The sequence below is a fragment of the Mycolicibacterium pyrenivorans genome (assembly GCF_025821625.1).
Taxonomy (GTDB): Bacteria; Actinomycetota; Actinomycetes; order Mycobacteriales; family Mycobacteriaceae; genus Mycobacterium; species Mycobacterium pyrenivorans.
Genome location: NZ_JACKSH010000145.1, coordinates 1 through 42409, shown reverse-complemented (window position 1 = coordinate 42409; position 42409 = coordinate 1). Strand labels below are relative to the sequence as shown.

Below are 42409 nucleotides of genomic sequence, written 5' to 3'. Positions count from 1 at the left end.
TACGGCCATCACACCGCCAAATCACTGACCTCGATGATCTACCTCATGCTCGGCGGAATCAGCCCGAAACTCCCCACAACAAGGTGAGGAGTCGCACATACTTTCGATAGTAGACGAGGCCGCCGACAAGTCGGGTTGACGCCGACGCGCGGCTACGCGTCGGTGAGCTCGACCAGCACCGGCGCGTGATCGCTGGGCTGCTTGCCCTTGCGCTCCTCACGCACGATCTCGGCGTGGGTGACCCGCTCGGCCAACGCCGGCGAGCCCAGGATGAAATCGATGCGCATGCCCCGGTTCTTCGGGAACCGCAGCTGCGTGTAGTCCCAGTAGGTGAAGACTGCCGGTCCGGGGGTGAAAGGGCGGACCACATCGGTGAATCCGGCATCGACGATCGATCCGAACGCCGCGCGCTCTGCCTCGGTGACGTGGGTGCTGCCCTGGTAGAACTCGACGTCCCAGACGTCGTCGTCGGTCGGCGCGATGTTCCAGTCGCCCACCAGGGCGATCGGTGTCGACGGGTCCTGGGTCAACCACGACGCCGCGGTCTCTTCAAGGGCGGCAAGCCATTGCAGCTTGTATACGTAGTGTGCCGAGTCGACGGTGCGGCCGTTGGGAATGTAAAGACTCCACACCCGCACGCCGCCGCAGGTCGCGCCGAGCGCCCTCGCCTCGGCGGCGGCCTCGACATCGGGCTTGTCGCTCCAGGTCGGCTGGCCGTCGAACCCCACCTGGACGGCGTCGATACCGACCCGCGACGCGATGGCAACACCGTTCCACTGGTTGAAGCCGCAGTGCACCACCTCGTATCCCAACGCCGCGAACGGCATCGTGGGGAACTGCTCGTCGGAGCATTTGGTCTCCTGCATCGCCAGCACGTCCACGTCGGCACGCTCGAGCCAGTTGGTGACGCGGTCGACCCTGGTGCGGATCGAGTTGACGTTCCAGGTGGCCAGGCGCATGGTCTCACCCTAGCTTCCGGCGTGCCTGCCCGAAGTCGTCGTCACGCAGTCGCTGGACCGCACGTCCGTCCATGAGTTCGTCACGATGATCCGGGTGCTTCCAATAGAACTGGACCATGCGGCGCACCGCGCTGCCATCCGGGGAATAGGCACCGACGGCGATGGTCGGCGTCGCCCCGTCGCGCATCACCATGACGATCGAAGGGCCCTTGGGCGCAGGACGATTCGGTGCGCGATCGGTAATGCCTTGCACACTGTCCCATCGGCCACGTTCCGGGTGGCGCCCCTCGGCGAACTCGAGCCCTTCCGTGTCAGTCGCAGGTAGCTCATCGATCCACGAGCGAACGCACGGATCACCACCGGAGCCCCAGACAGTGCGCCGACAGCGGACATGAACGGCAGGTAGTAACGCGCGGAGTGGGGTACAGGAATGTCGAGCAGTCCGATCGGCTGGAGGACGGCGAACACCGCCATGGCCGAGACTCCACTGAACATCGCAGTCCGTATCAGCAAGTCGCCGAGACGGTCGGGCCGCACCGTTGTGCCCTCCGGTGTGGAGGTCACTTGAACCGTGAGTTCACCCAGCTTCATCCGCAGGATCCACAAGGTGAAGGCTGCAAGCGAAACCGCGCCTGCGGCAGTGACCGGTGCAGTCAGGTAGCCTCCGCGTGACAACGTCGTTATCGTCCAGGCAGCGCAGAGCACACCGATGACTAGGCAGAACAGCACCGCGAAAATTGTTGTTCCGGCCGATTTCATCTACAGACCACGTTGCCGACTAGTGCACCGACGTAGCCGAAAGTCCAAGTGCCTCCGATTGTTCCACCGGCATAGATCCAGGGGACCGCAGCTGGGCTCACGTAAGGTGCGCTGACGGTGCCCAGTGCAGCCCCAGTCACATCACCACCCACGATCCCTGCCGTAGCTGAGAATGTGGCAACACACGCTTTTCGAAGGGTGTCAGCCGTGACCATATCCCACAGTGCTGTGGCGACTCCGACGGCTGGACCCGCGTAGCGTCCGAAACTGCCCACGCGGTCCAACTGGTCGGCTCGGAGGACGGGTATTCCGCGACCCGTTTCGCCGGCCTTGTCCAGCAATGTCATCGCCCCTTGGACCGACGTGAGTGCCGGGTGGGTGAAGAACTCCGACGGTAGGGGAGCGTTCCGGCCATCGGCGGTGGTGACCCCGCCGGAAACCGAGCCGTCGGAGTTCTTGTTCATCGTCACGATCGTCCCATCGCCGAACTGGATCTCGGTGACGTCGGCGTCGGTCAGCGGATTATGGAATGACATCGTGCTCGAGATCCAGTTCCCGTCCTCGTCGTAGTACGAATCCGAGATGTGCGGGATGTCGTCACCCCACTCGTGGATCACGTGCTTGCTGCCGTCCATCATGTCCAGCGTCGTCACCACCTGATCGTCGCTGGTGTACTCGACAGTTTCGTCGCGAACCGACTGTGCGAGATCGTTCTTTCTGATCATGTCCTGTTGTGTGAGTCCGTCCGGCCGTGGCGGATTCGGGACTTCGTCGTCAGGCAGAGGGAGCTCACCTGTCGCGAAAACGCTGGGCTTGGGAGCGTCGTAATGAAACGGTCTCGCTGCTGCTTGCACGGACGACGCCGTGTGCTCATCAGCGTTGCCCACATCGAGCAGAAGCGCGTTCACCGTGATCTGCTCGACCTCGGCCTGCTTCTCGAGTGCAGCGGCTTGGTCGGCGGACATCATCGCCTGGTCGACAAGAACGACCCAGGCGTCATCGACGTGGAACGGACCTCCATCGAGTTCGTCGGCCTTGTCGAGAAGCGCTCGCCTCCCAAGGCCGATCTCTTCGACCCCTGCGTGGATCGCTTGCGAGACGGCGGCCGCGTAAGCACTCAAGCGGGTGGTCTGACGGTGACCTCGGTCGAACATCGCCGTTGCCGCTTCGTGGGACCTGCCAGACCAGGTCTGTGCTTCTGGCATGGCTCGAATCCCGCCGTCGATACCGCTGACGGCATCGTCGACCTCCCGTGCGGCGTGGGTGATCGACGTAGCTGACACGATCAGGGAGTCGGGATTCCGGTCGCGAAGCCGCGTCCGGTTGGGCATCATCAGCCGAACAACCCGTCGAAGCTTCCCGCCAGTTCTGTGTCGGTCACTTCGTAACTGTCCCCGGCGCCGCGCACTGCGAGGCCCATCTTGTGAACATCGTCGGCGAGGTCGTTCGCGATCTTCGAGATGTGTTCGCCTACCGAATGCGCTGCCCACTGCGTCGTCGAGCCAGGCAATCCGTCGGCGGCATCGACGACCTTGCCGCCTACATCGGCGCCTCGAATCGCCGATGACGCCGTATCGACGTGTGTGGCGAATACACGCAGGATATCGGGGTCCACCAGCATCGTTACCTCCGAACGGCTCCAAATGGAACCGACGTTAACACCGCTGACGGAGCCCTCAGATCACCAATTCCGCGCCAGGAGATCGTCGACCCGCACGTACCGCGAGTGGTGGTGCACCACGAAACCCATCGACTCGTACAGCGCCCGTGCCGCGGTGTTGTCGGCGACCACCTGGACGTACCCGCGGGTCGCGCCGCGCTCGCGTCCCCAGTCCAGCAGGCCCGCGCACAGTGACCGCGCGAGCCCCTGACGCCGTGCGTCGTCGGACACGTGCACCGATGACAGCCCCACCCAGCGGGTGCCGTCGGGGGCCTCCGTGACCGCCGCCCTGCCCACCGCCGCGCCGGCCAGTTCCCCGAAGACCACCACGCCGTCGATCACCGCGGTCAGCACCTCGTCGGGCACGTCCCGCCGATTGACCATCCGCCACGCGGCGCTGGGCAGGTCGGTCAGCACCAGGCCCGGCGCCGCGGACGCGCTACCGAGATCGCTTGCCATGACCAGGTTCTCGGCGTCGACGGGCACTCCCTTGGGCACCCGGAACAAGCGGTCCGGTGCGGAGATCAGTGCGGGGGCGCTCCTGGCCGCGTACCAGTCCGCGACCGCGAGCAGCTCGGCGTGCGACGTGAATCGCAGCGGCACTGCGGAATTGGCGCGCCGGGTGGCGCCACGTGCGTATCGCGACAACCACCCGTCCAGCCATTGGTGTTCGGTGCCGGGCCATCCGAGCGCGGCCGCGTGCTCGAGATTGCGGATGTCGCCGGTGCGCACCGGAAGCTCGGGCACCACACGGACCGCCACCACGTCGGCGGGTGCGATGTCGACGATCTCACCGCGCCTGGTGCGCACCCGCACGGTCGAGCCCACCTCCACCAGATGGCCCACCACGTCGGTGTGCGGCGGCGTCGACCCAGCCGGCAGCCAATACCGCAGGCTGACGCGGGTACCGGGCGTCGGCAGTTCGATCACCGGTCAGTGGCCGAACGGATCGGGATCCTCGCCCGGCATCCATGACAGGCCGGGCACGCCCCAGCCGTGGGACTTGACCGCCCTCTTGGCGCTGCGGGCATTCCGGCCGACGAGCCGGTCGAGATAGAGGAAGCCGTCGAGGTGGCCGGTCTCGTGCTGCAGCATCCGCGCGAACAGATCCGTCCCCTCGAGTGTGATCGGCGTCCCGTCGGCGTCGAGTCCCGTCACCCGCGCCCACGTTGCCCGTCCGGTCGGGAACGATTCGCCGGGCACCGACAGGCAGCCCTCGTCGTCGTCTTCCGGGTCCGGCATGGTCTCGGGAACCTCGGAAGTCTCGAGCACCGGGTTGACGACCACCCCGCGGCGGCGAAGGGTCTTGCCGCGCGCGTCGGCGCAGTCGTAGACGAAGACCCGCTTGGCGACGCCGATCTGGTTGGCTGCCAGCCCGACTCCGTTCGCGGCGTCCATGGTGTCGTACAGGTCCTTGATGAGGTCCGCCAGACCGGCGGGCAGAGAACCATCGTCGGCGACGGGCACGGGTTCGGTCGCGGTGTGTAGGACGGGATCTCCCACGATGCGGATGGGTACTACGGCCATGCAGGAGAGCTTAAGCGGCGAGCTTCGTGGCCCGACTCGCGGCGATTGGTAACGCCCGCGGTGACCAACCCGTGATTGAATACGGTCCGAACCACAGGGATGTCATTTTCGAGTGTCGGAAGGGTCCAACAGCGATATGGATGGCGCGATCGCGCGGACTGAGAAGTCGGGGGACTCCGCAGACGGCACCGCCCCCGCCGACGGACTGACCCGCCGTGAGCACGACATCCTGGCCTTCGAGCGGCAGTGGTGGAAGTACGCGGGGTCCAAAGAAGACGCCATCAAGGAACTGTTCTCCATGTCGGCGACCCGGTACTACCAGGTGCTCAATACCCTTGTCGACCGGCCCGAGGCGCTCGCAGCGGACCCGATGCTGGTCAAGAGGCTGCGGCGGCTCCGGGCGAGCCGCCAGAAGGCCCGGGCGGCGCGCCGCCTGGGGTTCGACGTGACCTGAGACTCCGGCGAGCCGGAAGGTGTCCATTTTTCGCTCGGTGAGACCGTGTCGATACAGTAGGCGCCAATGAACCAGCGAGAATCCTCGGGCCTGCCCCTGCGCGCCATGGTGATGGTGCTGCTGTTCCTCGGCGTGGTGTTCCTGCTCGTCGGGTTCCAGGCCATGGGGGGCGACTCCGACGACGCCGATTCCTCCATCGCCACGACGACGGTCACCAGTGCGCCCGCCACGACCTCCGCGACCGAGGAACCCGCCAGGGCCGACGTGCGGGTGTTCAACATCTCCGAAACCGCGGGCGCCGCGGAAGCCACGGCCAATCGGCTCCGAGAAGCCGGCTGGAACGTCACCGAGACCGGCAACCTGACGTTGCCGGAGACCACCGTCACCACGGTGTATTTCGGCGACGCCCCCGGCGAGCAGGAGGCCGCCGAAGAAGTCGGTCGAGTGCTCGAAGCGCCGGTGGCTCCTCGCGTCCCCGAACTCACTGAGCAACCGCCAGGAGTGGTCGTGGCGGTCACCGGCTAGGCTCTTGCACATGCTCAGGACCGTCGCTGCCGCCACCTTGTTCGCGGTGCCCGCACTCGCGCTGACCGCATGCAGTCCCAACGAACCGATCTCCGATACTCCGGGCACCACGCCGGCGATCTGGACCGGTTCGCCGTCGCCGTCGGCTGCGCCCGGCGAGGACGGCTCGGGTGCCTCGGAGGAGGCCAGCGGTGAGACGCTCACCGCCGATCTGAAACTTCCCGACGGCACCACCATCGCGACCGCCGACATCGAGTTCACCGGTGATTACGCCACAGTCACGGTGCGGACCACCTCCGCCGGTGAACTCGCCCCCGGTTTCCACGGGCTGCACATCCACTCGGTCGGCAAGTGCGAAGCCGACTCCGTCGCACCGACCGGTGGGGCACCGGCCGACTTCAACTCGGCCGGCGGCCACCTCCAGGTGCCGGGTCACAGCGGGCATCCCGCCAGCGGCGACCTTTCCTCGCTGCAGGTGCGCGAGGACGGCTCGGCGATGCTGGTGACCACCACCGACGCGTTCACTGCAGAGGAACTGCTCGGCGAGGCGGGCACCGCGATCATCGTGCACGAGAAGGCCGACAACTTCGCCAACATCCCACCGGAGCGCTACCAGCAGGTCAACGGTGATCCGCCACCGGATCAGACCACCCTGGCGACCGGCGATGCCGGAGCGCGGGTGGCCTGTGGTGTCATCACCCGCGGCTAGTAGCCGAATCGATTTCGTCGGGTCGCCCCGGCCCACCCTCGGCGTCGAGTGGGAGTTCGCGCTCGTCGACGCCCAGACCCGCGATCTCAGCAACGAGGCCGCATCGGTGATCGCCGAACTCGGCGAGAACCCGCACGTGCACAAGGAGTTGCTACGCAACACCGTCGAGATCGTCACCGGCATCTGCGAGAACACCGGACAGGCGATGGACGACCTGGCGTCGACCCTGCGACCGGTACGAGAGATCGTGCGCGAGCGCGGCATGGAACTGTTCTGCGCGGGCACACATCCGTTCGCGAAATGGTCGGCGCAGAAACTCACCGATGCCCCGCGCTACGCCGAGCTGATCAAGCGCACCCAGTGGTGGGGGCGGCAGATGCTGATCTGGGGTGTGCACGTGCATGTCGGGGTGTCCTCGGCGCACAAGGTGATGCCGATCATCACGTCGCTGCTCAACCATTATCCGCACCTGCTTGCGCTCTCGGCGTCGTCTCCGTTCTGGGATGGTGAGGACACCGGTTACGCCAGCAACCGTTCGATGATGTTCCAGCAGTTGCCGACCGCCGGCCTGCCGTTCCACTTCCAGGAATGGCGCGAATTCGAAGGCTTCGTCGCCGACCAGAAGAAGACCGGGATCATCGACCACATGAACGAAATCCGGTGGGATATCCGTCCTTCCCCGCATCTGGGCACGGTGGAGGTCAGGATCTTCGACGGGGTGTCCAATCTTCGTGAGCTTTCGGCATTGGTCGCGCTGACCCACTGCCTGATCGTCGACCTGGACCGTCGGCTCGACGCCGGAGAGACCCTGCCGGTGATGCCGCCGTGGCATGTGCAGGAGAACAAGTGGCGGGCGGCCCGCTACGGCCTGGACGCCATCATCATCCTGGATGCGGACAGCAACGAGCGACTTGTCACCGAGGACCTCGACGATCTGCTGGAACGTCTTGTGCCGGTCGCGAAGTCGCTGTCATGTGTCGACGAGCTGGCCCGCGTTGCCGACATCTACCGAAACGGTGCGTCCTATCAGCGCCAGCGCAGGGTCGCCGAGGAGCATGACGGTGATCTGCGTACCGTCGTCGACGCGCTGGTCAGTGAGCTGGTGGTGTAATTGCCGACGCTGCCGATGTTCCCGCTTGAGGTGGCGATGCTGCCCGGCGAGGAGCTGCCGCTGCGGATCTTCGAGCCGAGATACTCGGCGCTGGTGCAGGCCTGCATGGCCGCAGACGATCCGGTGTTCGGGGTGGTGCTGATCGAGGCGGGGCGAGAGGTCGGCGGCGGCGACGCCCGCAGCGACGTCGGTGCGTTGGCCCACATCACCGAGTGCGCCGACATGGGTTCGGGCCGCTATCGACTGAAATGTGTGATGGAGGAGCGCTTCCGGGTGATGGAGTGGCAGCCGGACAACCCGTACCCCCAGGCGGCGGTTCAGTTGTGGCCGGATGAACCGGGCGCCGCCGTGGACGTCGCCGCCATCCGCGACATCGAGGACCGGATGGTCGCACTGTTCGAGCGCATCGCCGCGGCGCGGGGCGTCGAGGTGAACGCTCGCGACATCGTGCGCGACGCCGACGAATCCGGTGACGCCGCGATGTGGTTGTACGCCTTGGCTACTCGGCTGCCGTTGGGTCAGGCCGACAGGTACGCGGTGCTGGCAGCGCCCACGGCCGCCGAACGGGTGGCGGCGCTGTCCGAGGCCGTCGACACGGTCATCGCGATGGTGGAGTTCCAGCTGTCGGAGTGATCAACCGAGGCGACCCTCGAGGTAACCGCCGTCCGTGGACGGCCCGTCTTCGGTGTGTGGCGGTTCGCGGTGATAGCGCTCCATGAGTGTGCGCGCATCGAACGAACTGATGTCCCACCCGCGGCAGCACAGGCCGGTGCTCACGTCCTCCACTGTCGGCCCGCCGACGTCCACGGCGATCCTGCTGCCCCGCGCGCTATGCAGCGTGATCTGGTCGAACAACACGTCCCACGCGTCGGCGGACAACGTGGGCAGAACGCCCTCCACCGCCCACGCCGTCGGCTCATCGGGCTCGAACCCGGCCAGCCGCAGCGACTCCGACCAGTCGACGTCCGCGTCGACCGGAACCGGAACGTAATCGACCCGCGTCTGCGCCCCGGCCGCGCGCATCGTCTCGCTCTTGTACGCCAACACATGTGGCCGGTCGATCTCGAAGATGACCGTGTCCGGTAGCCAGGGCAGCCGCCACGGACGGGACTCCAGCCCCGCCGCCAGGATCACCACCTGGGTGATGCCGGTGGCGCCCGCGGCGATGAAGAACTCGTCGAACCACTTGGTGCGTATGGCGAGCAGCGCAGCAAGGCCCGGTTCGGGAGCGTCGTCGCGAGCGGTCACGCCCAGTCCGTCGAGGAGTGCCTGCGCATACGGATCGGTGAACAGCGGGTGCTCCGATGCGGACTCCCGCGCCCGCACCATGACGGCGTCTACTGCGCTGGGGCAGGCGCCGACGAGAACGGGCGCGTCACCGTCTGGGGGATTCATTGCCGCCGGGTTCCCTGTCGGCGTCCAAATCATGCATTTCGTCCCTGGTCAACAAATCGTCGCGGACGTTCTGCTCCCGGTAGGCCAGTTGACCGACGCGGTTGGCGATCACCGGCGCCGTGATCACCGTGAACATGCCGGTGAGGATCAACATGCCGACGTCTGAATTGCCCCGCAGCCGGATCGCCGCTCCCGCCAGCACCAGCAACAGACCGAGCACCTGGGGTTTGGTGGCCGCGTGCATCCGCGTCAGCGTGTCCGGGAACCGCACGACTCCGACTGCCGCGGTCAGCGCCAGGGCGGCGCCGCTGAGGATCAGCACAGCGGTGACGATGTCGAACACGTTCATCGTGACGGCCCCTTGTCGGCCGGCTTCGCCACGTCGGGCACGCGGAACCGCGCGACGCTGACCGATCCGACGAACGTGATCAACGCCAGCGCGGTGAGGCTGTAGGTGACGGTGGTGTCCAGGCTGAACGCTGCCCAGGTGCCGATCGCGCACATCGTCACCGCGACCAGGGTGTCCAGAGCGACCAGTCGATCGAGCGTTGTCGGGCCCAACAACATCCGGACCATCGTGGCGACGGCCGCCGCCGCCAGCATCGCCGCTGCGATCACGAATACGGTACTCATGCGGGGTCGGTCTCCTCCTTCTCTGCCGACGGACGCCAGTCGGGGTCGCGCTCGAACGACGCCACCAACAGCTTCTCGAGCTTGTCGACTTGACGGTGGAATTGATCGACGGCGCGGTCAGAACCCACGTCGAGTACGTGCACGTAGATCATCCGGCGAGTCTGGTCGATCTCGAGCACGATGTTGCCCGGTGTGAGGTTCAAGATGTTGACGGCCAGTGCCAGCACCAGATCGGACTTGACGTGCAGGTGCGCACGCAGCACCGCGGACAACGGTGGCGCCGGCCTCAGCGCCAACGCGGCGACCTGGACCGAGGACACCAGCAGCCAGAAGGCCACGGTCACGATGAGACGCGACAGCGACAGCAGGTGAACCCGGCCCTCCACCGGAACCGGCGGCAACGGCAGCCACAGCGTGATGACCAGTGCGATCGCCAGACCGGACAGGATGTTCGCCGCAGAGATGTTGCCCCACAACAGAATCCACACCAGGATGAGCCAGCACAGCATCCACACCCGCAACGTGAGGGTTCTCATACCTGCCCCTCTGCTCTTCGCGCGGGCGCTCACTGGTCCCCCAGGACGGCGGTGATGTACTGGCCGCGGTCGAGGACCTCGTTGGCGGCGCGCTCGCTGTAGGCGAAGATCGGACCGGCCAGCACGGTGAGTGCCAGACCCACCGTGATGAGCGCGGCCGTGGGCATCAGCATGCCGACGGGCATCCGGCCCACGTCGTCGCGGTCGGCCAACTGGATGTCCATGGACTCCTCGGTGTTGTCCACCAGAGCGGACGGCGCGGACGCCGACAAATGCCCCTCGGGCGCATCCTCACGCGAGCGCCAGAACGCCTTCGTCCACACCCGGGTGATGACATACAGCGTCAGGAGACTGGTGATGACGCTGCCGGCGACCAGAGCCCAGGCCAACACCGACCCGTCCTGTGATCCTGCCTCCAGTAGCGCCACTTTCCCGATGAAGCCCGAGAACGGCGGGATACCACCGAGATTGAGTGCGGGCACCACGAAGACGAACGCGAGCAGTGGGCTGGCCGCGGCGAGTCCACCAAGACGCTCCAGCGTCGACGCCCCTGCCTGGCGCTCGATCAGACCGACGACCAGGAAGAGCGTGGTCTGCACCAGGATGTGATGCGCCACATAGTAGATGGCTCCGGACATCCCGAGGTGGTTGGACAGTGCGATGCCGAAGACCATGTAACCGATGTGACTGACCAGCGTGAAGGACAGCAGTCGCTTGATGTCGCTCTGCGCGATCGCGCCGAAGATGCCGATCAGCATCGTCAACAGGCCCGCGACCAGAAGCGCCCCGTCCATCTTGCCGCCTGGGAACAGCAGCGAGTGCGCGCGGATGATCGCGTAGATACCGACCTTGGTGAGCAGGCCGGCGAAGACGGCGGTGACGGGTGCCGGGGCGGTCGGGTAGGAGTCCGGCAGCCACGCCGACAGCGGGAACACCGCGGCCTTGATGCCGAATGCGACCAGCAGCACCGCGAACAGCGCCGTACGGGTGCCGTCCGGCACGCTCTCGAGACGTACGGCCAACTCGGCCAGGTTGAGCGTTCCGGTGGCTGCATATACGAGCGCGATGCCGAACAGGAAGACCATCGAGGAGACCATCGACACCATCACGTAGGTGATGCCGGCGCGCACCCGCTCCTTGCTGGCACCGATTGTCAGCAGCACGAAGCTCGCCGACAGCAGCACCTCGAAACCGACGAACAGGTTGAACAGGTCGCCGGCCAGAAACGCCATGAACACACCCGCCGACAGCACCAGATACGTGGGCAGGAAGATCGAAACCGGCTGCCTGTCGTCGCCGTCGCGGATGCCCTGCCCGATGGCGTAGATGACGACGGCGAGCAACACGATCGACGACACGACGAGCATCAGCGCCGACAACCGGTCGACCACCAGCGTGATACCGAGCGGTCCCATGCCGGGCTCGGTCGGGCCCCACCCGCCGACCTGCAGTGCGATCGTGCCGTCGCGGTCGGCGAGGCGCAGCAGGCCAGCCGAGACGACGAGCACGACTGTCAGCGCGAGCACGGTGATGGCGCGCTGCAGGCGGGGTTTGCGGCCGGCGAACAAGTTCATCGCCGCGGCGAGCATCGGCACCAGCACAGGGAGTGGCGTCAGCACCGGCGCCAGGCTGCTCTCCAGAACGACCGGGATCATCGTGATCCCTCGAACCCGGGGAGCGCGTCGAGTTCGTCGGGCAGATCGGTGTCGCGGGTGCGGTCCGGATCGAGCCGTTCCGCGATCTCCTCGCCGGACTCCTTGCCCGACAGTTGCGACACCCGGGTGTCCTCGGGGTCGTTGCTGACTTCATCGATGGTGTTGAGACGGTAGGAGCGATACGTCAGCGCCAGCACGAATGCGGCGACGCCCATGGTGATCACGATCGCCGTCAGGATCAGTCCCTGCGCCAGCGGGTCCGCCGTCGTCGTCTGACCCGCGCTGGTGCGGCCACGTACCGGCGGGTTGCCCGTCGGACCGCCCGCCGCGAGTATCAGCAGGTTGACCGCGTTGCTGATCAACAACAGCCCCAACAGCATTCGGATGAGGCTGCGTTCGAGCAGCAGATAGACGCCGGCGCTGACCAGGCCGCCGATGACGATCAGGGATACCAGGTAGGCGGTCATGGCCGCGACCTCATTGCGATCCCCATCTGGTTGCGTTGCTGCTCACTCATCTCCTCGTCGATGCGGGCGCCGAGGCTGCGCAGTACGTCGAGCACCAGGCCCACCACGATCAGATACACCCCGAGGTCGAAGAACAGGGCGGTGACGAACTTGACCGTGCCCAGGACCGGGACGTCGACCTCGATCAGCGCCGACGACAGCGCGGGCGCCCCCGCCAGCAGGGAGGCCGCGGCAGTCCCGGCGGCCAGCGTCAGGCCGGCCCCGAGGATCTTGCCGGCGTCCAGCGGCAGCGTTTCGCCGAGTTCGTAGCGGCCGCCCGCGAGGTACCGCAACACCAACGCCAGGCCGGCCATCAGGCCACCGGCGAAGCCGCCGCCGGGGGTGTTGTGTCCGGCGAAGAAGAAGTACGCCGAGAGCACCATCATGACCGGGAAGATCAGCCGCGTCGCGACCTCGAGGACCAGCGAACGGTGCCGCGGGTCGCGCAACCCACTACCGCGCAACCAGGTGATCTCCCCGGCGGCAGGGCTGTTCTTCGTCCAATCCGGCAGCCGTCCGATGTCGGGCTGGCCGGCGTCGGCGACGCGGGGCGCGGCGCCGAACCGTCGGCTGCGGAACACCAGCGACGCCACCCCGGTCGCGGCGACGAGCAGGACCGCCACCTCGCCCATGGTGTCCCAGGCGCGGATGTCGACGAGGAGCACGTTGACGGTGTTGGAGCCGTGGCCGCGCAGATAGGCGGCCTCGGGCAGCAGCTCGGCGATGGGCCTGCCGGTACGGGCGGCCATCGCGAATGCCGCGAGGCCGGCCACCGTGGCTCCGACGGCGATTGCGAGTGCCGCCCGGGGGAGGCGGAACCGTTTGATGTCGGCAGCGCCGGTCTCGGCGGGCAGGATGCGCAGCACGAGCACGAACATGACCAGCGTCAGCGTCTCGACCAGGAACTGCGTCAGCGCCAGGTCGGGGGCGCCGTGGAAGGCGAAGATCGCCCCGCAGCCGTACCCGGTCACACCCACCAGCAGCACGGTCGCCAGGCGATTACGCATCACGGCCGCAGCCAGTGCCGCCGCGAGCATCAACAGCCCGACCACCACCTGCGGCGGCGAATCCCACAGCTCGAGCTCCGGCCGCGCACGGGCGCCGAGGCTCAGCACGGTGACGGGCACCAGCACCAGGGTCGCCAGGATGACCGACTGCGTCGCCGGGATGGAGCCCCGCTGCGTGACCGCGGTCAGCCGAACCGACATCACGTCGGCGCCGCGCAAGACCTTGTCGTAGATGCGGTCGGCGTTGGCCAGCGGGAGGAAGCCCAGCCGGGCCCGGCGTAGCCGGCCGCGGCCGACGTACACCGCGATGCCGGCCGCCAGCACCAGCGCCGACAGCGCCAGCGGGAGGTTGAGGCCGTGCCACAGCGCCAGGTGGTAGTCGGCTACATAGCCCTCGGGGTCGGGGACCGTGCCCGCGTAGTCGCCGAGGACGTTGTCCAGGGTCGACGGGAAGAGCCCGAACAGCAGACCGGCGGCAGCCAGAACCGCCGGCGGGATCACGAATGCCGGCTCCGGCCGGTGCATCTCGGCGACGCGGGTGCTGGGCTTCGGCAAACCCTTTCGGCCGAACGCGCCGAACAGGAACCGAAGGCTGTACACCGTGGTGAAGACCGAGCCGATCACGATGCCGGCGAGAACGAACGGGGCCGCGTTGCCGAGCGTCGGGCTGTGCAGCACCGTCTCCAGGTCCGCTTCCTTGGCGATGAACCCGAAGAACGGCGGCACCGCGGCCATGCTGGCCGTCGCGCCTGCCGCGATGATCAGCAGCGTCTTGCTGCGGTCGCCCAGCCACGCGAGCCTGCGGATGTCGCGGGTGCCGGTCGTGTGATCGATGATCCCCACGACCATGAACAGCGCGGCCTTGAACATGGCATGCGCGCAGAGCATCGCCAGGCCGGCCAGCATCATCTCGCTGCCGCCCGCGCCGACCATGACGGTGATCAACCCCAGCTGGCTGACCGTGCCGAACGCCAGGATCAACTTCAGGTCGTACTCGCGGACGGCGCGCCAGCCCGCGAGTATCAACGTCAACAGGCCGAGCGTCACCACCGTCGGGCGCCACACGGGGGAGTCGGCGAATCCCGGCGTCATCCTCGCGATCAGGTAGACGCCGGCCTTGACCATCGCGGCCGCGTGCAGGTAGGCGCTCACCGGTGTCGGCGCGGCCATCGCGCCGGGCAGCCAGAAGTGCATCGGCACGATCGCCGACTTCGACAGCGCGCCGACGAGGATCAACACGACCGCCACTGAGGCGGCCACGCCGGTCGGCGGGTCCGCGATCAGCTCGGACAGCAGGTAGGTCCCGGTGATGTTCCCCAGCACGATGATGCCGACGAGCATCGCCAGACCGCCGAACGTCGTCACCAGAAGTGCCTGCATCGCGGCGCGACGGCTCGTCGCCCGTTCCGCGTAGTGCCCGACCAGAAGGAAGGACAACACCGTCGTGATCTCCCAGAACACGTACAGCACAAGCATGTTGTCGCTGGTGACCAGGCCGAACATGGCGCCGGAGAACGCGACGAGCTCGGCGGCGAAACTGGGCAGCCGTTTCTCGTTGCGACCGTCGCGGTGGTGGAAGTAGTCGGCGCAGTAGAACAGCACCAGCGCGCCGATGCCGAGCACCAGCACGCTCATGATCGCCGCGAGTGCGTCGAAGCGCAGCGAGATGTCCATCGACAGCTCGGGCACCCAGGACACGTTCGCGGTCTGCCTCTGACCCGCACCGGGCCAGTTCATGGCCACCCAGACAAGCGAGCCGAGCGGCACGAGCGCCAGCGGGTAGAAGGCCATCCGCCCCCAGCGGTACACAAGCAGCGGTGCCAACAAGGTGGCGACTGCATGGGCAGCGAGGATGGCGAGCATGGCTCCGTCTCGTCGGGTTCGGCAACGCTGTCGGGCGGTCGTGCCGTCGGGCAGGTGGGCAGAACAGAGTGGCGACGGACTCCGCCGGCCGGACTGACTCTGGAGTGGCCCCAGTCTACGTGGCGCTGCCCTGCACCATCGCCCTGATCCGGTCCTCGACCGCGGATCCCGAGACGAAAAGCAGTTCATCACCGGACCACAGGACGTCATCGGGCCCGGGGATGATGAGCTGTTTCCCCCGCAGCACGGTGACCAGCGCGCTGTTGTTGGGCATCGCGAGCTCGGACACCCGTTTGCCCTCCAGCGGGCTGTCCGCGGGCAGGGTGAGCTTGGCGACGTTCACCGGCCCCTGCCCCAGTCCGGCGCGGGTTCCCCTTCCCAGATCCATCAGGCGGATCAAATGACCCACGTCGATGGCACCCTCGACCGCGGCGACCAGCGCCATGGGGGTGGACACCGCGACGTCGATACCCCAGGCCTCGGTGAAGAGCCAGTCGTTACGGGAGTCGTTGATGCGCGCGACCACCCTGCTGATCCCGAACTCGGTCTTGGCCAGGAACGCCATGGCGAGGTTGGACTTGTCGTCGCCGGTGGCGGCGATGGCGACATCGCAGATGTGCATCTCGGCTTCCTCCAGCGAGGACACCTCGCACGCGTCGGCGAGGAACCACTCGGCACCCGGCACCGTCGCGGGCACGTAGCGGGCGAACTCCTTCTCGATGACCAACACCTTGTGGCCGTTCTCCACCAGTTCGTGCGCGACGGACCGACCGACGGCGCCGGCTCCCGCGATCGCGATCCGCATCGGTGTCTCCTTCGTCGTCGCGAACTCCCGGCCTCCGCCCTGCTTTACTTGCACCGGTGAGCCTGCACCAGCTCTACGTGGCGCTACTGATCGGTGGCCTCGTGCTGCTGGCGAGCATCGCCGCGACAAGGCTGGCCACCGGAGCCGGCCTGCCCAGCCTATTGCTGTTCCTCGGTGTCGGTGTGCTGCTCGGCGAGGACGGGCTGGGGCTGGACTTCGACAGCGCGCAGCTGGCCCAGGGCCTGGGGACCGCCGCGCTGGGCGTCATCCTCGTCGAGGGTGGTCTGACCACCCGGTTCAGCGACATCCGCAAGGTGCTCGCCCCCGCTGGCGTCCTCGCCACGGTGGGTGTCGGGGTCAGCACACTGATCACCGCGGGGGCGGTGCACTGGCTGCTCGGTATGGATTGGCAGCTGGCTCTGCTGTTGGGGGCGATCGTCTCGAGCACCGATGCCGCAGCGGTGTTCTCGGTGCTTCGCGTGGTGCCGCTGCCGAGACGTCTCGGCGGACTGCTCGAGGCCGAGTCGGGTTTCAACGATGCCCCGGCCGTCATCCTGGTCCTGCTGTTCAGCGTCACGCCACTGACGCTGGAGCCTGGGGCGATCGTGGCAACGCTGGTGTACGAGTTGGCGATCGGCACGATGATCGGCCTCGGATGCGGGTTCCTCGGCGCGATGGCACTGCGACGGATCGCGCTGCCCGCCGCGGGTCTCTATCCGCTCGCGACCTTCGGCCTCGGCATGCTCGCGTTCGCGGCGGCGGGCTCGGCGCACGCGAGTGGGTTCCTCGCCGCCTACCTGGCCGGGGTGGTGCTCGCCAACTCCGGTCTGCCGCACCGCTCGGCGACCCGGTCCTTCGCCGAGGGATCGGGCTGGCTGGCCCAGATCGGCGTGTTCGTCATCCTGGGGTTGCTGGTGTCCCCGGACGAACTCCTCGACGAGATCCTCCCGGCCATCGTGGCGGGTCTGGTGCTGCTGCTGCTGGCCCGGCCGCTGTCGGTCGTGGTGTCGCTGTTGGGCTTTCGCGTGCCCTGGCGGGAGCAGGTCTTCCTGTCCTGGGCCGGACTCCGCGGGGCGGTACCCATCGTGTTGGCGACCTACCCGATCGTCGCCGGGGTGCCCGACAGTGGACGACTGCTCAACATCGTGTTCATCCTGGTGGTGGTGTTCACCCTCATCCAGGGTCCGAGCCTACGGCTGGTTGCGGAACGACTCCATCTGATCCCGAGGGACACCACCCGCGAAATCCAGGTCGACGCAGCGCCCTTGGATGTGCTGGGCGCCGAACTGATGACGATGACGGTGCTGCCGGGTTCCCGGCTGCACAACGTGACGGTGTTGGAGTTGCGGTTGCCGGACCCGAGCGTCATCACGCTGATCATCCGGGACGGTCAGTCGTTCGTGCCGCAGCCCATCACCCGCCTCGAGGTCGGCGACGAACTGTTGATCGTGACGACCAGCGCGACGAGGGAGTTGGCGGAACGCCGGCTGCGGGCGGTCAGCAGGCGAGGCAAGCTGGCGTACTGGTTCGACGAGTACGGCGAACCGGGCTGACACACCCCGCCGAAGCCGTCGCTAGGCCCTGCACCCCGGGAACGCGAAGCTGCTCGGCAGCGCATGCCCCAGGACTCCGATGCCTGCGCCGAGGATGGGCCAGATCGGCCAGAAGTACCAGGCGCCGGCCGACAGGCCGACGGCGAGCCAGACGGTCAGCACGATGACGACCATGGCCAGGTAGGCCCCGAGGTGGATCTGGACGGCGCGGCGCGCGGCGGCCCGGCGGGCGGCGTGACGCCGCGGATCGTTGCGGCGCAGCTGCGCGACCGGCAGGTCGGACGTGAGTTGGCGCAGCTCAGGGGTGGTCTGGGCGCGGAACGTGTTCTGCAGGCGGTTCTCGTATTCGGGTATGTCCAGGTACCCCTGGGCCAGGGCCTGCCCGAGCGTTTCCGCGGTGGCCTCCCGGTCGCGATCGCCTGCGCGCAGGGTGGGCGTGCTCGATACATGAATCTCCGTCGCCATGCTTCCTCCCAATCTTGACGGTGACTAGTTCGACTATGCCGCCAGAACTAGTCACTGTCAAGATACATTCCCCGGCGACCGTCGAGTCTGCAGGGACCTCAGCGCAGGGCTCAGCGTGCGGAGAAGTCCCGCAGCGCTTCGACCTGCACGGGATCAAGCGACGGCCGCACCGACTCGCGCGCCGCGGCGACATCGGCGGCGGTGACGTCGGCGGCGTCGATCGACCGGCGCATCGCCGTCAGCGCGGCCTCGCGTAGCAGGGCGACGCAGTCGGCGGCGCTGTAACCGTCGAGGTCGAGGGCCAACGTCGCCAGGTCCACGGCTTCGGGTCCTTCTGAGGCCAGCGGCACCGACTTGCCCGCGGTGCGCAGGATCTGGGTGCGGGCCTCGGCGTCGGGCGGTTCGACGAACACCAGCTTCTCCAGCCGGCCCGGCCGCAGCAGGGCGGGGTCGATCAGGTCGGGGCGGTTCGTCGCGCCCAGCACGACCACGTCGTTGAGCGGCTCGATCCCGTCGAGCTCGGTCAGCATCGCGGCCACCACGCGGTCGGTCACGCCCGAGTCGAAGCTCTGCCCACGCCTCGGTGCCAACGCGTCGATCTCGTCGAGGAACACCAGCGACGGCGCGGAATCGCGGGCGCGCCGGAACAATTCGCGCACCGCCTTCTCCGACGAGCCCACCCACTTGTCCATCAGTTCGGCGCCCTTGACGGCGTGTACGCTCAGCCGGCCCGAGCTGGCCAGCGCCCGGACCACGAACGTCTTGCCGCAGCCGGGAGGCCCGTACAGCAACACGCCACGCGGCGGCAGCACCCCGAGACGCTCGAACGTCTCGGGGTGCTGAAGCGGCCACAGCACGGCCTCGGTGAGCGCCTGCTTGGTGTCGACCATGTCCCCGACGTCGTCGAGCGTCACCGAACCGACGGACACCTCTTCGGTGGCCGACCGGGACAGCGGTCGGATGACGCCGAGCGCACCGGTGAGATCCTCCTGCCGCAACGCCGGGGTCTCGCCGTTCTCGCTGGCCCGCGCCGCCGCCCGCAGTGCCGCCTCGCGTACCAGTGCGGCGAGGTCGGCGACTACGAATCCCGGTGTGCGTTCCGCGATTTCACCGAGCTCGAGCCCCTCGGCGGGGACGTCGCGCAGCAGCACCTCGAGCAGTTGCCTGCGTACCGCGCCGTCGGGCAGGCTCAGGCCCAGCTCCCGGTCGCACACGTCGGGGGCCCGCAGTCGGGGATCGACGGTGTCGGGTACCGCCGAGGTCGCGACGAACGCCACCCCCTTGGTGGAGATCGCCGAGCGCAACTCGGTGAGCACCAGGGTGGCCACCGGGTCGGCGGGCGTCGGGAGCAGGGCGTCGACATCGGTGATCAGCAGGACGCCGCCGCCGTCGCGCACCGTGGCCACCGCCGACGACACGTTCTCCAGCCGGTCCTCGGCGCGAAGCGATCCGACCTCCGGCCCGTCGAGTTCGACCAACCGCCGGTCGGCGCAGACCGTCCGCACCATGGTGGCCTTGCCCACCCCGGCGGGTCCGGACACGAGAACACCGAGATGGGCGGTGGCGCCGAGCTTTTCGAGCAACTCGGGCTGGTCGAGCGCGAGTTTGAGCCACTCGGTGAGACGGCTCGCCTGGGCGTGGGCACCCTTGAGGTCGTCGAAGCCGATGGCCGGCGCCTGCTCGGTGACGACGTGCCGACCGGTCCGGTCGGGCGGCGACGGGGTGACCGGTCCCGGCGCAGCGAGGGAACCCCAGCTGACCAGCGAATTGGGTTGCACGCTCACGGGTCCGGACGGATCCACCCCCGTCACCGTCAGCAACTCGGAGGTCCAGGTGATGCCCACAGAGGATGCCAGTGCGGCGCTGGCCTGCGAGGTCGAGGTACCCGGCCCGAGGTCTCGGGGCAGCAGCGACACGGTGTCCCCGACCGTCATCACCTTGCCCAGCAGCGCCTGACGCAGCGTGGCCGGGGCGATCGACTGGCTGGCGAGTCGGGACCCGCTGAGCGTCACCGAACGGGCGCCGTACACGGTGACCGGAGCGACGAGCACCGAGGTGTCCTCCCGCAGGCCGGCGTTCGACAGCGTCACGTCGTCGAGCAGTGCGGTGCCGGTGGGGGTGCCCGCAGGTGCGATACCGACCACCGCGGCCGTGGTGCGCGCGCCGGTCAACGACACCGCATCCCACTCCCGGATTCCCAGCGCCGCAATGGCTTCCGGATGGAGCCGGACCACACCGCGGCGTGAGTCCAGCGCCGAGGTATTGAGCCGGGCGGTGAGCGTGAGATGCGCGTCCGGGCGCGTGTTCCCGGAGTCCTCCAACTGGGACACGTCAGCTCCTCGGCGGCCTGCGCAGCCCGAGTCGCATCATCGACCGGCGGTGCGGCTGGGCCCGCCGGATCGCCCGGCGCGCCGCGCGCTGCTGTCGTGGTTTGTCATCCCACACCTCCGGGTGTGCTGCGAGGAACCGCCGGGTGCGGATGGCGAACGGGATGTGGATGACGTAGGCGACGATGATCGCGATGATCACGATGTAGCCGTACAGGATCGCCGCGGCGACACCGATGGCCAGCAGCGCCAGCAGCGGTGCAACCGCACTCGGTGGCACCGAGAACGTGTGGATCTTGCGCATCGGCAGGGTGCTGACCACCAGCAGCGACACACCGATCATCCAGATGACGACGGCGGGCTCCGACGTCCACCAGCCGTCGCCGAACTGCATCTTGGCGGCCAGGGGCCCGATCGCGCCGATCGCTCCCGCCGGGGCGGGCATGCCGACGAAGTACTTCTTCTCGTAGTCGGGTTGTTCGATGTCGAGCATCGCGTTGAACCGCGCCAGCCGCAGCACGATGCACACCGCGTAGAGCAGCACCACGATCCAGCCGATCCGGGACGTGGACAACAACGTGCCGTAGACGATGAAGGCCGGTGCGACACCGAAATTCACGGCGTCGGCCAGGGAGTCGAGTTCCTCGCCCATCCGTGACGTCGCGTTGAGCGCGCGGGCGAGCCGCCCGTCGAGCGCGTCGAGGATGGCGGCGATCGCCAGGAAGGCCATCGCCTCGGTCGGCCGGCCGTCGAGGGCGAACTTGACGGCCGACAGGCCGAGGCAGATCGCGGCCACCGTCATCGCGCTCGGCAGGATGCGAACGCTCATGACGGGAGCCTTGATCCGGCGCTTGCGGGGCTTGATCATGGCAACTCGGCCAGCACGGTCTCGCCGGCCAGTGCCCGCTGCCCCACGTCGACGAGGATGTTGGAGCCCGCGGGCAGGTAGGTGTCCAGGCGTGAGCCGTACCGGATCAGGCCATAGGTGTCGCCGATGCCGATCTTGTCGCCGGGCGTGACGTCGCAGACGATCCGGCGGGCGAGCAGGCCCGCGATCTGCACGGCGATCACCTCGGCGCCCTCGGCGCTGCGGATGACGACGCTGTTGCGTTCGTTGTCCTCGCTGGCGGCGGCAAGGTCGGCGGAGACGAACAGCCCGGGGCGGTGCGCGACGGCGACGACCTCCCCGCCGATCGGGGCCCGCTGCACGTGGGCGTCCAGCAGGGACAGGAAGATGCTGATACGCGGCAACGGCGTTGCGGGAAGGCCGAGTTCGCCCGGCGGTATCTCCTCCTCGATCAGGCAGATGAGTCCGTCGGCGGGTGCGACGACGAGACCGGGCCTGGTCGGTGGCTGCCGCGGCGGATGCCGGAAGAAGGCGGCGTTGGCCGCCGCGGAGGCGAGCCCGGCGCGGCGCAGCCAGCGGTTCCGGCGCGCCACCGCAGCGACCGCGAGGCTCGCACCGACGAACGGCAGACCCGCGGGGTGCATGGGAGGAACGGAGGAGCGCACCAGGGCCACGAGTCGCTCTGGGCCTGTCTTGAGGTCGGGGCGTCTGGCCATCGTGCAGCGATTCTACCGACGAGCGCTTGCGCGAGGAGCAGGCCGCCAGGTGAGGTCCCGCTAGCGCAGGTCCCACACCTGCACGCGCTCGCCCGCGGCCGCCTCCACGGTGTCCTCGTCGAGCTCCAGCAGGCAGTTCGCCGACGCCAGCCAGCGCAGATGATGGGACGCGGGCGGGCCGTAGCTGGTCACCGTGTCCCCGTCGAGCACGCCGCGGCGGAACTGGCGTTTCCCGCGCGGCGAGGTGAGGTCCTCGGTCAGCACCGCGGTGCGCCGCGGCCGTCCGGGGTTCGGCAGCCCCATCGCGGCCCGTAGCGCCGGACGGATGAACACCTCGAAGGACACCAGCGCGCTGACCGGGTTTCCCGGCAGCGTGATGATCGGCGTGCCGTCCTCGAGGATGCCCGCACCCTGCGGCATGCCCGGCTGCATCGCGACCTTGACGAACTCGACGGTCCCCGTCAGCGCGTCCTTCACGACTTCGTAGGCCCCGGCGCTGACACCGCCGGTGGTGACGACGAGGTCGGCGTCACCGGTGTGGCCGGCCAGTGTCTCGCGGAACACCTCGGCGTCGTCGCCGGTCATCGGCGAGGCGACCACGTGGCCGCCGGCGTCACGGACCGCCGCGGCCAGCATCACCGCGTTGGACTCGTAGATCTGGCCCGGTTGCAGCGGCGTGCCCGGCGCCACCAGTTCCGTGCCGGTGGACATCACCAGCACCCGCTGGCGCGGGACCACCTTCAGCTCGCTCAACCCGAGCGCGGCCGCCAACCCCAGCGCCGCGGGGGTGACCACCTGGCCGGCGCGCAGCACCGTGGTGCCCGCGCTGACGTCCTCACCCGCGCGCCGGACGTGCTGGCCCGGCCGCACGCTCGCCCTGATCGTGACGGTGTCGATCGCGCCGTCGGTGGATTCCACGGGGACCACCGCCGTCGCGCCCGAGGGCAGCGGAGCGCCGGTCATGATCCGGTGCGCGGTGCCCGCCGTGATCGTCGGGATGTCGGTGCGGCCCGCCGGGATGTCCTCGGTGACGGGCAGCCGCACCGGGGTGTCGTCCGTCGCTGCCGCGATGTCGTCGCCGATGACGGCGTACCCGTCCATCGCAGAGTTGTCGAAGCCCGGAAGCGACAACGTGGCAACCACGTCCTCGGCGAGAACCAGGCCGAGGGCTTCGGCGACCGGAAGGGTCACCGGCTGTCGTGCGGTGATCAGGGCGGCGACCACCCGCCGGTGCTCTTCGACGGAGCGCATCACACCCCGAACTTCACGCCGGTGAGTTCCTCGGACACCGTCCACAGCCGCTGCTGCACGGCGACGTCGTGGGACTTGGCGTTGGACTGCACCAGTTTCGGATGGCCCACCAACTCGCGGAAGCCGGAGGGTCCGTAGTACTGCCCGCCCGTCACCCCGGGATCCGTGGCTGCCCGCAGCGTGGCGAGAGCGCCGACGGGTGGGCTGTTGGTGACCAGGCCGGCGAGCTTGATGAAACCGGGAAGCCCCGTGCCGGGGATGTGGCGCATCAGCTCGGTGTTGGAGATGCCGGGGTGGGCGGCGACGGCGATCGTGTGCGCTTCCCTGGAAGGGGACTCGGACGACGCGGCGGCCAGCCTGCGCTGCAGCTCGTAGGTGAACATCAGGTTCGCCAGCTTGGACTGCCCGTAGGCGGCGACGCGGTTGTAGCTGCGTTCCCACTGCAGGTCGTCGAAGTGGATGCCGCCCTGGATGTTGTGGGCGATGCTGGCGACGGTCACCACCCGCGAGCCCTCGACCGGCAGCAGGGTGTCAAGCAGCAGGCCGGTAAGTGCGAAGTGGCCGAGGTGGTTGGTGCCGAACTGCAGCTCGAAGCCGTCGTCGGTGGTCTGCTTGGGCGGGTACATCACCCCGGCGTTGTTGATCAGCAGGTCGATCCGCGGATACGCCGCGCGCAGTTCGTCCGCGGCGGTGCGCACGCTGGCCAGCGACGCCAGGTTCAGCTCCTGCAGCGCGACGTCGGCGTGCGGATGGGCCGCCTCGATGCGCCGCGCCGCCTCCCGCGCCTTCTCGAGGTTGCGCGACGCGATGACGACGCCGGCACCCTTGCGCGCGAGCACGGCGGCGGCTTCGTAGCCGATCCCGGTGTTGGCGCCGGTGACCACGGCGACCCTGCCGGATTGGTCGGGCACGTCGGCGGCAGTCCATTTGGCACTCATGGGTTCAACATACTGAGCCGTCGATGGGCCATGCTCGATACATGCACCTCGTTGAACCGGCGCACCGTCCGAGCCGCAAGGCGCCGCTGGTGTGGGCGATCGGGGCGGCGATTCCGTGGCTGTTCGCGGTGGTGGCGCAGATCGTGTGGGTTGCCGTGGACGGCCGGTTCGCGTGGCTGCACGTGCTCGCCGCGGTCGGCACCGTCGCGGGCATCGCGGTGTTCGTGCTCGTGGTCCCGCTGTGGCGCTACCGCGTGCACCGGTGGGACGTGGACCCCACCGCGGTGTACACCCGCTCGGGCTGGCTGGTGCAGGAGCGCAGGATCGCCCCGATCTCGCGGGTGCAGACCGTCGACACCTACCGCGGTCCGCTGGACCGGCTGTTCGGTCTGGCCAACGTGACGGTGACGACGGCGTCGTCGGCCGGCGCCGTGCGGATCGTGGCGCTGGACTCCGACGTCGCCGACAGGGTGGTCGCGCAGTTGACCGACATCGCCGCGCTCGGCGCCGAGGACGCCACATGACCCAGGCTGCCGCGCAGGACTGGCACCGCCTGAGCCCGCGCATGCTGCTGGTGCACCCGGTGCACGAGGTGCTGCGCCAGATCCCGGTGCTGATCGGGTCGCTGGTGCTCGGGTCGGCGACCGGCAACCCGGTCTGGACGCTGATCGGCATCGGCCTGATCGTCGGATACGGTCTGGCGCGGTGGTTCACCACGACCTACCGCATCGGCTCCGACGATGTGCAGCTGCGCACCGGGGTGTTGCAGCGCAACGTGCTTTCGGTGCCGCGCAACAGAATTCGCTCGGTGTCCACGGATGCGCGGGTGTTGCACCGGCTGCTCGGCCTCACGGTGGTGCAGGTCAGCACCGGGCGGGAGGCCGCCGGGGACACCTTGTTCGCGCTCGACGCGGTACCCGCGCGGGAGGTGCCCGGATTGCGGGCCGTGCTGCTGGCCGATTCGCTGGCACCGGCCGGCGGCGACGCCGAGCGCGCCGCCGCACCGGGCCGGGTGCTGGCCCGGTGGCAGCCGTCGTGGCTGCGCTACAGCCCGCTGACCTTCACCGGACTGCTGATGATCGCCGCGGCGGTCGGCGTGGTCTACCAGACGGGAGTGGTTGCAGCCCTGCAGGATTCGGGACTGGCGCGGGTGGGTGCGGGGGCGCTGGAGGGGGTCGGCCTGCTCGGGGGCGTCGTGATCGGCGCCCTGGTGGTGCTCGCCGCCTCCGTGACCCTGTCGGTGTTGCAGTCACTGCTGGCCTACGCCAACCTGGAGCTCCGCCGCGACGCCGAGCTCCTGCACCTCTCTCACGGTCTGCTGCGGGTTCGTGAGCACACCTTCGACATGCGCAGGCTGCGCGGCGGCACGCTGCGGGAACCACTGCTGGTCCGGCTGTTCGGCGGCGCCCGTCTGGATGCCGTGATGACCGGCGTCGCCGGGGCCGGGGAGGCGTCGCAGCTGCTGCCGCCGTGCCCGCGGCGCACCGCCGAGGCGGTGCTGGCCGACCTGATCGGCCGGCAGGACGCCGTCACCGGCGTGCTGACCACCCACGGGCCCGCGGCGGTCCGGCGGCGCTGGACCAGGGCGATGGCGCTGCCCGCTGCGGTGGCCGCCGCAACGGCGATCACCGCCGCCACGGCCGGTGTCGCGGTCTGGGTGTGGCCTGCGCTGGTGCTGCTCACGGTGGGCAGCGTGTTCCTCGCCGTCGACCGGTGCCGGTCGCTGGGGCACCGGGTGGGTGACGGTTGGCTGGTGGCGCGGGCGGGCAGCCTGGCGCGGCGCCGCGACTGCGTGGCCGCGGCCGGCATCGTCGGCTGGACCGTGCGCCAGACACTGCTGCAACGCCGGGCGGGGGTGGCCACGTTGATCGCGGCGACCGCCGCCGGGGTGAAGCGCTACGAGGTCGTCGACGTGCCCGCCGACATCGCCTGGTCGCTGGCGGCGACGACCTCGCCCTGGGTGGCGCAGAGTTCCTGGAGCCGCGGCTAGCAGGGCCTCCAGTTGCGCTCTCCCTGCAGCGGTTTACTGTCGCACCATGGCTATCGGTGGAGTGCTCTTCGACATCGATGGCGTGCTGGTGACCTCATGGAAGCCCATCCCCGGTGCGGCCGAGACGCTGCGGACGCTGGCCGACCACCAGGTCGCGTGCGCCTACCTCACCAACACCACCACCCGCACCCGCGCGCAGATCGCCGAGTTGCTGACCGACGCGGGCATGAACGTCACCGCCGACGAGGTGATCACGGCGGCGGTGCTGACCGCCGACTACGTGCGCAGCCGTCACCCGGACGCCCGGTGCTTCCTGGTCAACAGTGGGCAGATCGCCGAGGACATGCCCGGCATCGACATCGTGTACTCCAGTGAGTTCAGCGGACCGCGCGCGCCGGAGACTCCCGACGTGGTGCTACTGGGCGGGGCCGGACCCGAGTACAGCCACCTGACGTTGTCGTGGGTGTACGACTGGATGGCGCAGGGGGTTCCCGTCGTGGCGATGCACCGCAGCACCGCGTGGACCACCGCCGACGGGCTGCGTGTCGACACCGGCATGTATCTGATCGGGATGGAGGAGACCTCGGGGCGCAAGGCCACCGCGGTCGGCAAGCCGGCGCCCGAGGGATTCCTGTCCGCGGCCGCACGGCTGGGGGTGGACCCCGAGGAGATGCACATGGTCGGCGACGACCTCAACAACGACGTCCTCGCCGCCCAGGTCGTCGGTATGACCGGCGTGCTGGTGCGGACAGGCAAGTTCCGTCAGGACACGTTGGACCGTTGGGCTGCAGACGAATTCGCGATGCAACCCAATCACGTCATCGATTCCGTCGCTGACCTGCCGGAGCTGCTGGGCCTGTAGGAGACTGCTGAATTAATCCGCGTGGCGGCGGGTGTTGGACTCCACGATTCTCGATGACGCGGTGGCCACCCAGGACACCGTGACGCAGTTGATCGGGGCGATCCGTCGAGTGCGCCGGGAGATCCCCGGCGCCGCGGAGGTGATCACCTCTCAGTGCCGTGCCCATGACTACGACGACCCCGGTAAAGGGAAACATTGGTCGACGCTTTGGTCGGTGATGCTCACCGGCTGCTGGGTCATCTGCCCGACCAGGAGCTCGGTGCCCGCGGTGCTGAGGCCGTGGCGTTGTTGGCGTTGATCGCCGGTCAAGACGTCGAACCCGTCGAGGATTCCGATGGCACTGACGGGCGGTGGCGGATCGCTCACCGCGTCGCGCCGGATCGGGTGATCTCGACCGTCGATCCCGAGGCCCGTCATGCCCACAAGAGCGTGCACCGCCGCCAGGACAGATTCAAAGGCCATCTCGCGGTCGAACCCGAGGCAGGCGGCGTCGACACCCATGACGCGGCAGTGGTGCCGCAGCTTCTGGCCCGGTGAGACCGCACCGGTGACCGTGCTGGCGGATTCGGCCTACGGCACTGGGGACTTCCGCGCTCACCTGACGAGATCGCGTCATCGTGATCGGGTCAAACCTGCGCCCCGGCGCGCGGCTGTGCCCGGCGGGTTCACTATCGATAACTTCACCGTTGATCGCAGCGCTGGCACTGTGACCTGCGCGGCCGGGGTTTTTCGGCCCCTCAGCGCATGCGGCAACGCCCACGTTCGGGACTGCGTGTCGGGGCTGCGCGCTGCGCGCACAGTGCACCACCAGCATCGACGGCAGAAACCTCAAAATCGGACCCCACCACGCACTCCAACTCAACGCCCGTAAACAGGCTCGAAAACTATGCTGGCTCAACGAATATCGTCGCTACCGCCCGATGGTCGAGGTCGAACTGCATGAGCAGCAGTGCTTTACCCACGCGCTCTTCCCTTCCGGCTGCGGTGCTCAGGCTCGTCGATGGTGCAGTTGACGAGCCCCGTCATGGCCATGTGCTCCCGGCGTGCCATTCGTCCATGCGGGGCGTGGCCTGAGACCGCCGCGGACGTGGATTCAGGGCCGTCCGGCCCGAAAGGAAAGCCGTTACTCTCAACACTGAGACGTGACAGCATCACACTGCGCAACCGTGGATGCGAGGCTAGGTGACGAGGGTGTGATCAGCGCGTCAGTAGCATGCATCCGGCAATCGGACCCCCGCCCGCGGCGGCGACGGCCACCTCGGGTTGTCGGACGAGCTGACGATCACCTGCTTCACCGCGCAGTTGCAGACACGCTTCATGCAGCAGCCAGTATCCGTGAAGGCGCCCCGCCGACAGTTGGCCACCGTAGGTGTTGAGCGGAAGTTCGCCCTCGAGCGCAATCCGCTTCGCGCCCTCGACGAATGGCCCGGCTTCGCCGTCCTCGCAAAAGCCCAACGCCTCCAGCCACGCGAACGTCAAGAACGTGAAGCCGTCGTAGAGTTCGGCGACGTCAACGTCTGAGGGACGCAGGTCGGTACGCGCCCACATTTCGGCCGCGGCCTCGACTGACGCCATCTTCGGGAAGTCGTCGCGATGAAACCAGCCGCCCGAACCGTAGGTACCGCCGACCGCTTCAACCTTGACTGCACGATGGCGACAGTCTCGCGCGAAATCGGCGTGCGAGACCACCAATGCGATGGAACCGTCGATCGGCACGTCGCAGTCGAACAATCCGAAGGGTGAGGACACGGGCCGGCTAGCCAGGTAGTCGTCCATAGTCATCGGTTCCCGGAAGGCGGCAAGCGGATTCAACCCGGCATTGCGCCTGCTGTTGATCGCCAGCCAGCCTAACTGCTCTTTGGTCGTGCCATAAAGATCCATATGTCGCTGACAATGCATCGCCAACCAATTCGCAGCCGAGTAGGCATGGGCGCACACTAATTCGTCCATGTCCTCGAACGGCTTCAGCTTGCGGCGCATTCCGGGCGTGCGCGGTTCTGCTGGTGGGTCGGCCAATGGGTTGAGCAAAGCCGACACCGGCTGCTCTGTCATCGCCCCGCCCAGCATCGCGACGGTGCGGTAGACCAACACGTGTCGGGCGCGGTTTTCGGCCACGGCGAGAATTGCCGACATGACGGGGGTGATGACACCGCCAGTGGCGAAGCCGAATCCGACGTCTGCCGCCTTGGCTCCGAGACCAGCGATGACGTCTGACGGCGGCGTGTCGCCGAAGGTGATGATCCCGTCGATGTCGTCTGCTACTAGCCCCGCATCGTTGATCGCTGCGTTTGCCGCCTCGAGCGACAGCTCCAGACCAGGGATGCCAGTGCGCCTGCCGGTCCGCGAGATACCCAGGCCGCTGATGATCGCGTTCTTCTCGAAGTTGTTCATTAGTCCGTTACCGCCTTAAGAGAGTCGCGCATGGCCTGGAGGCGTGTGCGCGGAGTTGTGAAGACCACCAATGAGAATGTACGTTTTCGGCAATGTCCGATCACGCGTCACCCGCCATTCCCGCGCGAGTCCTGCCTGAGTTGCGGGATCGCAATCGGAAGTTCTGGACGGCTGGCGCTGATGGACGGCTGTACATCACTCAGTGCACGCAGTGCAGCCTGTGGGTGAGTCCACCCGCAGATGACTGCCCCGAATGTGGAGCAAGGCTTGAAGCGCGGCCAGTGTCAGGTCACGGCAATGTGCTCACCTACACGGTCAACTGGCAGCCGTTCAATCCGGCTGTGCCGGTACCGTACGTGATCGCGATCATCGAGCTCGAGGAGCAGCGCGACCTCAGGCTCGCAGCCAACATCGTTGACTGCGAGCCTGATTCGGTCTATAGCGGCATGCCGGTCGAGGTGCGTCTCGAGCGACAGCACGCTGGCGATGAGGTGGCTTATGTACCTGTCTTCGTCCCGATTTCGGCGTGACGGCCTTGCGGCATGCCGATGTGATGGGTCGACTGCGCGTCTCGGCACTCGCACGGAATATTGCCTATTGAACGTTCAACATACACGCCGTAGGTTGAAATGGAGTTCGGTGCCGGCGCACGGCCGTGCCGTGAGTGACGGAGGTCTAATGGCCGCAAGGCTCAAAGGCAAGGTTGCCTACATCACTGGCGCTGCCCGCGGGCAGGAACGTATCCGCCGCCCGTGAAGACGCCGAACCGGCTTTCACCTTCGCTAATGGGATGCCAATCCCGTACGTCATACCCGAAGACATCGCCAACCTCGCGGTCTTCCTCGCAAGCGACGAGAGCGGCTGCGTCACCGGCCAGCACATTCGGGTGGACGCAGGGGTGTACCCGAAGTTTCCCAACGGTCCCCAGTAACCGCCCCGTGGCCAAGACTCGTAGCGTCGTCATCATCGGCGCCTCAAGGGGACTGGGGCTGGCCTCAACGGCCCGGCTGAACAAGCAAAGGGGATGCGTCGTCGGAGCGATGCGGTCACCGGACACTGGTCTCAACCGGATCCGCGAGATGGCGGGGGCAGCGCCCGACGATCCCCGGCTCATCGGCGTCCGGCAGCAACTTGCCGCTCACCCTCATCATCCGCCGAATGGGTTTTTCCACCAGGTGACTGAACCGGTTCTCGGTCGACCGGGCCACAGGACCCTGCGGTCGTCGCGCTAGATCATGGAGTCATGGGAACTGACGCTGCACGAGTCGGTGAGGCAGACGCTCGCCGATTACACCGCGGCCACGGATGCCTTCGATCTAGCCCTGCTGGCATCTTGTTTCATCGCCGATGGAACCCTCGAATACACCAGTGGGGCCAAACCCCTGGTCGGCCGCGTTCAGATTGAGGCGGGGTTGAGAGCGCAACTTTCCGGTTTAGGCTCCGGCCCCACTCCGACGTATGTCCGCCACCACGTATCCAGCGTTCGGATTTCCCAGGTCGAGCTGGACCGTGTCGAGTCGAGCAGCTATTTCATCGTCTTTACCGATGTGGGTTGTGATCATTGGGGACGTTATCGCGACGTCTTGGTGCCGGTCGATGGAAAGTGTCTGTTCGCGTCGCGCAAGATCAAAGTCGATGGGTTCTCGGACAAGAGCCTCATGAACCCCGAATCCTCCAACGCACGCTGAGCAAACTGAGCCGCACCAGTCCCGGGTTCTTATCGCGCGCCGAGTCGTGGATGCTTTACTTCGTCGCAAATTACGAAAAGCACCATTCTCTTGCTGGAGAGGTGGCATTCACGTACTTTGGGCCGGTGCCTGTGGTTAGCGAACGAAGGCGGGCAGTCGCCCCGTGTTGCACGAGAGGTTCCGGCCGGCCGATTGACAGCTTTGTCGTTGGCCGCCGATGACTCAGCCGACGGGAATGCAGCGGATGACGCTCTCATCGGTGAAGTCCCCGCTGATTGGATTCTTGGCAGTTCTCGGTCTGATCATGGTCGTCGTGTTGGCTGTATTCTCCTTTCGCGGTGCGTTTCATTCGACGGTGCCGGTCATGGTGGTATCGCAGCGGGCCGGTCTGCTGATGAACCCCGACGCCAAGGTCAAGATGCGCGGTGTGCAGGTGGGTAAGGTGGCCTCCATCGAAGACCGTCCGGACGGAATGGCGATCATCCACCTCGCGTTGGACTCAGCTCAGGTGGGCATGATTCCGTCCAACGTGCGCGTGGATGTTGCTTCGTCAACAGTCTTCGGCGCCAAATTCGTCGAGCTGATTCCGCCGCGAACGCTGTCGATGGACACGATCTCGGCTGACGCCGTAATCCAAGCCGACCACGTCACGGTCGAGATCAACACTGTGTTCCAACAGTTGAGTTCGGTGATCGCGACGATCGAGCCAGTAAAGCTTAACCAAGTGCTCGGCACATTGTCCTCGGCGCTCAACGGGCGCGGTGAACAGTTGGGGCAGACCCTGAGCGATTTCAACGACACCCTGGCTCGTCTCGATCCGAGTCTGGACAACCTCGCACAAGACATCCGGACCGCGCCGGCCGCATTGAATTCGTTCGCCGACGCGGCGCCAGACCTTGTGACGGTCCTGAAGAACGTCACAGACCTGAGCGGTACGGTCGTCGGACAAGAGCAGAACCTCGACGCGTTCCTGTTCAGCGCCATCGGCCTCGGCAATGTCGGCACCGACGTGCTGGGTAGTAACCGTGAACGGTTGACGACAGTGCTCGATCTACTTGCGCCAGTGACGGATCTGACTAACGAATACAACCAGGCAATTTATTGCGGGCTCGGCGGGACGGTGTACATGTCCAAGGGTTCGCCGTCGCGCGTTCCCGGCATCGAGCTGTTGATTGGACTCACGCCGGGCGCAGAACGGTACCGCTATCCATCGAATGTCCCGAAGGTCAGTGCTCAGGGCGGCCCGCAGTGCACCGGGATGCCGGTGGTCGGCTTCGAGAAACGGCCGCCGTTCGTCGTCGCCGACACCGGTGCCACGCCGTGGCCCTACGGCAATCAGAACGTCCTCCTGAATTCCGACGGGCTGAAGCAACATCTGTTCGGACCGATCGACGGCCCGCCCAGAAACACCGCGCAGATCGGTCAGCCCGGATGATGCGGCAGATTGCGGTCCCGGTCAAAGTCCTGGTGTTCACGCTCACCATGTCACTGCTCACGGCATTCCTCATCGTCGTCTTCAGTCAATACCGAACGGGGGCAAGCGATAACTACAGCGCTGTGTTCGGTGACGTTTCCGGGCTTCGACCGGGCGACTCGGTCCGAGTCGCCGGCATTCGGATCGGCACGGTTACGGGCGTCACGCTGCGCGACGACAAACGCGTCGTGGTCGACTTCGACGCCGATGACGACATCGTGCTGACCACTGGCACCAAGGCCGCCGTGCGATACCTCAACCTCGTCGGGGATCGCTACCTCGAACTGCTCGACGCACCCGGATCGACCCGCGTCGTGCCTGCCGGTTCGCAGATCCCCGACGACCGGACCTCGGCCGCCCTCGACCTCGACCTACTGCTTGGGGGGCTGAAACCGGTTGTACAGGGCCTCGATCCGCAGGACATCAACGCGCTGACGTCCTCTTTGATCCAGATCATGCAAGGCCAGGGCGGCACTATCGAATCACTGATGGCGCATACGTCGACGTTCACCAACGCCCTAGCGGACAACAGTCAGGTCGTCGAGCAGTTGATCGACAATCTCAATGGCGTCATGGCGACACTGGCCAAGGACGGTGAGCAATTCTCCGGCACGATCCAGCGGCTCCGCCAACTCGTTGGTGAGTTGTCCGCAGAGCGGGAGCCAATCGGGTCGGCGATCGAGTCGTTGAGCGCAGGCACCGCCTCACTTGCTGACCTGCTGACCCAGGCGCGGCCGCCCCTTGCAACGACTGTCGACGAACTGCACCGACTCGCACCTTCCCTGGTTGGACAGCAGGATCGGATCGAGGCGGCGCTGGAGAGGGCGCCCGAGAATCTCCACAAGCTGACCCGACTCGGTGCCTACGGCAGCTTCTTCAACTACTACCTGTGCGGCCTCACGGCTCGAGTGTCGGATCTGGAAAACCGGACCGCTGTTTTCCCGGTGTACAAGCAAGAAGGCGGAAGGTGCGCTGAGCCCTCATGATCAAGTATCGCGGGACGCATCTCATCAGGTCAGGATTCATCGGCGTCGTGCTGATCCTGCTTATCATCGCGGTCGGCCTGCAACCGGAACGCATCATCGGATGGATGTCGGCGATTAAATACGCCGCGGTGTTCACCGAAGCGGGCGGGTTGGCCGTTGGCAATGACGTCAAGGTCTCCGGTGTTTCAGTCGGATCCGTGACCGATGTGTCCCTTAGCGGTCCACACGCTCTGGTCACCTTCACGGTGACGAGCGGGGTGTCGTTGGGATCCCAAACTACGGCACACATTCGAACCGGTACTCTGTTGGGAGCACGCGTGCTCACGCTGGAGTCTGCGGGGAGCGGCACGCTGGAGCCCCTCGCGGTCATACCGACGTCACGTACCGGGTCCCCCTATTCACTGACTGAGGCTGTCAGCGAACTCACTACCAATTCCGCCGCGACCGACACAGCGGCGCTGAACACTTCGCTGGATACTCTCGCCACGACCTTGGACCAGATCGCACCGCAACTGGGGCCGACCTTCGACGGATTGAGCCGGCTCTCCACTTCGCTCAACAGCCGCAACGAAACCATCGGTGAACTCCTGCGCCACGCAGGTGACGTGACCGACGTCCTGGCAACGCAGAGTCAGCAAGTCAACGAACTCATCCTCAACTCCAACGACCTGTTGGCGGTGCTCGTCGAGCGTCGCCAGATGATCGTGCGACTGCTCAACGGCACATCGGCACTTTCCCGCCAGCTCAGTGGGCTCATTGCGGACAACGAGCAAGAGCTTGCACCGACACTGGAGCAGCTGAACTCGGTGACTGAGATGCTCGAGCGCAGCCGGGACAACATCGCCAAGGCGGTGCCGCTGTACGCCAAGTATCAGAGCACCCTCAGCGAGTCGGTCGCCACCGGCCCCTACTACGTGGCGCACGTACCAAACCTGTCCATGCCGATGTTCATGCAGCCCTTCTTCGACTACGCATTTGGGTTCCGCCGCGGAGTCGATGCCGGACAACCGCCGGATAGTACCGGCCCACGAGCCGAGATCCCCTTCCCCCGCAACGGAATTCCCATCATCCAGCAGGGGGGGTAACTGATGCCCACCAGACGATTGGCCCGAATAACTGGTGCCACACTCGCCTTTCTCCTCGTGGCGGCAGTGGGGTCTGTCATCGGCCAAAGGTACTTCGGCCCGAAGACGATCACGGCGTACTTCACGTCAGCCACCGGGATCTATCCCGGTGACGAGGTGCGTGTCGTCGGGGTAAAGGTCGGGACCATCACGGACATCGTTCCCCAGGGCGATCGCACCGCTGTCGTGTTAAAAGTCGACTACGGAGTAGCTGTGCCCGCAGCGGCCAACGCAGTGATTGTCGCTCAGAGCCTGGTGGCCGCGCGATACGTACAGCTCACCCCTCCGTATGTCGGCGGCGACGTCATGGTCGATGGCGGAACGATACCGCTTGAGAAAACGGCGATCCCGGTGGAGTGGGATTCGGTTAAGGAGCAACTGACCCGGCTGGCAACAGAACTCGGGCCGCACGGCGGCGTGTCAGACACTTCGGTATCCCGATTCATCAACAGTGCCGCAAACGCGCTGGGCGACAATGGCGCCAAGCTGCGCCAGACGCTGACTGAACTCTCGGGTGTCGGGCGCGTGCTCGCCGAAGGCGGGGGCAATATCGTGGACATCATCAGGAATTTACAGGCGTTCATCAGCACGCTGAGATCGAGCAATGAACAGATTGTCGAGTTTCAGGGCCGGCTGGCGACATTGACCAGCGTCTTGGACGGCAGCAGGTCGGATCTCGACGCCGCTCTCACCAATATCTCGGATGTTGTTGGGCAAGTGCAGCGGTTCATCAGCGGAAGTCGAGATCAGACTGCTGAACAGATTCATCGGCTGGCAGCCGTGACGCAGAACTTAGTCGATAATCAAACCGACCTTGAACAGGTTTTGCATGTGGCGCCGACTGCAATCGCGAATACCTACAACATGTTTGATCCGCGTACCGGAAATGCTGCCGGCGTGTTCACGCTCAACAACCTGTCGAATCCCAAGGCCTTCCTGTGCAATCAGATTGGCGCACTCGAAAACGTGACGGCGGCAGAGACGGCAAAACTGTGCAACCTGTATCTCGGCCCTGGGCTGGACACAGTGAGCCTCAACAACATTCCGCTGCCGTTGAACCCGTTCCTCATGTCTACGCCCCCGGCGTCCAAACTGATCTACACGGATCCGGCCCTGATCCCGGGTAATGAAGGCACAGCGCCTGGGCCGCTCGACCCACCTTCGGTCTCGGCTTACACGGGGTCCGGCGATGTGCCGCCTCCGCCCGGATTTCTGCCTAGCCAGCCACAAAACCTTGAGGACCTGATGGCGCCGTCCGGCAGTGGCATAGATACCGGCCAGCATTCCGCCGGCGAACCACCGCCATCGCTTCTGCCTGCGGAGATGCCGCCCGGTCCCGCCCCGGTCGACGCAGGGACCCCGTCATCATGATCAGGGCCAGAACTCTCGGTCGATTGATGTCGGCATCGCTCGCGGGGATGCTGTGCGTGACCGGATGCAGCTTCAGCGGTCTGAACTCGCTGCCGCTACCCGGAACTGTCGGCCGCGGCGATTCCGCGCACATCTTTCACGTCGAAGTGTCCAATGTCGGTACTTTGGAATCTAATTCGCCGGTGATGCTCAATGACGTCATCGTCGGAAGCGTTGGGCCGATGTCTGTGAGGAATTGGCATGCCGACGTCGAGGTATCGGTTCGGCCCGGTGTCGTGATTCCAGCGAATGCTGTGGCCACAGTGGGTCAGACAAGTCTACTTGGGTCTATGCATTTGGCGCTGGATCCGCCGGTTGGGCAGCAAGCCAGCGGAGTAATACCTCCCGGGCCGATTATTCCACTTGCGAGATCGTCGTCCTATCCATCGACGGAACAGACGTTGTCCTCACTGTCAGCCCTGGTGAACGCCGGTGGACTGGGGCAGATCGGTGACATCATCCACAACTTCAACCTGGCGCTATCAGGGCGGGAAGGCGCAGTGCGTGACCTCCTGGCGCGGCTGGACCGGTTCGTGGGGGTGTTCGACGACCAGCGCCAGGAAGTGGTCGCTTCTATCCAGGCTCTGAACCGACTGTCGGGCCAGTTCGCAGAACAGCGCGAGGTGGTTTCTGAAGCGCTTCATGAGTTGCCTCCGGCGCTTGATGTGCTGATCCGTGAGCGACCGAACTTCGTGACCGCCCTGAAGAGTTTGGGCGAATTCAGCGATGTTGCGTCAGCAGTGGTCAACGACACTCAGGCTGATTTGGTACGCAACCTGGACAACCTCGGTCCCACGGTGCGCGCGATGGCAGACGTCGGCCCCGACATCGACAGTGGACTGGCCTGGGTAACGGTGGCGCCGTTCGGTCAGAACGTCATCGACAGGGGCGCCCGCGGCGACTACATGAATCTGTTCGTCGTATTGGACCTCACCAGAACTCGCCTCAAGCGAGACCTCCTGAACGGCACCCGCTTCGGAAACACCGACCTACCGCTCGTGCCGGCTCCGGGCGATCCGGGTTACGAGACTTTCTATGCCCGGAACCCACTGGGGATTCCGATTGCGCCGCTGCCCGCCGACGAGCTTCCCGCTGCCGCGCCAATGCCGCCCGGAGCGGAGCCTGAAAGCATTCCGCCGGTGCCGCAGGGAGCAGGTGGCTGATGCTCACGCGCTTCATTCGGGTACAGCTGATCGTGTTCGCGATGGCTTCCGTCATCGGGATGACCGCGATGGCCGTCGTGTATCTCCAGGTGCCTGCGCTCCTGGGCTTTGGGCACATCACCGTGACCATGGAATTGCCCGCCAGCGGCGGGCTGTATCGATTCTCTAACGTCACATACCGTGGCGTGCAGGTCGGCAAGGTCATGGACATCACGCTGACTCCCACTGGGGCGCAAGCGGAGCTGTCTCTGGACAGCAAGCCCCGGATTCCCTCCGACCTTGTCGCCGAAGTGCGCAGTCTCTCAGCGGTCGGTGAGCAGTACGTGGAGCTCAAGCCGCGCCACGACGAGTCGCCCTACCTGGCTGACGGCTCGGTGATCGTTGCCAGCGACGTCAGTATCCCGCAGCCGGTCGGGCCGATGCTGGACCGGGTCAGCGCCTTGTTGGGGTCCATACCAAAGGACAAACTCAGCACACTGGTGGACGAGTCCTTCCAGGGACTCAACGGGGCAGGGTATGACCTCGGATCGCTGCTGGAGTCCGGCGCGACCCTGAGCGCTGACCTCAAGAGCGTCGCCGACCAGACGCGAACTCTGATCGACGACAGCGGACCTCTCCTCGACGGGCAGGTTGAGTCGGCAGATAACACTCGCTTGTGGGCCCGCAGCCTGGCTGGCGTGACCGACCAGCTCGTCGCAAACGACCCCCAGATACGAGGATTGCTCCAGGCTGGGCCCGGTGCGTTGGGCGAGGCGTCCCAGCTGCTCGATCAGATAAAGCCGACATTACCCATACTGCTGGCAAACCTGTCCAGTCTTGGCCAGGTGGCGGTGACGTACCGCCCGTCGCTCGAACAGCTGTTGGTGCTGCTGCCCCCTTACCTTTCTTACCTCCAGTCGTCAGGACCCGAGAACAATTCGACGGGAATCGCCCTTGCAGATTTTCGTGCACAGATGGGCGATACGCCACCATGCACCGTGGGCTTCCTGCCACCGTCTCAGTGGCGTTCACCTGCTGATACCACCACCATCGACACACCAGACGGCTTGTACTGCAAGCTTCCTCAGGACTCGCCGATCGCTGTACGCGGCGCGAGGAATCTGCCGTGCATGGGCCATCCCGGCAAGCGTGCGCCCACTGTCGAGATCTGCAACAGCGACAAGCCCTATAAGCCCGCGGCGATGCGTCAACATACCCTGGGGCCAGATCCCTTTGACCCCAACTTGGTTGCGCAGGGCGTCCCGATCGACCAACGGGTACTCGGGGAGAGGGAGCCGCATATCTACGGACCAATCGAGGGCACGCCCATGCCTGGTGGCGATCCCTTGCCGCCGACGGTTCCGCCTGTACCCAACCCGCCTGATCCAAGTATCGGGACTCCACCACCCCCTGGCGGTCCACTCGCGGTGATAGCTCCCAGCTCATATGACACCGGCGCTGCTGCAGGGCCTCGTGTCACGGCAGTCGAGTACGACCCGCGGACCGGCCGATATCTGACCCCCGACGGGACCGTCCAAACGCAGACTAATCTGGCTGGTAATCCGGCCAGGACGTGGCAGGGACTCGTGTTGCCTGAGAACGGATCGTGATGTCGTTCGCGAAGATCGGCACGCTGGTGGTGGCTTTGTGGTGTGGCTCCATTGCGCCCGCAGTAGCGTCCCCTTCGGATGTGGCGATCAACGGGACCTACACCGCCTTCTCCGACGGTGACTGGGCGAAGAAGAACCAGGTGTATTACAACGAGTTGCCAGTCATGAGTACATGGACAGTGACCTCGACATGCCGCACGTTCATGGATTGCACGGGTCAGGTGACCACTAGTCAGGGCTGGACTGGCGAATTGAAATACCGTGCTGGACAGTGGGTGGTGTTTCACACCGTCGAGGGTTGGGTGAAGTGCGTTGGCGCCCCAGCGGTCGCCGGTGAGCAACACTTCACGTTCTGGGTGGATCCGGCCAATCCGTCACAATTTATCGGCTTGGACAAGACTGTCGGCCCCAGCGGCGCCTGCGGCATCAACCGTTGGTTGACCATCGAGATGCCGTTTAAGCTCACGCCGATATAGCCGACCAGAGTCAGGATGAGTGAACTGTCCTGGTCCCGGAGGCTCGGACTATTGGATTCCGACCAGGGATTGGCCGGTCGAGTGGGAACACCCCGAGGCCAGCTTGGTGCGCGAACCGCGTTCGCAGATGGTCTTCTCCTGCACGCCGGCCCAGTTCGAGACCGGTTGCGCTCAGATCGGGCAGCATCCGATGAGGTGTTGCGCGACCTGGGCCCGAACGGCGGAGCAGACCGTTGGCCTGGGGTAACAGGAGAGATTGTCTGAAATTCGAAGCATATCTGAAAGAGTTTGTGAGACTCGGGTTTCCGTGATACTCCGGTTCGGAATCGCCGCCCGACACCCAAGTTTGTGCCAATCATATACAAATGTCGTTCATTGACATGAGCGTGCCTGGCACACTAACATAGCGTCAACATCGCTGAGTGCTGTTGTGCTCGGCGCCGGGGCCTTCGAGCCACCCGAAGGTGTCTAACTGTTGTGCAACAAAGGGTTCTGCGCCGCCTTTGGTTAGGGCGTGCAGTTACTGGTTGACGGTTTTGACGCGAGTCGCCGTTCTAGAGAGGAAATCGCATGGGACGTGTTCAAGGTAAAGTTGCCTTCGTTACGGGTGCCGGGCGCGGTCAAGGCCGTAGCCACGCCGTGCGACTCGCCGAAGAGGGCGCCGATATCGTCGCGCTGGACATCTGCAAGGACTTCGAGACCGTCGGATACTCGATGGCCAGCCCTGAGGACCTTGAAGAGACAGCGAACCTCATCGAGAAGACCGGTCAGCGCGTGGTCACCGTCGTAGCGGATGTGGCCGACGCATCAAAGGTTGCTGCTGCCGTCAAGCAAGGCGTCGACGAGTTTGGCAAGCTGGACATCGTGGTTGCTCAAGCTGGCATCATGGGACTCACCGGGGAGCCCGCGATCAAGGCGTGGTCGGACACCATCAACACCAATCTCATTGGAACGATCAACGCGATCCAGGCCTCACTGCCGTATCTTGAACCGGGCGCTTCGATCATCGCGACGGGCTCGACGGCTGCGCTGATGGATTTGAGCAAGAAGGATAATCCCGGTGCGGACATGGGCGGACAGGCGTACTCGGTCTCGAAGCGACTGCTGTCGCAGTACGTCCATGATCTCGCGACCGAACTCGCCCCGCGCGGCATTCGGGCCAACGTTTTACATCCGACCAACTGCAACACACCAATGCTCCAGAGCGAGCCTATGTACAAAGTCTTCCGGCCCGACTTGGAGAAGCCGACCCGAGAGGATGCTGAGCTCACATTCCCTGTCCAGCAGGCGATGCCGGTTCCCTACGTCGAGCCCGAGGATATGAGTAACGCGGTGCTTTGGCTTGCGTCCGATGAGGCACGCTATGTCACCGGTGTGCAGTTGCGTGTGGACGCTGGTTCCTATCTGAAGTGGTACGACTACCACATCTGACCAAGCGCGACTCGCGGCCGTGGCCGCGAAGAAAACGCGACGGATCTGCGGCGAGATTTGAATCGGAAGACGGATACGTGAGCGGCCGACACACGTGCTCGTATGGCGAGTTTGCCCGCCGACCCTCAGGCCTGTACCGACGAGGAAAGGCTGCACCCAGCGTCGACGAGTGTGCCCGCTGAACCACACGGTGAACAGGCCAGTGAGAGCACCGCGATGGCGATACCGTTGACCCTCGTCGGTCAGCTCAGCGCCTAGCGTCTGGCCAAGCGCTGCAACGGCATTCGTCGGTTCCTGTCACCTCTGTGAGGTCGCGAAAGTGCCGCCCGGTCAGCGCGACGACCATGAACGACGTGCGATCCGCGCTGACGAAGTGCTGGCCGTACTGTCCGTATAGCGAGTTGCCTATCCGTTCTCGCGCGACACCGTTGACCATTACCTCGGTTAGGAATCCCAGGTTGCCCGACGTCGCCAGCGCGACGTTCTCCAATGGAGTTGTGATCCGCTGACCTTCACCGGTCTGTTCGCGGTGTCGAAGCGCCGCGGTCACCGCGAGCGCGGTGTATATGCCACACGCGACATCCCATGCAGGCAGCACGTGGTTCACCGGCGTTGCCAATGCCTCCGGACCGGTGACCATGGGAAATCCGACACCTGCGTTCACGGTGTAGTCGACCCCGGCGCCGCCGTCGGCACGCCCGGAAATCTTGATCTGGATCAAATCTGGTCGCTGTGCCGCCAGGGTGGCGTGTGAATGCCACTGTCTTCCGGCAATATTGGTGATCAGTATGCCGGCATCCACGATGAGCCGCTGAATGAGTTGCTGTCCCTCGGCGGAGCTCACATCGATAGCTGCCGACTGCTTGCCCTTGTTCAGCCCCGCCCAGTAGATGCTTTCGCCGTACTCGGTGATGGGCCATCGCCGATAGTCGGCGGCGCCGCCAATGGGATCCACCCGGGTGACGTCGGCGCCCATTTGCGCCAGCGTCATTCCGGCCAGTGGCACTGCGACGAAGCCGGCCCCATGGCAGCCAAAGAGGGCACCAGGCGACGCGCGGGTCTGGTGGAGTCGCATCTGCGGGATCTCCGGGGTGGTGCGCGGCAAGCGGCACACCATCACCACCACTGCGGATCCTGGCGCGGCGCGGCACCCGGATCCGATCGAGCGTCAGTGGGGGCGCCCGTACCGCCCCGGCCAGCGGTGGGTGGCTGATTTCACCTACACCTGGACCCTGGCCACATTCGTCTACACCGCGTTCTGCGTCGATGTCTACTCGCGGCAAAATCTGGGGTGGCGGGTAAGGTGGACCAAGGCCACCCCGCTGGTGCGCAGCGTTCTGGAGTAAGCCGTGTTCATAACGCTTCTGCCACGCGCGGGCTGGCAGTCGCCGCGTGGGTCGGGCTGTGAGGGCACATTTCCGGTACTACGACGCCCACTCTGTGGACGTCATGACATCGCCATGACGTGGGAACAACTTCTCGATCAATACCCGGTGCAGTTCTTCGTCGAGATCCAGACACAAGTCGCTTAGCCTGGATTCACCGATGAGGTAGGGATGGGAGGCGGGTTGTAACAGCGAAATGCCCTGTCGTGGTGAAAGAATGAGATTTCTCGAGGATCACA

General features: G+C 66.1%; 41 protein-coding genes and 4 pseudogenes. 22 read left to right on the top strand and 23 right to left on the bottom strand.

The window, feature by feature from the left end; all coding sequences use genetic code 11:
• Positions 1 to 152 precede the first annotated feature (152 nt).
• Genes H7I57_RS17280 through H7I57_RS17250 form a run of 7 tightly spaced genes read right to left on the bottom strand, consistent with a single transcriptional unit; the run spans position 153 to position 4905 of the window.
• Positions 153 to 959 carry an exodeoxyribonuclease III gene (locus H7I57_RS17280; protein ID WP_264024881.1) on the bottom strand — a complete coding sequence of 269 codons (807 nt, stop codon included), beginning with the start codon at positions 957 to 959 and terminating at the stop codon, positions 153 to 155.
• Positions 960 to 963: 4 nt separating this feature from the next.
• The gene (locus tag H7I57_RS17275; RefSeq protein WP_264024880.1) at positions 964 to 1152 is read right to left on the bottom strand and encodes a hypothetical protein; all 189 of its coding nucleotides are present in this window, start codon (positions 1150 to 1152) and stop codon (positions 964 to 966) included.
• Complete coding sequence (locus H7I57_RS17270) at positions 1146 to 1718, bottom strand: hypothetical protein (RefSeq protein WP_264024879.1); 573 nt, start codon at positions 1716 to 1718, stop codon at positions 1146 to 1148. Before H7I57_RS17270 ends, H7I57_RS17275 begins: the two co-directional genes overlap by 7 nt.
• Positions 1715 to 3001 (bottom strand): hypothetical protein, encoded by a 1287-nt coding sequence (locus tag H7I57_RS17265; RefSeq protein WP_264024878.1) that lies wholly within the window; start codon positions 2999 to 3001, stop codon positions 1715 to 1717. Before H7I57_RS17265 ends, H7I57_RS17270 begins: the two co-directional genes overlap by 4 nt.
• A 50-nt stretch (positions 3002 to 3051) precedes the next feature.
• Positions 3052 to 3339, bottom strand: coding sequence for a type VII secretion target (locus H7I57_RS17260; protein WP_264024877.1), 288 nt, complete (start codon positions 3337 to 3339; stop codon positions 3052 to 3054).
• Positions 3340 to 3399: 60 nt separating this feature from the next.
• Complete coding sequence (locus tag H7I57_RS17255; RefSeq protein ID WP_264024876.1) at positions 3400 to 4308, bottom strand: N-acetylglutamate synthase, CG3035 family; 909 nt, start codon at positions 4306 to 4308, stop codon at positions 3400 to 3402.
• Between the two features lie 3 nt (positions 4309 to 4311).
• Positions 4312 to 4905, bottom strand: coding sequence for a peptide deformylase (locus tag H7I57_RS17250; RefSeq protein WP_264024875.1), 594 nt, complete (start codon positions 4903 to 4905; stop codon positions 4312 to 4314).
• A gap of 136 nt (positions 4906 to 5041) precedes the next feature.
• Here H7I57_RS17250 and napA point away from each other — a divergent pair, with 136 nt between their 5' ends.
• The 5 genes from napA (at position 5042) to H7I57_RS17225 (ending at position 8337) form a co-directional block, all read left to right on the top strand.
• On the top strand, positions 5042 to 5359 hold the full coding sequence (napA, locus tag H7I57_RS17245; RefSeq protein ID WP_264024884.1) for a nucleoid-associated protein NapA: 318 nt from the start codon (positions 5042 to 5044) through the stop codon (positions 5357 to 5359).
• A 66-nt stretch (positions 5360 to 5425) separates the two neighbouring features.
• A complete protein-coding gene (locus tag H7I57_RS17240; protein ID WP_264024874.1) occupies positions 5426 to 5884 on the top strand; it encodes a LytR C-terminal domain-containing protein in 459 nt (152 codons plus the stop codon).
• Between the two features lie 10 nt (positions 5885 to 5894).
• The gene (sodC, locus tag H7I57_RS17235; protein ID WP_264024873.1) at positions 5895 to 6593 is read left to right on the top strand and encodes a superoxide dismutase[Cu-Zn]; all 699 of its coding nucleotides are present in this window, start codon (positions 5895 to 5897) and stop codon (positions 6591 to 6593) included.
• Entirely contained in the window at positions 6550 to 7704 is a 1155-nt protein-coding gene (locus H7I57_RS17230; RefSeq protein WP_275081361.1) for a glutamate--cysteine ligase, read from the top strand. The genes sodC and H7I57_RS17230 overlap by 44 nt, the downstream gene beginning before the upstream one ends.
• Positions 7705 to 8337, top strand: coding sequence for an LON peptidase substrate-binding domain-containing protein (locus H7I57_RS17225; RefSeq protein ID WP_264024871.1), 633 nt, complete (start codon positions 7705 to 7707; stop codon positions 8335 to 8337).
• Here the strand turns inward: H7I57_RS17225 and H7I57_RS17220 are convergent, their stop codons facing one another.
• The 8 genes from H7I57_RS17220 to H7I57_RS17185 all read right to left on the bottom strand — a co-directional run bounded on the left by H7I57_RS17220 (position 8338) and on the right by H7I57_RS17185 (position 16104).
• Positions 8338 to 9099, bottom strand: coding sequence for a class I SAM-dependent methyltransferase (locus H7I57_RS17220; protein ID WP_264024870.1), 762 nt, complete (start codon positions 9097 to 9099; stop codon positions 8338 to 8340). It lies immediately after the preceding gene.
• Positions 9080 to 9448, bottom strand: coding sequence for a monovalent cation/H(+) antiporter subunit G (gene mnhG, locus H7I57_RS17215; protein WP_264024869.1), 369 nt, complete (start codon positions 9446 to 9448; stop codon positions 9080 to 9082). The genes H7I57_RS17220 and mnhG overlap by 20 nt, the downstream gene beginning before the upstream one ends.
• The gene (locus H7I57_RS17210) at positions 9445 to 9732 is read right to left on the bottom strand and encodes a monovalent cation/H+ antiporter complex subunit F (RefSeq protein ID WP_264024868.1); all 288 of its coding nucleotides are present in this window, start codon (positions 9730 to 9732) and stop codon (positions 9445 to 9447) included. Before H7I57_RS17210 ends, mnhG begins: the two co-directional genes overlap by 4 nt.
• A complete protein-coding gene (locus H7I57_RS17205; RefSeq protein ID WP_264024867.1) occupies positions 9729 to 10268 on the bottom strand; it encodes a Na+/H+ antiporter subunit E in 540 nt (179 codons plus the stop codon). The genes H7I57_RS17210 and H7I57_RS17205 overlap by 4 nt, the downstream gene beginning before the upstream one ends.
• A gap of 29 nt (positions 10269 to 10297) precedes the next feature.
• The gene (locus tag H7I57_RS17200) at positions 10298 to 11923 is read right to left on the bottom strand and encodes a Na+/H+ antiporter subunit D (protein ID WP_264024866.1); all 1626 of its coding nucleotides are present in this window, start codon (positions 11921 to 11923) and stop codon (positions 10298 to 10300) included.
• Entirely contained in the window at positions 11920 to 12390 is a 471-nt protein-coding gene (locus tag H7I57_RS17195) for a Na(+)/H(+) antiporter subunit C (protein WP_264024865.1), read from the bottom strand. Before H7I57_RS17195 ends, H7I57_RS17200 begins: the two co-directional genes overlap by 4 nt.
• Positions 12387 to 15299: a Na+/H+ antiporter subunit A gene (locus tag H7I57_RS17190; RefSeq protein WP_264024864.1), complete on the bottom strand. Its 2913-nt coding sequence runs from the start codon at positions 15297 to 15299 to the stop codon at positions 12387 to 12389. The genes H7I57_RS17195 and H7I57_RS17190 overlap by 4 nt, the downstream gene beginning before the upstream one ends.
• Positions 15300 to 15414: 115 nt before the next feature.
• Positions 15415 to 16104 carry a potassium channel family protein gene (locus tag H7I57_RS17185; RefSeq protein ID WP_264024863.1) on the bottom strand — a complete coding sequence of 230 codons (690 nt, stop codon included), beginning with the start codon at positions 16102 to 16104 and terminating at the stop codon, positions 15415 to 15417.
• Between the two features lie 56 nt (positions 16105 to 16160).
• On the opposite strand from H7I57_RS17185, the gene H7I57_RS17180 reads away from it, so the two are divergent.
• The gene (locus H7I57_RS17180; RefSeq protein WP_264024862.1) at positions 16161 to 17657 is read left to right on the top strand and encodes a potassium/proton antiporter; all 1497 of its coding nucleotides are present in this window, start codon (positions 16161 to 16163) and stop codon (positions 17655 to 17657) included.
• A gap of 21 nt (positions 17658 to 17678) precedes the next feature.
• On the opposite strand, the gene H7I57_RS17175 is transcribed toward H7I57_RS17180, so the two are convergent.
• The 6 genes from H7I57_RS17175 to H7I57_RS17150 all read right to left on the bottom strand — a co-directional run bounded on the left by H7I57_RS17175 (position 17679) and on the right by H7I57_RS17150 (position 24201).
• Complete coding sequence (locus H7I57_RS17175; RefSeq protein WP_264024861.1) at positions 17679 to 18122, bottom strand: DUF1707 domain-containing protein; 444 nt, start codon at positions 18120 to 18122, stop codon at positions 17679 to 17681.
• Between the two features lie 110 nt (positions 18123 to 18232).
• Positions 18233 to 20452, bottom strand: coding sequence for an AAA family ATPase (locus H7I57_RS17170; RefSeq protein WP_308204374.1), 2220 nt, complete (start codon positions 20450 to 20452; stop codon positions 18233 to 18235).
• A gap of 1 nt (position 20453) precedes the next feature.
• Positions 20454 to 21317 carry a CDP-diacylglycerol--serine O-phosphatidyltransferase gene (gene pssA, locus H7I57_RS17165; protein WP_264024860.1) on the bottom strand — a complete coding sequence of 288 codons (864 nt, stop codon included), beginning with the start codon at positions 21315 to 21317 and terminating at the stop codon, positions 20454 to 20456.
• Positions 21314 to 22012, bottom strand: a complete 699-nt coding sequence (locus H7I57_RS17160; RefSeq protein ID WP_264024858.1) for a phosphatidylserine decarboxylase — start codon at positions 22010 to 22012, stop codon at positions 21314 to 21316. The genes pssA and H7I57_RS17160 overlap by 4 nt, the downstream gene beginning before the upstream one ends.
• A gap of 60 nt (positions 22013 to 22072) precedes the next feature.
• Complete coding sequence (gene moeA / locus H7I57_RS17155; RefSeq protein ID WP_264024856.1) at positions 22073 to 23263, bottom strand: molybdopterin molybdotransferase MoeA; 1191 nt, start codon at positions 23261 to 23263, stop codon at positions 22073 to 22075.
• Positions 23263 to 24201 carry an SDR family NAD(P)-dependent oxidoreductase gene (locus tag H7I57_RS17150; protein ID WP_264024855.1) on the bottom strand — a complete coding sequence of 313 codons (939 nt, stop codon included), beginning with the start codon at positions 24199 to 24201 and terminating at the stop codon, positions 23263 to 23265. The genes moeA and H7I57_RS17150 overlap by 1 nt, the downstream gene beginning before the upstream one ends.
• Positions 24202 to 24242: 41 nt before the next feature.
• Between H7I57_RS17150 and H7I57_RS17145 the strand changes: the two genes are divergently transcribed.
• The 4 genes and pseudogenes from H7I57_RS17145 to H7I57_RS17130 all read left to right on the top strand — a co-directional run.
• Positions 24243 to 24725, top strand: a complete 483-nt coding sequence (locus tag H7I57_RS17145) for a PH domain-containing protein (RefSeq protein WP_264024853.1) — start codon at positions 24243 to 24245, stop codon at positions 24723 to 24725.
• On the top strand, positions 24722 to 26191 hold the full coding sequence (locus tag H7I57_RS17140) for a PH domain-containing protein (RefSeq protein ID WP_264024852.1): 1470 nt from the start codon (positions 24722 to 24724) through the stop codon (positions 26189 to 26191). Before H7I57_RS17145 ends, H7I57_RS17140 begins: the two co-directional genes overlap by 4 nt.
• 46 nt (positions 26192 to 26237) lie before the next feature.
• Positions 26238 to 27053, top strand: coding sequence for an HAD-IIA family hydrolase (locus tag H7I57_RS17135; RefSeq protein ID WP_264024851.1), 816 nt, complete (start codon positions 26238 to 26240; stop codon positions 27051 to 27053).
• 25 nt (positions 27054 to 27078) lie between these two features.
• Positions 27079 to 27982: pseudogene (locus H7I57_RS17130) on the top strand (transposase); the annotation flags it as partial.
• A 268-nt stretch (positions 27983 to 28250) separates the two neighbouring features.
• Here H7I57_RS17130 and H7I57_RS17125 read toward each other — a convergent pair.
• Positions 28251 to 29444 (bottom strand): thiolase family protein, encoded by a 1194-nt coding sequence (locus H7I57_RS17125; RefSeq protein WP_264024850.1) that lies wholly within the window; start codon positions 29442 to 29444, stop codon positions 28251 to 28253.
• 92 nt (positions 29445 to 29536) lie between these two features.
• Between H7I57_RS17125 and H7I57_RS17120 the strand changes: the two genes are divergently transcribed.
• The 11 genes and pseudogenes from H7I57_RS17120 (at position 29537) to H7I57_RS17070 (ending at position 40785) form a co-directional block, all read left to right on the top strand.
• Positions 29537 to 29974, top strand: coding sequence for a Zn-ribbon domain-containing OB-fold protein (locus H7I57_RS17120; RefSeq protein WP_264024848.1), 438 nt, complete (start codon positions 29537 to 29539; stop codon positions 29972 to 29974).
• A 221-nt stretch (positions 29975 to 30195) separates the two neighbouring features.
• A pseudogene (locus H7I57_RS17115) lies at positions 30196 to 30375 on the top strand (SDR family oxidoreductase); the annotation flags it as partial.
• Between the two features lie 304 nt (positions 30376 to 30679).
• Positions 30680 to 31132 (top strand): nuclear transport factor 2 family protein, encoded by a 453-nt coding sequence (locus tag H7I57_RS17110; RefSeq protein WP_264024846.1) that lies wholly within the window; start codon positions 30680 to 30682, stop codon positions 31130 to 31132.
• Between the two features lie 217 nt (positions 31133 to 31349).
• Positions 31350 to 32567, top strand: a complete 1218-nt coding sequence (locus tag H7I57_RS17105; RefSeq protein WP_372510249.1) for an MCE family protein — start codon at positions 31350 to 31352, stop codon at positions 32565 to 32567.
• Positions 32564 to 33592: an MCE family protein gene (locus H7I57_RS17100; protein WP_264024844.1), complete on the top strand. Its 1029-nt coding sequence runs from the start codon at positions 32564 to 32566 to the stop codon at positions 33590 to 33592. The genes H7I57_RS17105 and H7I57_RS17100 overlap by 4 nt, the downstream gene beginning before the upstream one ends.
• On the top strand, positions 33589 to 34677 hold the full coding sequence (locus H7I57_RS17095) for an MCE family protein (RefSeq protein ID WP_264024843.1): 1089 nt from the start codon (positions 33589 to 33591) through the stop codon (positions 34675 to 34677). The genes H7I57_RS17100 and H7I57_RS17095 overlap by 4 nt, the downstream gene beginning before the upstream one ends.
• 3 nt (positions 34678 to 34680) lie before the next feature.
• Positions 34681 to 36087, top strand: coding sequence for an MCE family protein (locus tag H7I57_RS17090; protein WP_264024842.1), 1407 nt, complete (start codon positions 34681 to 34683; stop codon positions 36085 to 36087).
• Complete coding sequence (locus H7I57_RS17085) at positions 36084 to 37289, top strand: MCE family protein (protein ID WP_372510248.1); 1206 nt, start codon at positions 36084 to 36086, stop codon at positions 37287 to 37289. Before H7I57_RS17090 ends, H7I57_RS17085 begins: the two co-directional genes overlap by 4 nt.
• The gene (locus H7I57_RS17080) at positions 37289 to 38878 is read left to right on the top strand and encodes an MCE family protein (protein WP_264024840.1); all 1590 of its coding nucleotides are present in this window, start codon (positions 37289 to 37291) and stop codon (positions 38876 to 38878) included. Before H7I57_RS17085 ends, H7I57_RS17080 begins: the two co-directional genes overlap by 1 nt.
• Entirely contained in the window at positions 38878 to 39354 is a 477-nt protein-coding gene (locus tag H7I57_RS17075; RefSeq protein ID WP_264024839.1) for an Rv2253/PknI dimerization domain-containing protein, read from the top strand. The genes H7I57_RS17080 and H7I57_RS17075 overlap by 1 nt, the downstream gene beginning before the upstream one ends.
• Positions 39355 to 39924: 570 nt before the next feature.
• Complete coding sequence (locus H7I57_RS17070) at positions 39925 to 40785, top strand: mycofactocin-coupled SDR family oxidoreductase (protein WP_264024838.1); 861 nt, start codon at positions 39925 to 39927, stop codon at positions 40783 to 40785.
• Between the two features lie 168 nt (positions 40786 to 40953).
• Here H7I57_RS17070 and H7I57_RS17065 read toward each other — a convergent pair.
• Positions 40954 to 41860, bottom strand: a pseudogene (locus H7I57_RS17065) (CoA transferase); the annotation flags it as partial.
• Between H7I57_RS17065 and H7I57_RS17060 the strand changes: the two are divergent.
• Positions 41856 to 42128, top strand: a pseudogene (locus tag H7I57_RS17060) (IS3 family transposase); the annotation flags it as partial. The pseudogenes H7I57_RS17065 and H7I57_RS17060 overlap by 5 nt on opposite strands.
• Positions 42129 to 42409: the final 281 nt, after the last annotated feature.

Bases quoted from the DNA above. Each gene is read 5' to 3' on its own strand.
- H7I57_RS17280 (WP_264024881.1), bottom strand. From the start codon at position 959: ATGCGCCTGGCCACCTGGAACGTCAACTCGATCCGCACCAGGGTCGAC.
- H7I57_RS17275 (WP_264024880.1), bottom strand. From the start codon at position 1,152: ATGGTGATGCGCGACGGGGCGACGCCGACCATCGCCGTCGGTGCCTAT.
- H7I57_RS17270 (WP_264024879.1), bottom strand. From the start codon at position 1,718: ATGAAATCGGCCGGAACAACAATTTTCGCGGTGCTGTTCTGCCTAGTC.
- H7I57_RS17260 (WP_264024877.1), bottom strand. From the start codon at position 3,339: ATGCTGGTGGACCCCGATATCCTGCGTGTATTCGCCACACACGTCGAT.
- H7I57_RS17250 (WP_264024875.1), bottom strand. From the start codon at position 4,905: ATGGCCGTAGTACCCATCCGCATCGTGGGAGATCCCGTCCTACACACC.
- napA (WP_264024884.1), top strand. From the start codon at position 5,042: ATGGATGGCGCGATCGCGCGGACTGAGAAGTCGGGGGACTCCGCAGAC.
- H7I57_RS17240 (WP_264024874.1), top strand. From the start codon at position 5,426: ATGAACCAGCGAGAATCCTCGGGCCTGCCCCTGCGCGCCATGGTGATG.
- sodC (WP_264024873.1), top strand. From the start codon at position 5,895: ATGCTCAGGACCGTCGCTGCCGCCACCTTGTTCGCGGTGCCCGCACTC.
- H7I57_RS17230 (WP_275081361.1), top strand. From the start codon at position 6,550: ATGCCGGAGCGCGGGTGGCCTGTGGTGTCATCACCCGCGGCTAGTAGC.
- H7I57_RS17220 (WP_264024870.1), bottom strand. From the start codon at position 9,099: ATGAATCCCCCAGACGGTGACGCGCCCGTTCTCGTCGGCGCCTGCCCC.
- mnhG (WP_264024869.1), bottom strand. From the start codon at position 9,448: ATGAACGTGTTCGACATCGTCACCGCTGTGCTGATCCTCAGCGGCGCC.
- H7I57_RS17210 (WP_264024868.1), bottom strand. From the start codon at position 9,732: ATGAGTACCGTATTCGTGATCGCAGCGGCGATGCTGGCGGCGGCGGCC.
- H7I57_RS17205 (WP_264024867.1), bottom strand. From the start codon at position 10,268: ATGAGAACCCTCACGTTGCGGGTGTGGATGCTGTGCTGGCTCATCCTG.
- H7I57_RS17200 (WP_264024866.1), bottom strand. From the start codon at position 11,923: ATGATCCCGGTCGTTCTGGAGAGCAGCCTGGCGCCGGTGCTGACGCCA.
- H7I57_RS17195 (WP_264024865.1), bottom strand. From the start codon at position 12,390: ATGACCGCCTACCTGGTATCCCTGATCGTCATCGGCGGCCTGGTCAGC.
- H7I57_RS17190 (WP_264024864.1), bottom strand. From the start codon at position 15,299: ATGCTCGCCATCCTCGCTGCCCATGCAGTCGCCACCTTGTTGGCACCG.
- H7I57_RS17185 (WP_264024863.1), bottom strand. From the start codon at position 16,104: ATGCGGATCGCGATCGCGGGAGCCGGCGCCGTCGGTCGGTCCGTCGCG.
- H7I57_RS17175 (WP_264024861.1), bottom strand. From the start codon at position 18,122: ATGGCGACGGAGATTCATGTATCGAGCACGCCCACCCTGCGCGCAGGC.
- pssA (WP_264024860.1), bottom strand. From the start codon at position 21,317: ATGATCAAGCCCCGCAAGCGCCGGATCAAGGCTCCCGTCATGAGCGTT.
- H7I57_RS17160 (WP_264024858.1), bottom strand. From the start codon at position 22,012: ATGGCCAGACGCCCCGACCTCAAGACAGGCCCAGAGCGACTCGTGGCC.
- moeA (WP_264024856.1), bottom strand. From the start codon at position 23,263: ATGCGCTCCGTCGAAGAGCACCGGCGGGTGGTCGCCGCCCTGATCACC.
- H7I57_RS17150 (WP_264024855.1), bottom strand. From the start codon at position 24,201: ATGAGTGCCAAATGGACTGCCGCCGACGTGCCCGACCAATCCGGCAGG.
- H7I57_RS17145 (WP_264024853.1), top strand. From the start codon at position 24,243: ATGCACCTCGTTGAACCGGCGCACCGTCCGAGCCGCAAGGCGCCGCTG.
- H7I57_RS17140 (WP_264024852.1), top strand. From the start codon at position 24,722: ATGACCCAGGCTGCCGCGCAGGACTGGCACCGCCTGAGCCCGCGCATG.
- H7I57_RS17135 (WP_264024851.1), top strand. From the start codon at position 26,238: ATGGCTATCGGTGGAGTGCTCTTCGACATCGATGGCGTGCTGGTGACC.
- H7I57_RS17125 (WP_264024850.1), bottom strand. From the start codon at position 29,444: ATGAACAACTTCGAGAAGAACGCGATCATCAGCGGCCTGGGTATCTCG.
- H7I57_RS17120 (WP_264024848.1), top strand. From the start codon at position 29,537: ATGTCCGATCACGCGTCACCCGCCATTCCCGCGCGAGTCCTGCCTGAG.
- H7I57_RS17110 (WP_264024846.1), top strand. From the start codon at position 30,680: ATGGAGTCATGGGAACTGACGCTGCACGAGTCGGTGAGGCAGACGCTC.
- H7I57_RS17105 (WP_372510249.1), top strand. From the start codon at position 31,350: ATGACTCAGCCGACGGGAATGCAGCGGATGACGCTCTCATCGGTGAAG.
- H7I57_RS17100 (WP_264024844.1), top strand. From the start codon at position 32,564: ATGATGCGGCAGATTGCGGTCCCGGTCAAAGTCCTGGTGTTCACGCTC.
- H7I57_RS17095 (WP_264024843.1), top strand. From the start codon at position 33,589: ATGATCAAGTATCGCGGGACGCATCTCATCAGGTCAGGATTCATCGGC.
- H7I57_RS17090 (WP_264024842.1), top strand. From the start codon at position 34,681: ATGCCCACCAGACGATTGGCCCGAATAACTGGTGCCACACTCGCCTTT.
- H7I57_RS17085 (WP_372510248.1), top strand. From the start codon at position 36,084: ATGATCAGGGCCAGAACTCTCGGTCGATTGATGTCGGCATCGCTCGCG.
- H7I57_RS17080 (WP_264024840.1), top strand. From the start codon at position 37,289: ATGCTCACGCGCTTCATTCGGGTACAGCTGATCGTGTTCGCGATGGCT.
- H7I57_RS17075 (WP_264024839.1), top strand. From the start codon at position 38,878: ATGTCGTTCGCGAAGATCGGCACGCTGGTGGTGGCTTTGTGGTGTGGC.
- H7I57_RS17070 (WP_264024838.1), top strand. From the start codon at position 39,925: ATGGGACGTGTTCAAGGTAAAGTTGCCTTCGTTACGGGTGCCGGGCGC.